General features: G+C 43.3%; 55 protein-coding genes and 1 tRNA gene (2 of these 56 cut by a window edge). 16 read left to right on the plus strand and 40 right to left on the minus strand.

Features of this window, described 5'->3' with window-relative positions; translation table 11 throughout:
• The 17 genes from E7X57_RS02305 to E7X57_RS02385 all read right to left on the minus strand — a co-directional run.
• Positions 1-684, minus strand: partial view of a PAS domain-containing protein gene (locus E7X57_RS02305; protein ID WP_135610115.1) — the 5' portion only. 612 nt of this gene lie to the left of the window's left edge; the window shows 684 of its 1,296 coding nt (coding positions 1-684); its start codon is at positions 682-684; the stop codon falls past the left edge of the window.
• A gap of 51 nt (positions 685-735) precedes the next feature.
• On the minus strand, positions 736-1,908 hold the full coding sequence (locus E7X57_RS02310) for a cation:proton antiporter (protein WP_135610117.1): 1,173 nt from the start codon (positions 1,906-1,908) through the stop codon (positions 736-738).
• Positions 1,908-2,396 (minus strand): HPP family protein, encoded by a 489-nt coding sequence (locus tag E7X57_RS02315; RefSeq protein WP_244603567.1) that lies wholly within the window; start codon positions 2,394-2,396, stop codon positions 1,908-1,910. Before E7X57_RS02315 ends, E7X57_RS02310 begins: the two co-directional genes overlap by 1 nt.
• A gap of 167 nt (positions 2,397-2,563) precedes the next feature.
• Complete coding sequence (locus E7X57_RS02320; RefSeq protein WP_135610119.1) at positions 2,564-3,889, minus strand: energy-coupling factor ABC transporter ATP-binding protein; 1,326 nt, start codon at positions 3,887-3,889, stop codon at positions 2,564-2,566.
• 17 nt (positions 3,890-3,906) lie between these two features.
• Positions 3,907-4,689, minus strand: a complete 783-nt coding sequence (cbiQ, locus tag E7X57_RS02325; protein ID WP_135610121.1) for a cobalt ECF transporter T component CbiQ — start codon at positions 4,687-4,689, stop codon at positions 3,907-3,909.
• 123 nt (positions 4,690-4,812) lie between these two features.
• Positions 4,813-5,115 (minus strand): energy-coupling factor ABC transporter substrate-binding protein, encoded by a 303-nt coding sequence (locus E7X57_RS02330; protein ID WP_135610123.1) that lies wholly within the window; start codon positions 5,113-5,115, stop codon positions 4,813-4,815.
• Positions 5,112-5,807 (minus strand): energy-coupling factor ABC transporter permease, encoded by a 696-nt coding sequence (locus E7X57_RS02335; protein ID WP_135610125.1) that lies wholly within the window; start codon positions 5,805-5,807, stop codon positions 5,112-5,114. Before E7X57_RS02335 ends, E7X57_RS02330 begins: the two co-directional genes overlap by 4 nt.
• A 217-nt stretch (positions 5,808-6,024) precedes the next feature.
• Positions 6,025-6,609: a cobalt-precorrin-7 (C(5))-methyltransferase gene (locus tag E7X57_RS02340; protein WP_135610127.1), complete on the minus strand. Its 585-nt coding sequence runs from the start codon at positions 6,607-6,609 to the stop codon at positions 6,025-6,027.
• A complete protein-coding gene (locus E7X57_RS02345) occupies positions 6,606-7,622 on the minus strand; it encodes a cobalt-precorrin-5B (C(1))-methyltransferase (protein ID WP_135610301.1) in 1,017 nt (338 codons plus the stop codon). Before E7X57_RS02345 ends, E7X57_RS02340 begins: the two co-directional genes overlap by 4 nt.
• 59 nt (positions 7,623-7,681) lie before the next feature.
• Positions 7,682-9,565, minus strand: a complete 1,884-nt coding sequence (gene mutL / locus E7X57_RS02350) for a DNA mismatch repair endonuclease MutL (protein WP_135610129.1) — start codon at positions 9,563-9,565, stop codon at positions 7,682-7,684.
• 1 nt (position 9,566) lies between these two features.
• Entirely contained in the window at positions 9,567-12,227 is a 2,661-nt protein-coding gene (gene mutS / locus E7X57_RS02355) for a DNA mismatch repair protein MutS (protein ID WP_135610131.1), read from the minus strand.
• A 200-nt stretch (positions 12,228-12,427) separates the two neighbouring features.
• Positions 12,428-12,748: a DUF5684 domain-containing protein gene (locus tag E7X57_RS02360; protein WP_135610133.1), complete on the minus strand. Its 321-nt coding sequence runs from the start codon at positions 12,746-12,748 to the stop codon at positions 12,428-12,430.
• Between the two features lie 360 nt (positions 12,749-13,108).
• Positions 13,109-17,320, minus strand: coding sequence for an alpha-2-macroglobulin family protein (locus E7X57_RS02365; RefSeq protein ID WP_135610135.1), 4,212 nt, complete (start codon positions 17,318-17,320; stop codon positions 13,109-13,111).
• 254 nt (positions 17,321-17,574) lie between these two features.
• On the minus strand, positions 17,575-17,808 hold the full coding sequence (locus E7X57_RS02370) for a hypothetical protein (RefSeq protein WP_167880862.1): 234 nt from the start codon (positions 17,806-17,808) through the stop codon (positions 17,575-17,577).
• Positions 17,809-17,960: 152 nt separating this feature from the next.
• On the minus strand, positions 17,961-19,331 hold the full coding sequence (locus E7X57_RS02375; protein WP_135610139.1) for a hypothetical protein: 1,371 nt from the start codon (positions 19,329-19,331) through the stop codon (positions 17,961-17,963).
• Positions 19,328-19,840: a hypothetical protein gene (locus E7X57_RS02380; protein WP_135610141.1), complete on the minus strand. Its 513-nt coding sequence runs from the start codon at positions 19,838-19,840 to the stop codon at positions 19,328-19,330. The genes E7X57_RS02375 and E7X57_RS02380 overlap by 4 nt, the downstream gene beginning before the upstream one ends.
• A gap of 319 nt (positions 19,841-20,159) precedes the next feature.
• The gene (locus E7X57_RS02385) at positions 20,160-20,717 is read right to left on the minus strand and encodes a flavodoxin family protein (RefSeq protein ID WP_135610143.1); all 558 of its coding nucleotides are present in this window, start codon (positions 20,715-20,717) and stop codon (positions 20,160-20,162) included.
• A gap of 102 nt (positions 20,718-20,819) precedes the next feature.
• Here E7X57_RS02385 and E7X57_RS02390 point away from each other — a divergent pair, with 102 nt between their 5' ends.
• Positions 20,820-21,011 carry a hypothetical protein gene (locus E7X57_RS02390; RefSeq protein ID WP_135610145.1) on the plus strand — a complete coding sequence of 64 codons (192 nt, stop codon included), beginning with the start codon at positions 20,820-20,822 and terminating at the stop codon, positions 21,009-21,011.
• A 38-nt stretch (positions 21,012-21,049) separates the two neighbouring features.
• Here the strand turns inward: E7X57_RS02390 and E7X57_RS02395 are convergent, their stop codons facing one another.
• The 7 genes from E7X57_RS02395 to E7X57_RS02425 all read right to left on the minus strand — a co-directional run bounded on the left by E7X57_RS02395 (position 21,050) and on the right by E7X57_RS02425 (position 25,741).
• Complete coding sequence (locus E7X57_RS02395; protein ID WP_135610147.1) at positions 21,050-21,841, minus strand: ABC transporter permease; 792 nt, start codon at positions 21,839-21,841, stop codon at positions 21,050-21,052.
• A 6-nt stretch (positions 21,842-21,847) separates the two neighbouring features.
• Complete coding sequence (locus E7X57_RS02400; RefSeq protein ID WP_244603568.1) at positions 21,848-22,729, minus strand: ABC transporter ATP-binding protein; 882 nt, start codon at positions 22,727-22,729, stop codon at positions 21,848-21,850.
• Positions 22,730-22,908: 179 nt separating this feature from the next.
• Complete coding sequence (locus E7X57_RS02405) at positions 22,909-23,106, minus strand: helix-turn-helix transcriptional regulator (protein WP_135610149.1); 198 nt, start codon at positions 23,104-23,106, stop codon at positions 22,909-22,911.
• A complete protein-coding gene (locus E7X57_RS02410; protein ID WP_135610151.1) occupies positions 23,103-23,876 on the minus strand; it encodes a DUF2178 domain-containing protein in 774 nt (257 codons plus the stop codon). The genes E7X57_RS02405 and E7X57_RS02410 overlap by 4 nt, the downstream gene beginning before the upstream one ends.
• A 314-nt stretch (positions 23,877-24,190) precedes the next feature.
• A tRNA-Pro gene (locus E7X57_RS02415) sits at positions 24,191-24,265 on the minus strand.
• Positions 24,266-24,345: 80 nt separating this feature from the next.
• On the minus strand, positions 24,346-25,065 hold the full coding sequence (ribB, locus tag E7X57_RS02420) for a 3,4-dihydroxy-2-butanone-4-phosphate synthase (RefSeq protein WP_135610153.1): 720 nt from the start codon (positions 25,063-25,065) through the stop codon (positions 24,346-24,348).
• 4 nt (positions 25,066-25,069) lie between these two features.
• Entirely contained in the window at positions 25,070-25,741 is a 672-nt protein-coding gene (locus tag E7X57_RS02425) for a winged helix-turn-helix domain-containing protein/riboflavin kinase (RefSeq protein WP_135610305.1), read from the minus strand.
• A 190-nt stretch (positions 25,742-25,931) separates the two neighbouring features.
• On the opposite strand from E7X57_RS02425, the gene E7X57_RS02430 reads away from it, so the two are divergent.
• Positions 25,932-26,810: an ion transporter gene (locus tag E7X57_RS02430; protein ID WP_135610155.1), complete on the plus strand. Its 879-nt coding sequence runs from the start codon at positions 25,932-25,934 to the stop codon at positions 26,808-26,810.
• A 33-nt stretch (positions 26,811-26,843) separates the two neighbouring features.
• The gene (locus E7X57_RS02435; RefSeq protein ID WP_135610157.1) at positions 26,844-28,436 is read left to right on the plus strand and encodes a hypothetical protein; all 1,593 of its coding nucleotides are present in this window, start codon (positions 26,844-26,846) and stop codon (positions 28,434-28,436) included.
• A gap of 57 nt (positions 28,437-28,493) precedes the next feature.
• Here the strand turns inward: E7X57_RS02435 and E7X57_RS02440 are convergent, their stop codons facing one another.
• Positions 28,494-29,090 (minus strand): hypothetical protein, encoded by a 597-nt coding sequence (locus E7X57_RS02440; RefSeq protein WP_135610159.1) that lies wholly within the window; start codon positions 29,088-29,090, stop codon positions 28,494-28,496.
• 237 nt (positions 29,091-29,327) lie between these two features.
• Between E7X57_RS02440 and E7X57_RS02445 the strand changes: the two genes are divergently transcribed.
• The 3 genes from E7X57_RS02445 (at position 29,328) to E7X57_RS02455 (ending at position 31,446) form a co-directional block, all read left to right on the plus strand.
• A complete protein-coding gene (locus E7X57_RS02445) occupies positions 29,328-29,729 on the plus strand; it encodes a DUF3795 domain-containing protein (protein ID WP_135610161.1) in 402 nt (133 codons plus the stop codon).
• Positions 29,730-29,853: 124 nt separating this feature from the next.
• Entirely contained in the window at positions 29,854-30,747 is an 894-nt protein-coding gene (fhcD, locus tag E7X57_RS02450; protein ID WP_135610163.1) for a formylmethanofuran--tetrahydromethanopterin N-formyltransferase, read from the plus strand.
• Between the two features lie 102 nt (positions 30,748-30,849).
• Positions 30,850-31,446 (plus strand): transglutaminase family protein, encoded by a 597-nt coding sequence (locus E7X57_RS02455; protein WP_135610165.1) that lies wholly within the window; start codon positions 30,850-30,852, stop codon positions 31,444-31,446.
• A gap of 16 nt (positions 31,447-31,462) precedes the next feature.
• Here the strand turns inward: E7X57_RS02455 and E7X57_RS02460 are convergent, their stop codons facing one another.
• The 3 genes from E7X57_RS02460 to mfnA form a co-directional block, all read right to left on the minus strand.
• On the minus strand, positions 31,463-32,848 hold the full coding sequence (locus tag E7X57_RS02460; RefSeq protein WP_371413144.1) for a TraB/GumN family protein: 1,386 nt from the start codon (positions 32,846-32,848) through the stop codon (positions 31,463-31,465).
• 17 nt (positions 32,849-32,865) lie between these two features.
• Positions 32,866-33,969, minus strand: coding sequence for a M50 family metallopeptidase (locus tag E7X57_RS02465; RefSeq protein WP_135610170.1), 1,104 nt, complete (start codon positions 33,967-33,969; stop codon positions 32,866-32,868).
• Positions 33,970-34,278: 309 nt separating this feature from the next.
• A complete protein-coding gene (gene mfnA, locus E7X57_RS02470) occupies positions 34,279-35,415 on the minus strand; it encodes a tyrosine decarboxylase MfnA (protein ID WP_135610172.1) in 1,137 nt (378 codons plus the stop codon).
• Between the two features lie 942 nt (positions 35,416-36,357).
• Here mfnA and E7X57_RS02475 point away from each other — a divergent pair.
• Complete coding sequence (locus E7X57_RS02475; protein WP_135610173.1) at positions 36,358-37,593, plus strand: ORC1-type DNA replication protein; 1,236 nt, start codon at positions 36,358-36,360, stop codon at positions 37,591-37,593.
• A 77-nt stretch (positions 37,594-37,670) separates the two neighbouring features.
• Here E7X57_RS02475 and E7X57_RS02480 read toward each other — a convergent pair whose 3' ends face one another.
• Positions 37,671-38,225, minus strand: a complete 555-nt coding sequence (locus tag E7X57_RS02480; protein ID WP_135610175.1) for a signal peptidase I — start codon at positions 38,223-38,225, stop codon at positions 37,671-37,673.
• 244 nt (positions 38,226-38,469) lie between these two features.
• Here E7X57_RS02480 and E7X57_RS02485 point away from each other — a divergent pair, with 244 nt between their 5' ends.
• From E7X57_RS02485 to E7X57_RS02510, 6 genes are all read left to right on the plus strand, one after another.
• The gene (locus tag E7X57_RS02485; protein WP_135610177.1) at positions 38,470-40,194 is read left to right on the plus strand and encodes a DNA-directed DNA polymerase II small subunit; all 1,725 of its coding nucleotides are present in this window, start codon (positions 38,470-38,472) and stop codon (positions 40,192-40,194) included.
• 166 nt (positions 40,195-40,360) lie between these two features.
• Positions 40,361-41,311, plus strand: a complete 951-nt coding sequence (gene twy1, locus E7X57_RS02490; RefSeq protein ID WP_135610179.1) for a 4-demethylwyosine synthase TYW1 — start codon at positions 40,361-40,363, stop codon at positions 41,309-41,311.
• A 180-nt stretch (positions 41,312-41,491) separates the two neighbouring features.
• On the plus strand, positions 41,492-42,736 hold the full coding sequence (prf1, locus tag E7X57_RS02495; RefSeq protein WP_135610181.1) for a peptide chain release factor aRF-1: 1,245 nt from the start codon (positions 41,492-41,494) through the stop codon (positions 42,734-42,736).
• 22 nt (positions 42,737-42,758) lie between these two features.
• Positions 42,759-44,462 carry an arginine--tRNA ligase gene (gene argS / locus E7X57_RS02500; protein WP_135610182.1) on the plus strand — a complete coding sequence of 568 codons (1,704 nt, stop codon included), beginning with the start codon at positions 42,759-42,761 and terminating at the stop codon, positions 44,460-44,462.
• A gap of 45 nt (positions 44,463-44,507) precedes the next feature.
• Entirely contained in the window at positions 44,508-44,789 is a 282-nt protein-coding gene (locus E7X57_RS02505) for a DUF1294 domain-containing protein (RefSeq protein WP_135610184.1), read from the plus strand.
• Positions 44,790-44,865: 76 nt separating this feature from the next.
• On the plus strand, positions 44,866-45,273 hold the full coding sequence (locus E7X57_RS02510; RefSeq protein WP_135610187.1) for an inorganic diphosphatase: 408 nt from the start codon (positions 44,866-44,868) through the stop codon (positions 45,271-45,273).
• Between the two features lie 132 nt (positions 45,274-45,405).
• Here the strand turns inward: E7X57_RS02510 and E7X57_RS02515 are convergent, their stop codons facing one another.
• A complete protein-coding gene (locus E7X57_RS02515) occupies positions 45,406-46,431 on the minus strand; it encodes a GTP-binding protein (RefSeq protein WP_244603571.1) in 1,026 nt (341 codons plus the stop codon).
• Between the two features lie 162 nt (positions 46,432-46,593).
• Positions 46,594-47,700, minus strand: a complete 1,107-nt coding sequence (gene tnpB, locus E7X57_RS02520) for an IS200/IS605 family element RNA-guided endonuclease TnpB (protein ID WP_135610191.1) — start codon at positions 47,698-47,700, stop codon at positions 46,594-46,596.
• A gap of 236 nt (positions 47,701-47,936) precedes the next feature.
• Here tnpB and E7X57_RS02525 point away from each other — a divergent pair, with 236 nt between their 5' ends.
• Positions 47,937-48,965 (plus strand): methionine synthase, encoded by a 1,029-nt coding sequence (locus E7X57_RS02525; RefSeq protein WP_135610193.1) that lies wholly within the window; start codon positions 47,937-47,939, stop codon positions 48,963-48,965.
• A 35-nt stretch (positions 48,966-49,000) separates the two neighbouring features.
• Here E7X57_RS02525 and E7X57_RS02530 read toward each other — a convergent pair whose 3' ends face one another.
• Complete coding sequence (locus E7X57_RS02530; protein WP_167880863.1) at positions 49,001-50,014, minus strand: stage II sporulation protein M; 1,014 nt, start codon at positions 50,012-50,014, stop codon at positions 49,001-49,003.
• Positions 50,015-50,082: 68 nt separating this feature from the next.
• A complete protein-coding gene (gene hisG / locus E7X57_RS02535) occupies positions 50,083-50,955 on the minus strand; it encodes an ATP phosphoribosyltransferase (protein WP_135610197.1) in 873 nt (290 codons plus the stop codon).
• A gap of 245 nt (positions 50,956-51,200) precedes the next feature.
• Between hisG and E7X57_RS02540 the strand changes: the two genes are divergently transcribed.
• A complete protein-coding gene (locus E7X57_RS02540; protein WP_135610199.1) occupies positions 51,201-51,944 on the plus strand; it encodes an ATPase domain-containing protein in 744 nt (247 codons plus the stop codon).
• A 13-nt stretch (positions 51,945-51,957) separates the two neighbouring features.
• Positions 51,958-52,449, plus strand: coding sequence for a hypothetical protein (locus E7X57_RS02545; protein ID WP_135610201.1), 492 nt, complete (start codon positions 51,958-51,960; stop codon positions 52,447-52,449).
• A 26-nt stretch (positions 52,450-52,475) separates the two neighbouring features.
• Here the strand turns inward: E7X57_RS02545 and E7X57_RS02550 are convergent, their stop codons facing one another.
• From E7X57_RS02550 to E7X57_RS02575, 7 genes are all read right to left on the minus strand, one after another.
• Positions 52,476-53,513, minus strand: a complete 1,038-nt coding sequence (locus E7X57_RS02550) for an EF-Tu/IF-2/RF-3 family GTPase (protein WP_135610203.1) — start codon at positions 53,511-53,513, stop codon at positions 52,476-52,478.
• A gap of 57 nt (positions 53,514-53,570) precedes the next feature.
• The gene (locus E7X57_RS02555; RefSeq protein ID WP_371413148.1) at positions 53,571-54,530 is read right to left on the minus strand and encodes an RNA ligase; all 960 of its coding nucleotides are present in this window, start codon (positions 54,528-54,530) and stop codon (positions 53,571-53,573) included.
• Between the two features lie 21 nt (positions 54,531-54,551).
• Positions 54,552-54,743 (minus strand): hypothetical protein, encoded by a 192-nt coding sequence (locus E7X57_RS12920; RefSeq protein WP_371413145.1) that lies wholly within the window; start codon positions 54,741-54,743, stop codon positions 54,552-54,554.
• A 5-nt stretch (positions 54,744-54,748) separates the two neighbouring features.
• The gene (locus E7X57_RS02560; protein ID WP_210409019.1) at positions 54,749-55,525 is read right to left on the minus strand and encodes a CBS domain-containing protein; all 777 of its coding nucleotides are present in this window, start codon (positions 55,523-55,525) and stop codon (positions 54,749-54,751) included.
• A 56-nt stretch (positions 55,526-55,581) separates the two neighbouring features.
• A complete protein-coding gene (locus tag E7X57_RS02565; RefSeq protein WP_135610207.1) occupies positions 55,582-56,421 on the minus strand; it encodes a CBS domain-containing protein in 840 nt (279 codons plus the stop codon).
• 39 nt (positions 56,422-56,460) lie between these two features.
• Entirely contained in the window at positions 56,461-57,417 is a 957-nt protein-coding gene (locus tag E7X57_RS02570) for a CBS domain-containing protein (protein ID WP_135610209.1), read from the minus strand.
• Positions 57,418-57,566: 149 nt separating this feature from the next.
• Positions 57,567-57,671: the end of a CBS domain-containing protein gene (locus E7X57_RS02575; RefSeq protein ID WP_135610211.1), read on the minus strand. Its footprint extends 693 nt past the window's final position; 105 of the gene's 798 nt are visible here — the last part of the coding sequence; its start codon lies beyond the right edge, outside the window — the gene reads right to left on this strand; its stop codon occupies positions 57,567-57,569.

A 57,671-nucleotide genomic window follows, 5' to 3' on the forward strand; every position in this document is an offset into this window, starting at 1 on the left:
TGCAAGTGTATCCTTTACCATCTCATAATCGTCGGGATGGATCAGGTCACCATAAACAATGCGTCCAAGTACGAAATCCTCAACAGAATAGCCAAGCTTTGAAACATTCTCAGAAGCATAATCAGCAGGCCAGAAGTCCTCCGCCCTCCACAGGAAAACCATTGTAGAGCTATTGTTAATGATATCTTCCAGGGACCTTTGTTTTTTCAGGGATTCCTCGAAGGCCAGATCATTGTACTTTTGTTCTGTTATATCAAAAATAGTACCCTGGTAATGGGTCACTTTCCCAGCATCATCACGCTGGATATAGGTCCTCTCATCGACCCACCGTACATCGCCGGATTTTAAAATAATCCTGTATTCCTGGTCAAAGAAATCTCCCCCTTGCCTGCAACGCTGTTTTAGAGCTTCTTCCACCATTTTCAGATCATCCGGATGGACTATGTCGGCATAAAGGAGACGACCGGATACGAAGTCCTCTACTGTGTAACCAAGAAGACTTACGTTGCCTGAGACATATTCAACTGGCCACTTTTCCTCGGGGGCATCGTCCGCCGTCCATAGAAAAGCAATGACCGGACTATTATCTATTATTCTTTCAAGTGTCTCTTTTCTGTCAAGAACCTTACCCAATGCACTTTCAGAAACATCGTCATTATTTTTACCTGATATATTAGATCCCATAGATTATCCCCACTAAAATAACACTTTTAATTTCTTATTTGTCTGATGAACTTAAGTATTGATCGATTTTGTTCTCTCTTTAGATTGTATCGCCATTTTCAGAAGTACAGGAGATACGAAAATAGACACTGCGACCATCAGGACAATGGCTGAAAATATATCATCACCTATGATACCCAGTTCCTTTCCAATCGATATCAGAACCAGCTCCACTCCTGCCCTTGGCATTACACCTACCCCGAATATCAGACTGTCATAATTGTCAAACCCAATAAGTCGGCCTCCTGCAAATCCTCCGACCAGCTTGCCGGCAAGAGCCAGGAAGACTACAGCAAAAGAGAACAGGCCAACCGTTTGTAAAGTGGCGATATTTACAGACAGTCCTATGAACGCAAAAAATATCGGTACAAAAATACCGTATGCAACTCCGGTTACTTTACTTTGGACATGCTCGATCTTTGCATGTGAGATATCCGAGATCATTACCCCTCCAATGAAAGCTCCTATCACAGCATGAAGACCAAAGACCTCCGCAAGATAGGCGGAAAAAAGAGCCACCATTATTACAAATGCAAAGATGGACTCCTTGATGTGCATTTTATGAACATAGGCAAAAAGCACAGGGAAGAACTTTACCCTGAAAATGAGCATTATTGCCACAAAAGCAACTATCTTTAACAAAATGAACAGTATCTGCACAGCTGAAGGGAACTGGTCATATGTTGCCATGGTAACTACAATAGAGAGAAGAAATATGCCGATGATATCATCGAATATCGATGAGCTCAGCATCATGGAACCGGGTTTGCTTGACAGGTAATCCATATCTATCAATGTCCTGACAACTACCCCGATGCTGGTAGGGCTGAATGCAACTCCCATAAAGACACTCGTCAGAGTGCTGAACTGGAAATACATACCCAGCAGGAAACCGGCAGAAAAGGCTACAAGTATCTGGGACATACTTGCTATTGATGCTTTTTTGAACGATTCCCTGAGGTCGCGAAGATGTACTTCCTTATAGCCTGCCGTGAACAAAAGGAAAATAGCTCCCATTTCAGCAAGGAATGTGATGATCTCTGATTCCTGATGTATCAGAAATGTCCCAAGGACCACACCGGAAAGCAATTCACCAATGATGGAAGGAAAGCCAACTCTTTCGAACAGTTCACCAAAGACCTTTGCCAGAAGAAGGATCATCAGTATATAGAAGAGAACTTCCATTACCCAGAACCTCTTAACTTGTATACCTCTTTAAGGATATCGGGTTTGCATATGATACCTACAAGCTTCCCATCTTCAACAACACAAACACGGTCCATCTTGTGTTTGAGCATCATGTCAGCTGCCTCACAAAGAGGCTCATTTGAAGACATCGATACCGGATGAGGGATCATTATGTTCTTTGCTGTCTCACCCTGGGCTACCACTGCAGCATGATGTGTGTGATCCAGTCTTGGAGTTCTCTCCACAAGAAGGATACGAAGCATTACATCCTGATCGATTATGCCCACAAGTTCATAATTGTCATTCACCACAGGATATGTATGAAAATGATGCTTGCTAAAAATATTCAGGATCTCATCTAACGGATAATCCTCATGGATCGTTACAACATCTTTTGTCATAACCTGTTCTATCAACTTCTTGTTGCAATTTTCAGAAAAAGATCGTCCACATTGTATACAATCTTCATTTCCAGCATCTGTCACAGCTTAACCCCTTGAAGCTATTTCTGTGGGAAACACCCATGTAAATTATTCATTTCATCCTACAAATATTAGCTGTATCATTAATTATATCCAGAAAGCTACCGGTATAACTGATACAAAATGAAAAAAATAGAAAAGAAAAATGAAATAGTCGAGAGGGAGAGGCCTTAAAGATCCAATTCGTCCCTTTCAATATTTGCAAGAGAAAGTTGAATGGCTATTCCACTGCTCTCTGCATATTCGTCAATACGTTTTACAGCATGTTCTACCATTCCACCAGATGTCATTATCAGGGATCTCTTACCACAAAGTGCCATCAGTATGGATTTATCGATGACACCGGAAGTTATCTTCAGATCGATGAGGTTATTTTCAGCAAGTGTCTTGCTCTTTTTACCCATTGCACCTATACTGTCAATATCTTCTTCAGCGACAACTTTACGGAAAGATTCCTCGTCATAAATATCCGTGTTATAGATGACAATACCGCCGGACTTGATGCCATGCCTTGTCATTTCTGCAATAGCATGCCCTTCCGGATGGATGTGCAGAACCTTTGCATTAACTGCCTCATAAGGACTGCTGATAGCATATTCTCCGTGCATAACACCAAGATTAATAATATCGCCTTCTTTTACATCAGGTGATACTTCTATCCACATCAATTCAGGAGGCTTGAAGGAATTTACCAGTTCAGGAACACTTGTTGGGAACCTGTTACGGATGGCAAGGTTCCTTCTTTCAAGTTCGCTATATATTTCCAGCGTGCGAGGCTGTCTTAGATATGATTTCCTCAAAAGTTCAGCATCTCTGAAAACATCTTCAGGCAGGCCTTCGCCTATTATGTTCCCCTCTGTCATGAAATATACGTAATCTGCCCAGCTGTAGGCAAGTTCCACATCATGAGTTGAAATTATCATGGTGGTACCATTATGATTTAATTCATTCAGCAGATCAAGGATCTCATCCGCGCCTACAGGATCGAGGTTCGCTAATGGTTCGTCAAGGATCATGATCTCGGGGTCCATTGAACAGACACCTGCAATGGCAACCCTCTTTTTCTGTCCTCCACTCAAATGGTGGGGTGGTTTATCCTTGAATTCGGTTATACCGATGTATTCGAGGGTATGATTGACCTTCTCTTCAACTTCTTCTTTCGAATAACCAAGGTTAGTGGGACCAAAACCTACATCCTGATAGACTGTAGGGGCAAATATCTGGTCATCAGAGTTCTGGAAGACAATACCAACACTTTTTCGTACCTCACGCAGGGACTTTGCATCGTATTCCATAGGTTTGCCATGGAAATATACCGCGCCTTCTTTAGGTTTGAGGGTACCGTTCAACAGCATGAAAAGTGTTGATTTACCGGAACCATTCTTTCCGACAAAGGCTATCTTTTTACCTTTTTTAATCTTTACATCAACGCCTTTCACAGCCTGGGTCCCATCATGGTAGGAATACTTCAAGCCTTTTGTTTCCAATATCATCATTTTTACCTCAGAGACCTTTAGAATATAGAAATATCATTGGTCAGATACCATAACACCAGAATTGCGGAAAAGTAGGTACCTGTGAGTATCAATTCCGTTGCCCTGACGGGCCTTTTTTCCTCAAAGAAGAGGATTCTTCCATCATAGCAACGTGCACTCATGGAAATGAAGATCTTCTCTCCCTGTTCCCATGATCTTATGAAAAGAGTTGTTGCAAGCATGGCAAGTGAATTAAGACTGGTTCTCCAGTCCTTGTATCCAAGCCTTACGGACTGTGCATACCTGATACCCCATGCAACCTCAAGAAAAACAAAGATGTAACGATACATCATCATTGATAGCTCAATTAAAGAATCAGGTAACTTTGTAGCTTTCAGGACTGAAAACAATTCCACCATAGGCGTTGTCAGTGAAAGGAAGAACAGGCATGACATACCGCTGAGTGTCCTTGAAAATACCAGCAATGCCATATCAAGTCCACCTGTGTTTATTCCAAACCTGTAACTAAAAACATCAAACCCGAATAGTTCAGTTCCGGAACCAAAGAAAAATGCTATGATGATAACACTTAAGATCACAAAAACAGCAGGAGCAGACAAGAGTTTCAGGTAAAATCCGGCAGGGATCTTCGCAAAATAAACCGTTGCAAAACTCATACAAAAAGCTACAGTAAAAGGAAGAATGAAGGATTGTGAAGAAACTCCCATTAACAGACCAAAAGTAATTATAGTAAGTTTTAGCCAGTTATTTCGGTACCTTAACGGACTTACCAGGGCATAGTCATCAAGAATGTTCGTCATATTATGTTCACGCCGTTAATTTCGTTTTTATTACTTTGATTCAGTATCATTAGGAACAACAACATAAAAAAGAGTGATCCTTAATAAGGATCACTATAGGGATTGACGGTCAAATAAACAATCTTATTCAGACTGTCCTTTGCCCTTGTAATATCCGAAGAAGTAACCAAGGACAATTGCGCCGATAGCAGCCTGAAGTGCAAAGAGAAGACTCTCGGTTTCTCCTCCAGGAGGTTCGAACTTTACAGAGTTGACCCATGAATCTGCTGTCCACTCTTCGTATTGACCGTCTGTGATCTCAGCGATGACATCTTCTGCCTGACCGTCAGCACCACCAAACTCTGAGTCCGGGTTTGCTGCCATTCCATAGAAGAATGATGCTACGAACAAGATAGCTATTACTGCAAATATTGCTTCACCTTTCATTGGCTAGCCCCCTTTATTTTATCAAGGACTGATTCTGAAATTACATTGAGCTGTAAAAGCGCATCGCTCTTTACCTGTATCACATACTTGAAGATAAGAGCTGTCAGTGCACCTTCCATGATAGCCAGAGGAACCTGTGTTGTTGCAAATACCAGCATGAACGCTTTAAGTGATGCTGCAAATCCGCCGACCTCTGCAGGGAAAGCCAAAGCAAGCTCAACAGAAGTTACGACATAGGTGATCCAGTCTGCAAATGTCGCAGCAAGGAAAACGACTACATAGAAGTTAATGTTAGCCTTCATACCTACTTTATAGATGACATATGCTGCAACCGGGCCAATGATACCCATTGATGCAACATTTGCACCAAGTGTTGTAAGACCGCCGTGTGCCAGGAAAATTGCCTGATAAAGTAGTACAATTGTACTCAGGACCGCTGCAATTGCAGGACCGAAAAGAATAGCTGCCATTCCTGTTCCTGTAGGGTGTGAAGAACTACCCGTAACAGACGGCATTTTCAAAGATGAAAGTACAAAGATGAATGCTCCCGCTACTGCCAGTAAAGGCAATAGTTCGCGCTTTTCAGCTACAAGTTTGTTCAACCTGTAGATACCAAAGAATATTATTGGTATAGAGAACACAAACCACAGTTGCCACCATGGTGATGGTAAAAACCCTTCAAATATATGCATTTTAACACTCCATTCCTGATTTATAACAAATTATATCACTAAATGAATTATATATCCAAATCAATATTACTTGATTTAGACACATTTACAATGAAAACTTTATATAAATACCTTGAGGTTAAGTGTATAACCTTTTAAGGTAAGATTATTTAAAGATTTGTTCCTTTGTTATCAAGAATAGAAAGAACTAGAAGATAAAACAATTGAAATTACTCAGTTATTGCCTTACAACTACAACGCAATGAAGAACTGATTCTGCCTGTGGTGGCTCATCCACAGTTCCACCTGCAATACGCTCCTCAGGATAGCCGAAGTTCTCACAAACATAGAGTTTTGCATCCACACCCATTTCTTTCAGCACTTCAGCAACCTCTGCAACACCAAAGGTGTCAGCAGGAAGCATGAAAATGTCTTTACCCAATTCGATCTCCTGAATGAATGCCTTTTTTGCAGGTGCAGGGTCACGTCCATGTGCCGTTATTGCGGTTATGTTCGAGAGGCTGACACCTAATCGGGAACATGCGACCTGAATAGAAGAGATTCCCGGTATGATCCTGTCCCCCTCCCCGGCAAACTTGCCAAGCCCGGAGAACATGGGATCGCCTGTGGAAAGAACCACCGCATCATCAGGCAGCTCGTGTAGAGCTTTGTAGTTCTTGATGGTCTTTGCCTCACACTCAATGTAAGGTTCAGCAAGCTCAAGGGAGCGCTTCGAACCATAGACCACCGATGCATTGCGTATGGCTTCGATAGCTTCCAGTGTCAACATGTTCGGCCCGACACCGACACCTGCGATTATCATTTCTTTTCCCCGCTGTCCATAAGGACGGTGCCGTCCCTGTCCACTACCACAATGCGTGCACCTTTGCCTTTCTCCACCGTTTTTGCAAATGCACGTTTAATATGTTCACCTTCAGGTTCCACCTCGATCATCTCAGAGACAGTTGCAAAGCCACTGTCCTTGAGCATATCGGGATCTCCCCATTTCAGGACCAGACCCGGCAAGCCACAAATCGCTACCTCACCAGTTGTAGAATCAAGGAACTCGGAGATGCGACTTCCGGCAAGAACTACCGTATAATCAGGGAACAGCATTGTAGAATAACGGATACCTATACGACCGGTGGTAAGAACGACCTTTGAAGCTTCACGTACGAGATCACTCTTCATTTCACCAAGATGATCGTTCCAGGGCTCAACAAAGCCCGTGGTCCCGAGAATGGAGATGCCACCCTCGACACCGATACGGCTGTTCAGGGTCTGCTTTGCAATCTCAGAACCTCTTGGAAGGGATAGCTCCACATCAACGCCTTTGATGCCGATCTCTTCCACAGCCTCTGCAACTGCATCCTTTATCTGCTGCATTGGTTTTGGATTGATAGCAGGATAGCCTTTTTTGGACTGCAGGCCGCCTCTTGTGACGATACCTATGCCCTCCCCGGCAGTAATATTGATCTTGTCGGATTCAACCGCCCTTGCCTCGAACTCAAGGCCACGGGTGATATCAGACTCATGGTCGTTTTTCAGTTTAACGGCAACAGCATAACCATCTTTTGCCTTTACATCCATGACAGCACGAAGTCCTACAGGTGTGGGGACTGAGACCTTGTCCACATCCTTCCTGAGTGACAGGACAGCTGCTTTGGCCGCAACGGTAGCAGTGGTTCCTGTGGTATAGCCCCTCTGGAGCACTGAACCATCACTAAGCACCACCAGCATCCCGCTCTTTATACCCTCTTCAAGCTCATCGCGGGGTATTTTAGATTTATTGATCCACTCTTCCGGGATCTTTGATTTGTTAACAGGATCGATAATTGACATTGTCAGTTATTCAATATCTTATAGTTATAAAAGTTACCGACCAACGAGCTAACTTATCCTGTCCTCTTGAACAGTTTGTCAAGTTCTGCCCGGGTAAAAGATATCATCGTCGGACGGCCGTGAGGACACGTATAAGGATTTTCTGCCATATCCAGCTGCTTCAGAAGGCTCTCCATTTGTCCCATGCTGCAACCAGCCCCCGCTTTTATCGCTGCACGGCATGCCATGGTCTTGCAGAGGTTATCGAACATTCCGGTATCATTTTTCACTCTGCCTGTGGAAAGCAGGTCTATTATAATATCATGGATCAGCTCAGCGCTCTCCATCTTCCCAAGAAGAGCCGGAACAGTAGTGACCACATAGCTGTTAGGACCAAATTCCGATATTCCAAAGCCCATTTCTTCAAGATAGGGTATGTACTCCTCGAGCAGCACTTTTTCCCTGGATGTGAGGTCAAGCGTAACAGGTGTTATAAGCTCCTGCCAGCCGGAACTGCTGATATCACATATCTGCTCGTACATCACCCTCTCATGTGCAGCATGCTGATCAACTATGACAAGCCCCTTCTCCAGCTCTACAATAATATAAAGCTCATTAACCTGACCTACTATTCTTGCCTTATCAAGACCTGTAGATGCCCTTTCCGGTTTCTTTGGGGTCTTTGACAGTACCCTTTCAGAACGCTTCAGGCGCTTTTCCGTATCCCTGGCAGTGAAATGATAGGTTTCTTCTTCTTCCTTTATCAGCGGTGAGATCTTTTTCTCAGCAGGTATCGCCAGTTCAAGCTTCTCTTCAGGAACAAACGCTTCAGCACCATCTTTGGGTATATCTTCCAGTTTTTCTTCAGGTCTATCTTCTACCTTTTCTACAAAAACAGCCTGTACCGGCTTTTTCTCCGGCAAACTTATCTCAGGAACCAGCTGCTCGGCCTTCAATGCATTTTCCACAGCAAGAGTGACTGCATCGCAGACCTCACGCTCATGGCTCATCCTAACATACCTTTTGGCAGGATGGACGTTGACATCCACCTCACTGAGGTCAAGTTCCAGATCAAGGACAGCCACCGGGAAGCGTCCCTTTGGAATAAGATTGTAATAACCAAGCCTCACCGCATTGCTGATACTCTTTGAGGATATACCTCGGCCGTTTATGAAAAAGTACTGCAGGTCGGTTCCACTGCGGCTTAGCTCTGGCTTTGAGATGTAACCGGATATTTTCACGATATCCGACTTGAATTCAACAGGTATCAGCTTTTTTGCAGATTCACTTCCAAGCAGGTAGACAATGCTGTCAAAAATATCACCCGATGTCGGGGAACGCACCAGCACCTTGCCATCGCTTATAAGAGTGAGTGAGATCTCCGGATGACCAAACGCATGTCTTGTAACGACATCAGTGATGTGTGCGAGCTCAGTACGCATGCTTTTAAGGTACTTCTTCCTAGCCGGAGTATTATAGAACAATGATTCTACCGCAATTGTGGTCCCGGGTGCTGCACCAACCTCCAGCACATTCTCTATTGAACCACCACTGACAACTACCTTTGTTCCGGAGATGCTGCCTTTTTCACGAGTGGTCAGGTACACTTTTGCAACCGCTGCAATGGAAGAGAGAGCCTCTCCCCTGAAACCCAGGGTGAGCACCTTTTCAAGATCATCGATATGCAATATCTTGCTGGTGGCATGTTTTGTGAACGCAAGAGTGGAATCCTCCCAGGACATGCCTTTCCCGTTGTCCGTAACTGTGATCAGTTCCGTTCCAGCCCCCTTCACTTCCACTCGAATTTCCGTAGCACCCGCATCAATGGAATTATCCAGAAGCTCCTTCACCACCGATGCCGGGCGCTCTACTACCTCGCCTGCAGCTATCTTATTGATGGTAGCCTCATCCAGCACATGGATCCTCTTGCTGCTCACTTCTGCGCTCGTTTCTGCCATATCATTCCTCCGCGTTCTTTCCCGCTCTCTTCTGAAGTTCACAGAGCTTGTTCAGAGCATCCATGGGTGTCATGTTGTTGACATCAAGCTCCTTAATTTCCTCGACCATAGGGTCCTTCTCAACAGGAGTCGAACCTTCCGGATCGAAAAGCATAAGTTGTGTATACTGTGCCGACCTTCTTTTTTTGCCACCCTTTGAACTACTTTCCTTGCTGATGGAACTCTCATCCTCGATATCCTGCAGTATTTCCCTTGCCCTCTGGGTAACCTTGTGCGGCACACCTGCAAGCCGGGCGACATGTATTCCATAACTTTTGTCCGTGGCCCCGGGAACGATCTTCCGCAGGAACACGAGGTCATCGCCATCCTCTTTCACTGCAATGTGATAGTTCTTCACCCTTTTCAGGTCGGATGAAATATTTGTAAGCTGGTGGTAATGCGTGGCAAAAAGTGAGCGTACGCCAACACGCCCTTTGTTGTGAATATACTCGACAACAGCCTTTGCGATACTGTAACCGTCATAGGTGCTGGTACCCCTGCCGATCTCATCAAGTAGAACAAGGCTTTTCGGGGTGGCGTTGTTCAGGATGTTCGCAAGCTCCACCATCTCCACCATAAAAGTACTCTGCCCGCTTGCAAGGTCATCAAAAGCCCCGACCCTTGTGAATACCCTGTCCACGATACCAATGGAAGCATGGGAAGCAGGCACAAATGAACCTGCCTGTGCCATTATTACTATTAGTGAGACCTGACGCATGAAAGTGGATTTTCCTGCCATGTTGGGTCCTGTTATCAGCAGGAACTGGTTCTCCACACAGTCCATTTCCGCATCGTTGGGAACGAATCCACCGGGAACAGACCTCTCCACTACCGGATGCCTGCCCTCACGTATCAGTAACTTACAATCAGAACTGATGTTGGGCCTGACAAAATTATTGTTCACCGAGACCTCTGCGAGGCTAGCAACACAATCCAGTTGCCCTATCAGGCCCGCAACGGTCTGCAACTGTGACGAATAGGAGGCAACGTTCGAAGTGATGTCGGAGAATATCTCATACTCCAGTGCTGTGATCTTCTCATCAGCAGAAAGGATGACATTTTCCCATTCTTTCAGTTCCGGGGTATAGAACCTTTCCGCATTCCTCATGGTCTGCTTGCGTATGTAATCATCAGGGACCTGTGAGATGTTCGCCTTCGTTACCTCAATGTAATATCCGAATACCTTGTTGTAACCAACTTTAAGTGACTTTATTCCGGTCCTGTCACGCTCTTTCTGCTGGAATGAGGCTACCCATGACTTCCCACCTTTGGACATCTCCTTGAGTTCATCCAGGGCCTCGCCATAGCCTGCTTTTATCATCCCGCCTTCCCTGACACTTACCGGTGGCTCTTCCACTATGGAACTATCTATCAGCTCCACGAGGCTGTCAAGCTGGGCAAATCCCAGAAGGCCACCCCTGATGCTTTGAAGCATCTCGCAGAGGTCATCTTCCCCAAGGCTTTCCACTAGCAAAGGGACTGACTCAAGGGACCGTTTTAGTGCAATAAGGTCACGTGCATTGGAGTTGCCATACATGATCCTTCCAATGAGGCGCTCAATATCCTTTACAAAGGAAAGATGGGACCTTACATCGAACCGTATCATGGTACCGTTTGCCAGCGCCTCCACAGCATCGAGACGGTAGTTGATGGCATCCACATCTATAAGCGGCTTTAACAGCCATTTCTGAAGCAGCCTGCCACCCATTGGTGTTTTGGTATCATCCAGAACCTTCAGTATGGAAGTATCGCTTCCTTCCCCGCGCACGTTCTTCACTATCTCAAGATTACGCAAAGTTATGGAATCCAGAACCATGAACTCAGAATCTGAATACGTCTTCAGCTCACTGACATGCCCGAGCTCCCTCATCTGGGTGATCAATGCATACTCAAGGGCAGCCCCTGCAGAGGATATCGCGTAGGGCAGGCCATCGCAGCCCATACCCTTAAGGGTTGAGACCTTGAAGTGCTCCCTGAGCCTCTTCTCAGAGATCCCGATATCAAATGCCTCTTCCTCGAACTCATGCACCACGATCTTGAGCTCGTTGAGCCTGTCAACGATATGCCTGTCAGAATACATTTCGGGAGGCAGGATACATTCCGATGGCCGCATCCTTGCAGCCTCGCTGGCTATCCTGTCATATGGAGGTGCATCGGCGAACTGGGTTGTCAGGAACTCTCCTGTGGATACATCAAGGAATGAGACACCGTAGTTCCCGTCCCCGCCTGAGACAGACATGAGATAATTATTGGATGAATCCGTGAACATCGAACTATCAATGGCAGTGCCCGGTGTTACAACCCTGACGACTCCGCGCTTCACAACGCCCTTTGCCTTCTTCGGGTCCTCAAGCTGCTCACAGATGGCTACTTTGTAGCCCTTTTTTATCAGACGCGGGAGGTAGTTGTCAATGGCATGATAGGGGATGCCTGCAAGAGGCATCTTCTCGCCGTCCCTGTCCTTACCCCGCGTGGTAAGCGTTATTTCAAGTTCCTGCGCAATGGTCTTTGCATCTTCCCCGAAGGACTCATAGAAATCCCCCATCCTGAAGAAGATCAGTGCATCGCTATGTTGCTGCTTGGCATCATAGTACTGTTTCATTGCAGGTGTTAATTTATTCATTCTTGCTCCACGCTGAATTGGTCTGGTGAATTTATCAGTTTGTTGGTATTTTTGTTTTTGCATTGCAGGTATGTCTGCAGGAGAATCTGGAAGGAGCAAAAAATGAGAGAAAGAATGATTGGTGGAGAAATGGAAATTTCAGTAAATGGTTAATGTAAAGGTAATGCGGAGAGGGGTCCGCATCACCCTTTTAAGTTGTATCATTCCGAGAAAGCCAGGTATCCCGGAACTACAAGGTTTGCTACCGGTACGATCATCAGGACACCGATCCATTTCGACCTACCAAGGTTGCCTGCCATTTCACCCCAGATGTACATCAATACAAGGATGTTGACGTATGGGATCAGCATACCAAGGAAATACCACAGGGACTTCCTTGCAACCCTGCACATAAGTACAATATTAAGAATCGGTATCCATGCCATCCAGGCATTCTCCGTGTTGGTTCTGTCTGCGATCCTTTGCAGCGAATAGGAATAGTATACATATAGCCCAAGAGCTACCACAATAAAAATTAACATTAAAGTTTCATCTACCATTTGTTATCAGTCCATTACTTATTTTGCAAATATCTCAAATATGCTCACAAAAATATCCAGGATCGTCCTCAAAAATTCAGCAGTCGCTACTAATTCCTTTCATTCGATCTCCTCAGATACTGGTGTTTCATATGTTTGTTAACAATATAGGCATACTTGTCTATTTTTCGACATGTTGGATACATGTTCACTGTATATAAATTTTGGCTTCAAAATATAATGCATTCAATGTGTTCTCAACAAAAGTGATAGTACTTGTGATGTTCAAAAAAAGAGAAAAGGAAAAAAGAAAACAGCAGGAAACTCACATCGCCTGCTGCTCTTAAGAAAAAAAGGGAAGGATCATGTCACATTGATGTCCATTCCCTTTGCTTCAGCCTTGACATCCGGGTTGTAGTACGAGTAGGCACTGCTCTCCTGTACCATTGCCTTGACAGGGAACATGGCCCTCATCTGCAGTGAGAAGTTCATTTCCTCCCCGGCCATCATCTCATCGATATAGAGGACGACCTTGCGGCCTGCGATCTCATAGCGGGTGATGATGCCATCGTCCTTGAGCGCCTCAAGGCTTGCAGGGACCGGCGTGAAACCTGTTGGTACTGCAATATCCACTATCATCATACCACTGGACTCGACAACTCCCCGGATTCCCGGCATTCCGTTGTACTTCAGGCGCACATCGACGTTCACGATGTCATCCACAGCAACATCGGTGGAGTCGTATTCCACATCCAGCTCGATCTCCTCATGCTCGATGACTTCCGGAAGGATCACATTGAACTTTCTGACAAGCTGGTAGTTGAGCTCTCCACTTCCCTCGAGGGTCATGTTAACGCTTTCCACGCCCTCCGGAACCTCGATGATGTTGACTACATCGTAGTTCTCGGATGTGACCCTGATGCTCTTAAGTTCCTCACCATCTCCGCTAACGGTTATGGTAGCATCCACGTCCCTTCCTGCAACTGCTGCAGCTGTCATCAGTGCCCTGAATGCCATGACGGTATCCTGGGTGCTTGAGAAACCTCCATTGGAATTACGCTGTGCTGCTATCCATTTGAGTGATGAGCTTGCTGCAGGGTCATTGACCTCTATCAGTGCAAGTGTTGCATAGGCTGTGGTCTCAACGTTCTTGCTTGAGACAGGATAGATTCCATAGCCTCCGTATTCGTAGGGTTCCGGAACCACGTCATCATAGCCCCAGTACATGCCATTCTCATCTTCCTTTGCCATTGCAAGCAGCTTGGCCCTTGCCTCGTCTGCCCTCTCGCTCTCAAGCTTTTCAAGAGCAAGCGTTCCAACTGCAAGGGTGTATGGGTCATCCTGAGCATCGAGATTATCCTCGAGATATGTGAGAGCACCGTTCATGACCTCGTCAGTGGCATACCCATACTCATCAAGTGCAAGAGTGATGTATGCCGTCAGAGCATAGGTTCCGCTGACACCGCCCATCATGTCCTGATGGATAACGAATCCCACGGACTCCCATGAACCGTCCGCCTTCTGGTGTGAGCCGATCCAGTCGGCTGCTTCCCTCAGGATGTTCTCGTCAATGGTTGTGATATCCCTGGCACCGCTGAACTGTGAAAGCACGAACGCTGTCAGCCAAAGGCTGCCTTCGGGATCGCTTTCACCGAATGCGGAGAAGGCACCGTCCGAATGCCTGAATGTCAGCTCCCTCTGGTAACCGGTGATTATGTAAGTCTGTGCCTTGGCCTCGATCTCCGGGTTCTGCTGGCCCGTGGCCTTCAGGTATCTCAGCACTTCCACATCGGTTGAGAACAGCATCATGTTCTGCTCGCCACATCCGTATGGCATGCCCAGAAGGTCATCGACACCGCTGATGGTCTGTGCCACAATGCTCGGCGTGAAACTAACCATCACCTTGCCGGAATCCGGCACAATATCCACAGGCAGCGTGGCATCAAGTTCAACGGAACCCTCCTTGAGAATGCCATTGTCCACGATCTCCCTGGTGACACCTTCTGCCTCAACGATAACCGTCTTGCGCACAGCATCAGCCTTCTCTGTGGTCTGTCCTGTCAGCTCGACCTCCTGGACACCCACTTCCGTAGGCCTGATGGTAAAGCTTGCATGGGTCACACTGTTGGCATCCACACTGACCTTTACGACATCCTCACCCACAAGGTCGAACCAGTCCGCACCGGAAAGAGTCAGCTGTACTTCCTGAGGTTTGTCAAGATAATTGAAGACCTGCACCTGTACAGGGAACTCTTCCCCGCGGATCACAGCATAGGGAAGGTCAGGATCTATGAAGAAATCCTGGAATACTGTCAGGCCTGCTTCGGATATTCCAATACCTTCCGGACTGGAGGATACCGCATGCAACCTCCAGGTGGTGATGGAATCCGGTGCGTTCAGGTCAAGGGATGCCAGTCCCTTATCATCCGTCATGATATCAGGCATCCATATCCATGTCTCAGGGAAGAACTGGCGTACCCTTTCAGGTTCTGCAAGTGTGGCACCAGCACCTGAATCAGTTGGCTCCATAGGGGCTGCCGCTGGAGCTTCCATCATAACTTCTTCTTCGACCATTTCCATGTCGTCCATTGCAAACATGCGATCGACAAAACCACCATCGGCAACTTCGGCCTGGCCTTTTGGAACATCAAGTCCACCGGATGCCAGTACTATCAGGCCCGCATCATCAATGACATCGCCTGCAGTCTCCTGATACCAGTAATAATTTGGATGAGCCTCTACCTGTGGCTCCATGAACCTGATCTCAAGCTCATCAAAGACCTGCTTCAGATTGAGCCTGCCCTCGCTCAGTGCATAGACCGATTCGTCAACTATGGAAAGGCCGATCATTGACTGAGTGCCTGCGTCCAGTTCCACTGAGACGTTATCTCCGGGAGCCACGGTTTCCTTATCAAATCCTGAGGATAGGTCCACCTGCGTACTGAACTTCACATCGAAAGGCAGGCTGTCAGCGGAGACCTCATTGTTCGGATTGATCATGTATGCGACCACCTTTGCAGTGGGGCTCATCTGAGGTGTGATCGGGATGCTGATCTGTGCTTCATCGCTGGTAGCAGAATATACGGTCCTGCCGTTTGCGAACACATCATAGAACACCGTTCCCTTGTTGGTGGAATATACCTTGAAGACGATGTTCTCTCCCACTTCGGGTGTGCCTTCGCTTACCTGGCTCAGATGCAGGAAACTTGCACTCGGAGAGTATACGGAATTCAGACGATCGGAAGCCTCAACACCTTCCGAGCTGGCAGAGATCTCCATCTCCCGGGCATCTTCAGGTACTTCAAGTGTGACAAGAGCAACACCGTTCTCAGTGCTGACGATCTGCTTCTGCTCGTCCCAGTCATAGTCGTCATCAAGGAAGCTCACAACAAGACTTACATCCTTCTCCAGTGGTTCCCCTCCCGGGTCCTTTGTGACTATAAGAACCTGAAGCGGCATTCCCGGCTTGATTGAATCAGACTCAGGTATCATCTGGAGAACAAGCTCGTTCTGCGCGATGGTAAGCAGTTCGGTTGTTTCCTCACTGTGCCCTCCGGTGTCAGTTACGGTAACATTGAGCATGACACTGCCCTGTCCACCAGCACCAAAGGTACCTGCAACATACTCCGTGGGTGGAAGCTCGAACTCAACAAAACCTTCCTCAAGTGAGCCGCTAAAAGTTGCATATTCCTCCCAGACACCCACATATCTCATGGCCTTTATCTCAACGTCACCTTCAACATCCTTTCCGAAGAAATACTGTGCAGAGACCGTTCCTGTGATAGGATCATCCACAAGGAACCAGCTCTTCTCGGCGGAAGTTTCCAGATCGAACTTCGGAAGCACATATTTCTCCACCCTGATGTCAACCTCTGACATTGATGTGCCGGATGTTGCCTTTATCTTCCAGGTACCAAGGTTAAGCTCGGAGGCCAGCGGGAGATCAAAATATGCAACACCGTATTCATTGGTGGTGAGATCATCCTTGAAAATCTTCACACCCTTGGCATCCGAGATTTCCACGGTGGTGTTCTGGACAACAGGCACAAGGTTGTTGTTCAGGGAAAGAAGACGCACATGGATGGTCTGCCCGGGCTTGTAGATCGGCTTATCTGTCTCTATGAAGATCGGGTTGTTCTGAACGACCTTTATGGTCGTTTCGAAGCCGGATTCAGCACCCACCGGAGTTGCAGTAAGTGTGTAACTGCCTTCCTCTACCTCCGGGACATCGAACTTAGCAACCGAATTACCGGAATCAGAAGTAGCAGCTTTTACCAGTGGAATTACCTCACCTGAAGCACTGGTAAGGGTGTATTCAAAACACCGGCTTACAGGAGCATCATCAAGGAAAGCCGACATGGTCACAGAACTTTCCCCTCCTGAGAAAAGTGCTTTTGGGACCAGTATCAGGAACTCATCCTCTGAGGAATAGGTACCTCCCTCCTCGCAGGATATGGCTTCGTTTGCAGGAGGATAATCCACATTCTCATCCTGGCCTATACAGCCTGCCATCACAATACATGACAGCAGGAACAATACGATGAACGACTTTTGCACAATTCCGATGGACCTCATTTTAGCACTCCCGTAGATCAATGTAATTAATTACTATCTAAAGAGAAAATTAGCTCCTATACGGTATATACTTAGCTTAAACTTCGAAACTGTTCGAAGTTATAGGAGAGATTCAAACGGGAGTGACTTGTATCAAGTATATACGAAGCACAAGTGCTTGTAATCCAGACAGTATATACCCATCTCAAGTTTAATGCATTGGATAAAGTCACATCAATAGGCAGCAACTACTCTAAAGTAGTTTCATCTAAATCTTAGAACGAATTTATGTTCCTTGTTCCATTGATAAGTTCATTTGCAGCACCGAACGCATTGCTTCCATAAACATTTGTTTCAAAGAACGAAATTACTTCAGTACCTGCTGCAATCAATAAGAAAGCAGAAACAAGCCCTACCAGTGATAATTGCAGTACATCATCGTTGTTAGTTTCACTACCATAGATTAAGCCAAGAAATGACAATATTGCTATCCATGGAGCTAAACCCACTGCTATACATGCAATCATGTAAACTGCGTATAATCCTAATACGAAGATTACTACCACTACAAGAGGATTCCTAAAGAGGTTAAAATCAAAAATAAAATCACCTTCTTATGTTGATATCATACTATCAAAAGGATAGTGTAAATGAACTATCCTTATTCACATCCCCATGTGCCATAAAAGGACGGAGAAGAAAATGTTTTGATGTATTCTTTGCCTGGGTTTATCTCTCCCTTGCGTACATTTTCATTCCATTTGTCGGAGAGTTCGTTCATGGAAGCAATATTATAAGGTTTAGAGAACCGTGTACGATATGCTCTTGCCTTCGAAGGCTCAAGTTCTTCACTTGAAGCCGTGTTGCGAATACTAGCAAGTGCAGGTAATGATTGCTTATGGCTCTGCAATTTATTTATTTCATTTGCATCCCATAGGCGCCTTGCATCAATATTTAAGGCTTTACCATGCATGACACGATTCTTTGAATTGCCACCGCCTCCGTTCTTGAAAATGTCCCTTAACGCCAGATTTGGGGTATACGAAGCAAAGCTTGCCCCCATATCAAAAGCAGGCAATCCGATTAACCCGAACCGTGAAAGCCACAATGGTAAGTGTTCATCCTGAGCGACGTGGGACAGTTCCGTAATAAGTTTTGAGAGCGTAGCGACCTGAGCATCGTTCCCAGAAATCCTTTCGAGATCTCTTACAGATAGATAGATCCCGTCAAACCAATTGTAGTCCATGGCCTCTTTGCTTAAAGATACAATCTTCTTCAACTCATCCGAAAAATCATTACGACCAATCATTGAAGTATTCAGATTGATAGTATAGAGGCAACCCGGAACAGTTTCTCCTTCATCCTCTCTGTCAGAAATAATAGAACCATACCCTAAGTTAACATTGTGGGAAAGGCCGATACTGGATGGATATTTCTTATTCATTACAGGTAATATTCCCGACAAAAATTTAGCTTTTGCTTGCAATGATAGGTCTATTGATGCATTAATCAATAAGCGAAAAAGATGTTCACCCTCGCAATTATTTGCTAGATCTGTCCAAAATGAATATTTTTGATAGCTTCTCTCCACTGAATCTCCCAAATATGATGACAATGCTACAGCTTTCTTGTGATCAAAACCAATATTGTCTTTTTGGAGTATCCATTCTATGCTTTCCTTGAACTTTTGAACACCTTCGTCAGCTGCTAACCATGTTACCTCGCTTGGGAACGAGATTAATGTGGGGGAATTGTTCACAAGAGATACATATGATGTCTCATCGCGTCCACTATCCAGCTCTACTTTATTTGCTTTCGCAAGTAGCTGTTTAGTTCTATATCCATTCATCTCAAGTGGTTTCCCAGCAACCAAATCCTGGTTTTTCAGGATAATTTCGATATCTTCAGTTCCAGCAATATATGGTACAAGCCTGTTAAGAGATACTGGTTCTATGGAATTGTTTATATCAACCAGTTCTCCTAATTGGGCATCTCCAACGATCTTTTCAATAATGGTCTCAGTCGTTCTCATGAAATATTCTCCGAAGCATAGTTGTCAAATTTGATGCTTAGTTCTTCTATAAATTCAATTAGTGAAGGGATATTTTCAAAATCTATGAAAATACTACCTTCCACTTTTTCTCCTTCGAGGAGAGTAAATTTTCTTTCCTGTATTTGTAGGCGGGGTGCTCTTTTACCTTCATGGTAAGACAGTCGGAATATCTGATCTCCAAAGTCACGAGATTCTTGGAGATATTTGTGTATTAATTTCCCGTTGGGGTAATACAAAATACTCTTTGAACCTGGGATTTTCCTTTTGTAGATCTCTCTCCGAAAAGTAAGTTCTTCAAGCAAATCTCGAACTCTGTTTTCTGAAAGGTTCAGGAACTCTGCAATCGCTTGCACAGTAATCCCTTCCGGGTACTGCCTGACTATGTTCAATACCAATGAATGCCTGCCAGTGCCTTTTTCGACAGACCCCTCTGGACCTGAAGACCCAACAATATCACCCATTGTTATTTCACTTAATCTAGTTACCATTTTTAATCCCTCGCATAATACATTGTTATGTATGTAACTTATATATAAATATTACTGTGCATTTATAAGTGAATTCGTTTTTATTTAATTCATGTTCTTCTTGCAACCCATATAAATCCTTGAGATTGTAACTATATATCACAGCTGAAATTAGCCGAATGGTTGTTATCAAATGTGAAATAAAAAATAATCCTTATAGACATATGAAATAGAGCCTGAATCAAGAAGAACAAACAAAAAAGAAGGGAAAAATAAAAGAAGGGAAAAATAAAAGAAGGGAAAAATAAAAGAAGAAAATGTAGTAAAAACAAAAAGAAGGTCAGTCCATCAGATGCACACCTGCTGACTTTGCATTTTCCATAAGTTCAGTGTCTTTCATAACGTCGCGTGGAAGATCAAATCCTGCAACAACCAGCCCGTCCTTAATCTCCATTCCGAAGAAGGTCTTCAGGGTTTCGGCGAACTCATCGGACACGCTCTCATAGGATGCCTTTTCAGGATCACCCTGGGACCTTACGATCATAGCTTTCTTACCCACAGGTATCCTTGGTTTCAGGTCAGCATCAACAAGTGCGTAACAGCGGTCAAGGAAAAGCCTCATCTGGCCTGAGAACTGCAGGAAATAGATCGGGGCTCCGAAGACGAAACCGTCTGCTTCCTCTATTCTTTTGTAGACACCGGTCATGTCATCTTTGATCTTGCATTCAGGCATCACATTACAGAAACCGCATCCCTGACAGCCCTTGAAGTTCAGGTCATTAATGTAGATCGTTTCCGTCTCAGCACCGCTCTCTGCAACGCCTTCAAGCACTTTCTGCACTACAGTATCCGTGTTCCCGTTCTTTCGGGGGCTTCCTACAATACCCAATACTTTCATGTTTCCACATCCTAAAGTAATAATACATATGTAGATTTTTTATGCATAAAGTTATCTAAGGATTTCAGCATCTATTTCACAGAACGCAAAAGTGAGAATAAAATGACAGATGAAAAGTACAGGAACAAAGAGCAGAAGGAAAAGCAAGAGCAAGAACTGCCTGACGATGAAGAGCTCGATGACCTGATGATCAAAACAGCAAAGTCGCAGATAAGGTCAGATTACAGGCGCAGCCTCGGATGCGAGAACTCCCGAAGGTGCATGGACCTGCATAAAAGCAAAAAAGATGAATGAAACTGCTCATCCGATCTTCAACCAGCACCAGCAACTTTTCAGACGACCAGCCTTTTCTTCATCATATTAACCGAGACCACGAAACCTATTGCACAGACAACTACTATCCACAGGAGATTTCCCAGCAGGAACCATCCCGGTGTTCCAAAGGTCAGTGCTCTTATTATGATCACAACGTGGGTCAGTGGCAATATTGCCAGTGCAATGTACTGTATGATCTCAGGCAAAACGTTCAGGGGGAAGAACGTTCCGCTGAAAAGGAACATCGGAGTTATGAACAGCAGTATCGGATAATTGATGGACATTATGTTCGGGGTGACCGCTGCAATGGTCATTCCAAGGCATGCGAAGAGTAAGCCTGCAAGGAAAGCGAACGGTATTATCAACAGTGAATGGGGAAAAGCTATGAGCCCAAACAATGCAATGACAGGAAGCATCAATGTTGCACTTATCGTGCTTCGGGTAGCGCCCCACAGCAGCTCTCCGATTATGACATCCTCGATGCTCAAGGGTGTTGCAATAATGGAATCGAAGGTCTTCTGGTAATACATCCTCACATAGGACCCGTAGCTGCATTCGAAAAAGGCACCATACATCACAGAGACAGAGATCAGTGCCGGAGCTATGAACTTCGCATAGGGGACGCCGTCTATCTCCTCAATGAACAGTCCCAGCCCGAACCCCATTGCGAAAAGGTAGAGCAGAGGCTCAATGAAAGGCGGAAGGAAATTGAGCTTGACGTTCTTCATGAAAACGTCCTTGTTCCGTCGCCAGACCTTGATCGCACCCGGTGTCAACTCCGGGATCTTGAAATACATGCCTATGTTCATCCGAACTCACTCCCTCAGTTTCCTGCCAGTAAGCTTCAGAAACACATCCTCAAGCGTCGATGCCCTTGCAGTAACACTGGTAAGCTCACACTCCGATAACAGATGATCTGTCACTTCCTGTGGGTTATCCGTATATATCTGAACTTCATCCCCGAGGATCTCATAGTTCGCCTGATGATTATCAAGACACGAGATAACATTAGGATCAGCTTCAGTTTCTACTATGGCAGGACCTATGTTCTCACTGATCATTTCTTCAGGACTGCCTTCCACCAGTATCTTACCATTATCCATGATCACGAGCCGGTCACACAACTGGGAAGCTTCTTCAAGATAATGCGTGGTAAGCACAATTGTCACTCCTTCCTTCTTGAGCCCCTTGAGCTTGTCCCACATCAAATGCCTCGACTGCGGGTCCAGCCCCACCGTAGGCTCATCCAGTATCAGCAATCTCGGTCTATTAATCAATGCCCGCGCCAGCACCAGCCGCCTCTTCATACCCCCGGAAAGCGACTCTGTCATCGTATCACTCTTCTCTTCCAGATGCACGAACTCAAGAAGCTCATCCACTCTCCTTCTGGCCTCAGCTTCAGGAATGTCAAAATATCGCGAAAAAACAAGGAGGTTCTCATAAACTGTAAAATCAGGATCAAGATTGTTCTCCTGCGGAACAACACCCATCCAAAACTTGATCTCACGCTGGTGATCGTTCACATCCATCCCGAAGACCTCCAGCTTGCCCGAGGTCATCGGAGAAATACACTGTATCATCCGCATGGTAGTGGTCTTGCCCGCACCATTGGGGCCCAGGAAACCGAACACTTCCCCTTCCTCCACAGAAAAGGCCACAGAATCCACAGCCAGAAAGTCCCCGAATACCTTCTTCAAATCCTCAGCTACGATAACAGCAGTAATGATACATCACCAGTTCTTGTCTATAATAAATAATTGCGATGAGACTTGATATAGGTTTCTCGGATATGTAAAATCCTCAACCAAAATATACTGATAATTTAATCTGCCTGCCAGGATTGTGTCTATAGTTCATTTGAAGACTTCTACAGAGCTCATTCTTCATCAAAAATAAATACATCCTCTATCTTTGAATCAAAAACCTTTGCAATGGTATAGGCTAATTTCAGGGATGGGTTGTACTTTCCCTTTTCCAGAAACAGGATCGTTTCTCTCCTGACACCAACCCTTTTCGCAAGCTCTTCCTGAGTGAGATCATACCTAGCCCGGAGTTCCTTGATTCTGGTTTTCATGGATCTGTCTCATAGCCTTTCTTATCATAATACCATTTGAGGATAGACCATGAGCCCATCGCGATAATAGCTAGAGGCGCACTCACATCCTTGTAAAGTATATCAGTGGACCAGTCTGTCACTGTAAGGATCGAAATACATATTAAAAGTATCAAGAAGGCATGATAGCCGGCTTTTTCATTAGTTCTTACAGACCTTTCATCACGTATAAAATATTCCCGGGGCTTTGTAGCAGTGTACAGGAATATTACCGTGAGCATTGATGCCATAATAATGAGTGCTGCACCGCCCCCGTAGAACTGGAATTGCCACAAAATCAGACCCAACAAGAACATTCCCAGAATTATAGCACATGTAGCCATCAGCACAATAATCGTGGCTTTTGCCGCTTTTCCTGAAACTTTTTCTGTCCGCTCATCATGATCAGGCTCCCCGGTTTTTTTGTGCCTGAGGTCGTAAATGAAGGAAATTAAAGCTCCAATAATCAGTAAAACCGGAAATATTATTGCCAGCGCTTCACGTGTTTCTGATTTGAACAAACCGAAAGTGTCTCCATAGATTATCATATCCCAGAGAATCAAAGCAGATAGCATCATTAACACAGCAATCGTACATATTACGACTATCCCTCTCACTTTTTCTGTCCTTGTCCTTACACCATGTTCATAATATCCGGTTCTTTTACGCCAGATGCTGTATATGGAGTGAACCATAATTCCTATTGAAATTCCAATAATTCCCGGCACATACCTGACCATATCCGCTTCCATTTGTCCATCTCCATGAAAGTTATCTAATTCAAACTATATGTTAGAGATATGCAACATTAAACATTTATAATTAATGCTATTTTGTTTTTTAATAATGATATGAGAAAATGTAAAGAAGAAGCTGCAGAAGAAAACATTCCTGCAAAATGAATCCCAATAATACCAAATGAAAAAGATAATGGAGAATATGCTTTACTTTGCTGGCAAGCCTTCCAATAAGAGGATAAAAGAACACAAAAATGACGGGATTTAATAAAAGTCCGCTTGAGCAACGCGAAGCGGACGCGGACTGCCGAGTCGCAATTCGGGTTTGATGGGGCCGCTGAGATTTGAACTCAAGTCGCAAGACCCCCAGCCTTGCAGGATGGACCAGGCTACCCTACGGCCCCACGGGGTCGAACTATAATAAGACTTTTCAGTATATCATTCTTTCTGAAAAAAAGGTAAAAAAGGGTGTGAAAGTAAAGCTTTAAGCTTTCTCCCACTGCTCATATGCATCCACGATCTCCTGTCCTTCAAGGAAGACAAGACCATGAAGCTGGGCATATTTTATTGCATCTTCTTTAGAGAGGGCCTTGCCGCTGGCATCGTCAAGCATTTCGCAGACCACCATTGCAGGTGTGACATCAGCCATCTTTGCAATGGCAATGGAGAGTTCGGTCTGTCCCCTGCGCTCATGGACCAACCTGTCAGCTGCACGCAGAAGTGCAACGTGGCCGGGTGTGCGGAATTCGGAACCAAAGTCCACATTCTCGCCATCAAGTACCTTTTCGGTGATGTTTGAGAGCTCGTTTATGGTCAGTGCCCTGTCATTATCAGGGATACCTGTGCGTGTTTTCCTGTGGTTCACCCAGATGGAGAATGAAGAGCGGCTGTCGTAGGCAAGATCGCCACCTCTTTCAACGGTAGTGCCAAGGGCAGGGTAGTTGTCAATTTCATCACGCAGGATATCGGAAATAAATGGAAGTCCAAGCTTTTCGGAAGAATCGCTATCCAGAGCTACACAGATCAATCCACCGCCGTCCCTGCGCATCCAGCGGACATCATCAGGAGTGACGGCTCCTGCAGCGATCACAAAATCGGTCTCTCCTTCACGACTGTCGGAATCGAAGATGAAGAACATCTCACCGTTCTGTGCGGCCTTCAATGCTTTGTTGATGTTATCAGTGTAATTTTCATTGGAACTCATAGGATCACTCACATGCGCTTCGGTCTTCTATTGTAATCTTTACTTCATCCCCGTCCTTGAGATCCAGTGTCTCCCTGAGATGGACAGGGGATATGATCTCCAGCAGATCATGGGGATAATGTGAACGTTCAGGTGTCACCACTGCACCGGGGATGCCTTCAACCTCCACAAAATAGCAGTTGCAGCTTCCAAAAGTACGCTGCCCGTTAGTAAAACCGGATATTTGTATCATATTCTTCAGATTTCTGTTCTTCTGTATGTCTGCACTATGATCGGTAAGTCTCACATTAAGCGTACCCGGATAAGGCACAAAGTCCAGCTTTTCCTCGAACTGGGAACGGTAACCTTCCTGGGCAATATAATACTGACCTTCACCAAGCCCTGTTATCACATTTCCATACAGCTCCACCTTCTTTTCATCTCCACAGAAGATGTGTCTGTAATCACTGTATTCTCTCTCAAGCCATGTGCGACCTTCATCGGTTATGGAGATCATCTGACCTTCAGGAATAATACTACGCTTGATCAGACCTTCCTCTTCAAGCTGTTTTAACGTTCTTGCAGCTGTCTTGGAACCGGTGGAAGTATATTTGGTAAACTCACTGGAAGAGATCTTAACAGGTCTCTTGAGTGCGCCCAGAAGGGCCAGGTGTTTCAAGGAATTTATGCGATGCATTTTCAGGACCTTTGTTGGCTCAAATATGAGATGCATCTCAAATATGAGATGAAAGGAAATAAATGTTTTGTTGAACCGGCCTGTAATTCAGAATGCTTTATAATACAATAAAGATATATTTGGTCTTAGGTTTCAGGTGCTACATGCATAATAGAACACAAGTCATTGCATTGTTTCTAAGAGAGGGATAATGGTATACAGATTGTGCAAAGAGGGGGAAAACAGACCAGATACTGACGGCTGGCGTTTGAAGCTCTACAAACTGATCTTTGAATCCTATTCTCCTTATGGAAAATATTTTGATGTTGCCTTGATTGCAGCAATAGTTCTGAGTGTTGTCGTGGTAATGCTCGACAGTGTCCACTCGATCAGCAGTGTTCACCATGAAAAGCTCTACATGGCAGAACTAATATTCACCGCCCTTTTTACCATTGAGTATTTCCTGAGGATCATTAGTGTCAAAAGCAAAGTGCGTTATGCAACCAGTTTTTTTGGGATAATCGATCTTCTTGCCATAATTCCAACTTATTTTAGCATGCTCCTGCCAGGAAGCCAGTATCTGCTAATAATAAGAGTATTGCGATTGCTAAGGATATTCAGGGTGCTCAAACTCGTCCAGTACCTCTCAGAGGCCGAAATACTGGTACAGGCTCTTAAAGACAGCAGTAAAAAGATAACTGTTTTCACATTTACTGTCCTGAACCTTGTAATAATATTAGGTTCTCTTATGTATGTCATTGAAGGAGAACAAAACGGATTTACAAGTATCCCACGAAGTATCTTCTGGGCTATAACAACACTGACAACTGTGGGATACGGAGACCTCGTACCTGTTACTCCGCTTGGCCAGGTACTGGCATCCGTTGTAATGTTACTCGGTTACTCCATAATAGCGGTTCCCACAGGCATCATTACCCATTCGATAATTAACAGGAGTATGGAAGCCATGCCTATAGAAATAGGCGAAGAAACAAAGGACATTGCATTGAACATCGTGTGCCACAACTGTGGGTTGCAGGGTCACGATACTGATGCTTACTATTGTAAATACTGTGGAGCAAAGCTTTGAAAAAAACCTCAGGATAAAGGATAGTGATAAAATATGGAGATCCTACTAACCACGATCATCGATACCACTCTGGTAATAGGTCTGACAGCAGCATTCCTGTTCTCTGATATGATGATACGCCACAACCTGAAAATGGACCTGTCAGGTATTGGTTCAGATCTTGCTATTGGAGCCTTTTCAGTTCAGATATCAATAATAGCAGCACTGTTGACAGGTGTAGTTACACCAGATATTGCCACCGATGGTATGCTTCTGGCTCTCTTTGGATCCCTATGGGCAACTACTCTCTGGCAAAGTTCGAAAAGAAATAAGGTCAATTACACGTTTTCATTCATAGCAGGCACCACCATATTTTCTATTTCCATAGCACACCTGCTGGAACTTAATGACCCGTCCTTACTGGGACTTGTAGTTGCCGTTGCTGTGTTCCTGGCCTATATCGGATCAACTATTACAAAGAACCTCTACAACGAGTCAATCTTAAAAGAGTTCGATGGCATGCTTAAAAATGTCACTTCCTATAACCTGATAGAGACTTCAACAAAAAACACATCAAGAGATGTAGATGACCCATTGTCCCCGGCTGTTGATAGTATTCGATGCGCTATCAGGGACAGTGATGAAGAGAAGTTCAGAACAGGATTGCAAAAGATCACCATCATCACAAAGAACCTAATGACAGGCGCAAAGGAAACCACAGAGATCACCAGACACGTGGATGCACATTTGCTTGAAATGGGACTCATTGCATTGGAAAATGACAGCAAGGCAACAAAAGATATTGTCAATGCCATTGGTACTATCGGAGCTTCAGCCTCAAAACACGGAAGTCAGGCTGGTGCTATCGAATCGCTGGCAACAATGTTATCCCTTTTCGGAGTGGCAAAAAGAAAACACAGAGAATATATACAATACCAGTTCGCAGGATCTGCGGGAGATATAGTAAGGACAGCTGCAAACCTGAAACATGAAAGCACCGTGGAAAAGGGTCTGATCATGTTCAGGGAGATAGGTGACAATGCTGTGTTTTCAGGGGACACATCCACAATGACAGCAGTAAATGAAGAAATGCTGGAACTTGCAAGAATAGCAGCAAATAAAGAACATGCACCTTATGCCAGATCGATAGTACTCACAATGCGTGATATTGGTACTCAGATCCTGAGACTGGAAAGCAACGAAAGGCAGGATGCTTTCAAAAAACTGATGGATTCCTTCAGGAGAATGAGTAAATTCATGCCCTATAGAGATGTGCTGGAGGTAAACTGGGCAATGCGTGACCTTGGAGTTGCAGCCTCACGCGAGCATTTTGAAAATGAAACCTTAAGGACCATAACAGAAATCGAAGAAATTGGAATTACAGCCCTTAAGAGCGAATCGAATGAAACGGCTGATGAAATGATCCAGCAGGTTATCATTTCACTTCAGGAGATATGCATATCTTCAATGCGTTCAGAACTTTCATTAGGTGTTACTGCAGTTGCAAATGCCTTTTCAAGAATTGAAAAATATGATGAAGCTGCTATTCTGATACAGGATTCTGTAATGGATATTGGAGAATACAAAACCGGCGAGGAAAAGTTCTATCAGCTTTTTTTACAGAACTATAGCGGGGAAACGTACTGACTCTTAATGAACTGTCTGAACGTCGAAGAGTAATGACTTTTGTAACATATTTTGTGATCAACTACAATCAGTAACGACTTTTTCAAATTCATCCGGTTTATCGGGATAAAACACAAAACTTTGATCCTTTGTATTCACCTTGAGTAAAGTAGAATGTTTGAGCCTTCTCTCTAGACTAAAAGATAATACTGAAAACATAGAAATTAACATAAATTTAGAGACGATTAAAAGAATTAACCCTTCTAGTGGAGCATTCTGCATTTGATATTCTTGAATATCAGAAAATGTACCATAGAAAAGATATCCTAATGTCAGTACCATAATCAGATACAATATACACCGAACCGCAAAGTTATAGTTACTTTTGATCAAGGTTTCTGCTATGTCTTGTTTATTCAGGATTGTAGAACCAAAAAGGGACCGGTGAATTTTTATCATATCGTTTGTCACCTCCACAGTAGTGCGGTCCCATAGAAATAATGCCATAATAACCAGATACCATGTAATATAGCCTAATATCTCAAAAATATCAATGAAAATACCCAGAATCAAAAAGAAATATGCTATCATTAGAAGACTGATCATCTTCGCCCAGCTGTAATCTCTGATTATATCCACGCGAACTATTTGTCCCGGGTTGGGTTGCATGTCCATTTTGAATCCCCACATTTTATTAACAATGCCCCTCTGCTCTTCATTGTTTTATACAAAAATACTAAAACTTTCTATAATTATTTCATCTTATTTCATTAAAACCAAATTCATATATAAATTTTATGACAAAGAGCTGAACTGGAAATCTACGGGATTTTTTGAATTCTCCATTAGAATGCGCTATTTACATCTATGGGAACTATATGTATAGTTTGAAAAATAAAATAGTATAGTACCATGGAAACCTCGGACGATCTTTCACTTATAGCCCCATGCGGAATGAATTGTGGCATCTGCATAGCTTACCTGAGGGAGAAAAATAAGTGCCCCGGATGTAGAGGATTAGATGTTACTCGCTCCAAATGCAAACAGATCAAGCACTGTCCTACTTTTGAAAATGGCAGGGCACAATTCTGTTTTGAGTGTGAAAAGTTCCCCTGCAGCAGATTGAAACACTTAGATGAAAGGTATCGAACCAAATACAATATGAGCATGATCGAAAATCTCGAATATATCAAAAAATTTGGTTTAAAAGAATTTGTTGCAAATGAAAAGACGAGATGGACCTGTCCTGAATGTGGAGGAACTATTTGTGTACATGGAGGAGCCTGTTCCAGCTGTGGAAAAAAGAAAGAATGAGTTCTTTGAAATACGCTAATCTGACATTCGACCCTAAGAATATGTTAATCGCTATGGACATAACATATATGTATTTTAATAGTCTTCTAAACCATACTAAATAATCAATTATATAGGTGTTTTAATGGAACTTAACGGAGTAGAGATCGAAGATACATTCGCAGAGGCCTTTCCAATCAAAATGGCCCGTGTACTGATCACAGCCGCAACAATGCGCTGGGCAACAGTTGCAGCTCAGGAAGCAACCGGATTCGGAACATCCGTCATTGGATGCCCTGCTGAAGCCGGCATTGAGATGTACGTAGACGGCAGTGAGACACCAGACGGCAGACCTGGTGTTTACATACAGATCTACACCTTCGGATACAAGTCACTTGAAGGCCAGCTTCTGGAGCGCATTGGCCAGTGTATCCTGACAGCACCAACAACCGCAGTGTTCAACGGTTTCCCTGATGCAGAGAAGCAGTTTGACACCGGAAATAAGCTCAGGTACTTCGCAGACGGAACAGAATCCCAGACAGAGGTCGGCGGCCGCAAGATGCACGTGATCCCAATGATGGAGGGTGACTTCCTTGTAGAAGATTCCATTGGTGGAATAGAAGCTATTGCAGGTGGAAATTTCTTCATCTTCGCAGACTCACAGATGAACGCTCTTACAGCAGCAGAAAATGCAGTTGATTCCATCCAGGCTGTCGAGGGTGTAGTCACACCATTCCCAGGCGGAATCGTTGCAAGTGGTTCCAAAGCAGGAGCAAACAACTACAAGTTCCTCAAGGCAACAGCTAACGAGAAGTTCTGCCCAAGCATCAAGGACCAGGTAGAAGGTTCAGAGATCCCTGCAGATGTCAACTGTGTCTATGAGATCGTCATCAACGGTGTAGATGCAGACGCGATCAACGAAGCAATGGCAGCAGGTATCGAAGCAGCTGTAACAGTTCCAGGTGTCAAGAAGATCACCGCAGGTAACTACGGCGGAAACCTCGGACCACACAAATTCAACCTGCACGACCTCTTATAAGGTCGTTCTTTTTTCTCTTTTCTTTTTAGGTTTCTTTTAGGATTTCTGCTCAGACTTTTCTAAACCATTACATTTAAGTCTTAGAATTTCACAGGTGAAACCATGCAGGAATACCTACGTTCTACTGAGATAATCGACTGGGACCATCCGAAAGTCGAAAAGCTGGCAAAAGAACTTGCTTTCGGGCTGGACGATGTCGTCGAAATAACAAAGAACTGTTTTGAGTGGGTAAGGGATGAGATATATCACAGTCATGACCACTGCATGAACCCTATTACACTGAAAGCTTCAGAGGTACTGGAAGCAGGTACTGGTTATTGTTATGCAAAAAGCCATCTGCTTGCAGCTTTATTGAGAGCAAGTTCTATTCCCACCGGGCTTTGCTACCAGCGTCTGAGCAGGGATGAAAATGGTGAACCGTTCTGCCTTCACGGATTAAATGCTGTCTACCTGCCTGAGATCGGATGGTATCGCATCGATGCAAGAGGGAATAAGAAAAGCGTTGATGCACAGTTCACCCCTCCGGAAGAAAAACTTGCATACGAAATAAAGGTAGAGGGCGAAGCTGACCTTCCTGAGATATGGGCAGACCCGTTACCTGTTATTATTGATGTGCTGACAAAATATGATAATTATGAAGATGTCTGGGAAAATCTTCCTGATATTCCACTGATACAAAAACCATCATCAAAAAGATAATGAGCAATAGGTCACTTCAAAGACCTATCGCTGTAAGACCTGCACTGATCAAGTCTATTGGATTCTGCCCTGTCACCTGAACCATAACATAAACTCCAAGGAACGTACCTATGGTACTTCCAATATTGGCAAATGCAGCTACCATGATCACTCGGAAGAAATTGTTCTTCTGAAGCTCTTTGAAACTTTCAAGCTTGACAACTTCCTTAAGGTCTTCAGTGGTAGGTTTCCTCTGTTTAGCTTCCATCAGTCCTGCGAACCATCCTGCTGCCATCATCGGATTCAGGGATGTGAGCCATGCCACAAGGAAAGCAGTGATGATAGAATACGGATGTCCTTTTGCAAGGGCAGCTCCGAGGGAACTTAAGATTCCGTTTATGATGAACCACCAGCCAAAAGCCAGAAGCAACAACTCGATCGGTGTACCTGACATTATCAGCAACACGAAGGTTGCAATGGCCAGAGCGACGATACCAATTCCAATTATCTTCATGAAATTGAAACGCTTCTGGGGAAGTTCAGTAAGTGAGGACATCGGAGGTATGGACTTTGGATCCTTGAGATATTTCTCAACACCTGTCTTATGCCCGGCACCAAGAACTGTAACTATCTTCTTATTGCCTCCTTTGGCGATCTTGACGAGATTTCCTGCAATGTAAGCATCTCTCTCATCGATCAGAACAGCGGCAGCATTCGGAGACGCAGCACGCAGCTCATCTGTGAGCATGGTAACCATGTCCTGATTGGTGATGTTATCAATATCAATGTTCTTTGATGAGCCGATCCCTAAAGCAGATGCAACAAGAGTTACAACAATATTCAGTTTTTCAAAGAATCCCATCTTGCTCCAGAAACGCTGCAGGGTCAACTGGATATCACGATCAACAAGAGCAACTTGTGCTCCACTGGCTTCTGCGGCCTCGATAGCAGTGATCATCTCAGCACCAGGCTGGACACCCATTTCATCCCCGATCTTCTTCTGCACATAGGCAAGCAACAGGTGTACAAGGAAATAGTAGATCTTACCACCGCTTAGAATATCCTTGATGGGAATCTCCGAATCCTTAACTTCACCTTTCAGTGAATCATATCTGCTTTTGCAAAGCTCTACGGCCACTATATCCGGTTTCTCGCGCTCAATGGTATCTTTTACTTCATTGACGCTCTTTTCTGAAACATGTGCGGTTCCCACGATGATGATCTGGGAAGGTTGGGGAGCGGGCTGAAGAGCATCCGGTTGCTTTACCATGGGAGCAAGAGAAGGCGTCTGTGAAAAAGTTGCATCGCCCTGGCCTGAATAGGTCGAACCCGATACCGTATCGTAATTATAATTAGAAGCAGCTTTCTGAGAATCCGTGATGAACTGGTCATCTGATTTCTCTTCTGCTGTTTTGTAGGTCATACTGTCCATTTTCTACATCACTCGTTCAATAACATCATTGTATGCATCAGGTCGGTCCTGGAAAGAATACCAGACACAGAACCACTTTCATCGACCACCAATACTCTGCCAATGTTGTTAGAGACCATCAGCTTAAAAGCATCTGCGGCAGTCGCCTCTTTTGGTATTGTTACAATATCTTTTGTCATAACATCGGACACCAATATACTGTAACGGTCCAGAGGCATTACCTTGCGTACATCTGTAAATGTAATGATACCTTTTAAAGTGTTGTGTTCTATCACAGGATATCCCATATGTTTCTTTTCGAACATGAACTGGGTCAGGTCATCTATTGTCAATGATGGCTCCACCGAAACTATATCCTTTGTCATAACCTCACTGACAGGTACTTTTTCAAGGGTCACTGTAACAGCTGTGGAACGGTCTTCACCTGATGCCCCCATGTAAACAAAGATAGCAATAAGGATCAGCCATGGGTTCCAGGGATTTGACAACAGACCCAGAAATCCCAGAAGGAACGCGAACATCTTACCGACACCTGCTGCTGCATGGGTTGCCTGTATGTAGGGCATTTTCCCTGCAAACCATGCACGGAGTATACGTCCGCCGTCCATAGGAAAAGCAGGGAGCAGATTGAACATACCAAGGACTATGTTGATGGAACCTAACATCTGTACCAATCTGAATATGACCGAATCTGCAAACGAAGCAATAGCACTTGCTGCCGCAAAATTAAGCAGAAGCAATGAACCTCCAATAATAAAACTGACCAAAGGTCCTGCAAAAGCCATCTTTGCTTCCTGTTTCGGGTCTCTTGGGATCTCCTCCATGGAAGAGACGCCACCTATCAGGAATAAAGTTATATCTGTGATCTTAACACCGTACTTCTTTGCAAGATAAGAATGGCCCAGCTCGTGAAGCAGAACACAACCAAAGAGAAGTATAGTTGTCAAAAAAGATAAGGCGTATCCCAATGATACCGGCACTATGTCACTAAAACCATATGGTGCCGGGTTCATGGCAAAAATGATTGCAAAGAACGGAAGAACTAAAAGAAATGTTATGTGTATCTTAATAGGGATACCGATAATTGTTCCAATTTTGAAAGAATTTGCCATAGATATAAATTTTGGCTTTATTGTATTTAGTATTATCTGGAAAACACTTTTAGTGCTCGCATTTAAGATAATGTGATCAATACTTGATAACATGATTTTTTAAAATAATACTTTCACCCCGCTTGGCTTAAGAGTATATATGCTCATGTCATAGGTAGTATTAGCCACGGATTCGATGGACACACGCCTTTACAAGTTTCAAGGCTAGGTGCCATCGAACCATCCCCTCAATCCGTGCAATTTTAAAACTTAAACCAAAATTAAATAGAATGAATTGAAAAATTGATCAAAAATAAACTGATCTTTTCATCAGATCAGTTTTTCAAGATCATTCAGGAAAAGTTCGATCGTACTATTATTAATGTGAGGCATGATCACCAGACGCAGAGCCCGGGGGTTTCGTGTTATTGAAACATGCCAGCCGAATTCATCAAGCAATCTTTTTCTAATATTATCAGAATCCGGAACCTGAAGCGCTACAATATTCATAACAGGATCAATGACAGTTTCGATGCCAAGCGCTTTAGCACCCGAAACGATATCTTCTGTTTTTTCCATACATTGATCAATCACATGCCTGTACCCTTCTCTTCCAAGATGTTTCATCACAGCATATGTTGAAGCCACTGCTGCACCACTTCTGGTACCTGTGAGTGAATATTGTTTACTGATGCTCAGATATGGAGTGTGTATCTCAAGATCATCCAGATATTCAGTTTCACGGAACAGTAATCCTCCTGAAGGAATAGTGCTCAAGCCCATCTTGTGAGGATCAATGGTCATTGAAGTTACACCTTCAACCTCAAAATCATAACGATAATCCAGATCCATAAATGGAAGGACAAAACCACCAAATGCAGCATCAACATGCAAAAAAAGATCTTTCTCAAGAGCAATCTCTGAAAGTTGTTCAATAGGATCTATCTGACCAAATTCTGTTGTTCCTGCTATACCAACAAGACCTATTGTATTCTCATCTATCAATGATTTTACAACTTTTAGATCAACTTTTAGGAATTTATCAAGTGAAGCTTTCCTTATTTCTATTCCTGACAGATCAGCAACTTTGTCAAACGAAAAATGTGCAGACTCAGGCATTACAACATTTGGTTTTTTAATATCACGACAGGAATTTACCATGGATCTTATTGCCTGTATATTAGATTCGGTTCCACCAGTTGTTAAATAACCGCATTTTTCAGGATCATTGGTATGGTGTAAAAGAGAACCGAACATCCTGAGGACTTCTTTTTCAAGACCGTAAGTTCCAGGGAAAAGACCAGGATCTCCCATATTAGCTTCAATGAAATTTGTATGTGCTAAAACTGCAATTTCATGTGGATAAGTACACATAGAACTTAGAACACGATCATAACTAGTATCTGCTGATTTAGCGTTTTTTAAGATAGAGAGGATCTCATCTCTGCATATTCCGGTTTTTTCCATGAATTCTCGTTTAATAGAACATATAACCTGTTTAAAACGATTTTGTTCAAAATAAGATAATAGTGGTGATGGTTTTCACTTTTTTGTTAGGATTTTTGACGTGAAAATGTTATTTACATTAAAAATCACAAATCGGCTTCAAAATTTGAATGTACCTTTTGTTTGAACTTTTTATGATTCTGTTCATTTTTGTTATGTCCATGATTTTTATTATATTGTTACCTTTTATGACTTTTGAATTTTAATTTAATCGCTAATTCTTTTTTGGCAATAATTTAGATCCTATTTTTGAAGTCATTTTTTGCTTTGACATTTTTTTTGTTGCAGTAGGGGGGTCACCCCATCATTTCGACTGGAATATTTTAGTTATTTTTTGTAATCTTATCTTTTTCTTAAGAAACCTTTATTACCTATTACTCTTATATTCGGAACACCTTGTTTTTTTAACATAATAAAAAATATGTTCTCTTATTTTTTTCTGCATTCCAGTCGAAACCATAGGGTCACCCTTCTTTATATAGTTTCCATGAGAAATAGAGGGGTCTAGTTCCAAATGAAACATTTTTTAAAAAAATGTATATAAAGAAAAGGTTTAACTAAAAAATAAGATTATTCATTACAACCTGTTTTTGTTATTATTTCTTTAAATTTATAAAGAACTGCAATGGAAATAAAGGGGTTATAACCATAAGGGTTAATAAGGTACACTTCCATTGGATCGTGTGGAAAATTTAAGGGTCACATTTTGATATATTCATGTAACATTCAGTTTGCTTATGAATTATTTCAGATGTGAATTTGTAGCAGGTAGTACAGTATCATAGTAAATTAATAACAGCTCTAGACCAATTAGCATGACGTTTCTTATTTAGTAGGATCATTGTTATGCTTTAGGTTTATTTGCTATCCAATCTCATCACACATATATATGGAAGGTTAAAAATGGAGAACAAATCATTAGATGGCTTATTTGAAGACTTATTACATAATGAATCTCTTTTTAAGAATAAAGAAGTTTTGAGACCTTCATATACGCCTGCATCCCTTCCTCACAGAACTGAGCAGGTGAACACTCTTGCTACTATTCTTGTTTCGGCACTTAGGGGAGATACACCTTCAAACATTCTTATCTATGGAAAAACAGGTACTGGTAAAACAGCTGTTGCTCGCTATGTTGGTATTGAGCTTGAAAGGAAAAGTGATGGTATCAATATTGATTGTTCTGTCCTGTATCTAAACTGTGAGGTAATTGATACACAATACAGGCTGCTGGCAAACCTTGCAAAACATTTCGGTGAAGATATTCCTATGACCGGTTGGCCGACTGATCAGGTATTCACAAAGTTCAAAGAAGCTATTGATTCAAAAAAGCAGGTTATAATAATTATTCTTGATGAGATCGATAAACTTGTGAAGAAAGGTGATGATGTTCTGTACAATCTTTCTCGTATCAATACTGATCTTAAAAATGCGAAGGTCAGTATGATCGGTATTTCTAATGACCTGAAATTTACGGAATTCCTTGATCCAAGGGTAAAAAGTTCACTTGGGGAAGAAGAGATCATTTTCCCTCCTTATGATGCTGAACAGATCAGTGATATCCTGAGGCAAAGAGCATCCATTGCATACAAAGAAGAGGTGCTTGACGAAATGGTAATTCCCCTGTGTTCTGCCTTTGCAGCCCAGGAACATGGTGATGCAAGGCGTGCACTTGATCTTTTGAGAGTTGCCGGTGAACTTGCTGAGCGTGAGAATGAAACGCATGTTGGTGAAGTACACGTAAGAATGGCTCAGGAAAAGATAGAGATCGATCGTATCGTGGAAGTTGTCAGAACTTTACCCACACAGTCAAAATTATCTCTCTATAGTGTCATGCTTTTGAGGAACAATGGCCACAGGAATGTGACTACAGGGGAAGTATACAACGTTTATCGTCAGTTGTGTGTGAATGTTGATATGGACATCCTGACGCAAAGAAGGGTCACTGACCTGATCTCGGAACTGGATATGCTGGGTATTCTTAATGCGGTGGTCGTAAGCAAAGGGCGTTATGGAAGAACAAAAGAGATCGTCCTGAGCGTACCGATTGAAAGCACACGCCGCGTACTTCTTGAGGATTACAGACTGGGAATGCTTGCAGGTTTCAAACCGGTGATCACAGCACAGATGCATCTTTGATGCATCATACGCTTTGTTCAAAAAGGAAGAAAAAAGGAAAATAAGATTACATTTATAACTGTATTACAACAGGAAAATTATGAAAGCATAAGCCTTAGATGGCCTGCATATGGTATCCTGTATCTTGCAATTCCAATGACCCATTCTTCTTTTACAGGTTGAAGATAACTTATCTGCCCCTGCTGGTCATAGTACATGTTTGTCCTTTCGTTATCACCTTTAGTGATGTAACCACTATGTGGTGCAATTGGACCGCTTTCCCACATACTTTCCCCGGCTTCAACAAAGTACATGGCCCTGTGTATGATCGGGGTAACATCTTCCTGTCCGTAAGGGCGGTAAAGTATAACGTCACCTTCTTTTTCGAAGGATATGTAATTTGGAGCAGCATCCTGATTAGTTATTATTTGTGTCCTGTCTATGTTTTCAATGAAAATTATATCCCCGATCTTCATATGGGGTTCCATACTTCCGGATTCAACAGCAACCATAGGTGTCCACATCCCAAATAACGCCTGGGAAATGACTGCAAATGCCAGAACGGCCAGAATTACAGAAACAATGTCCCTTGAGAGGGATATCCAGAATTTATCACTCGTTCTGAATGTATGGAATGAGGCTTTTATGTCCATATTATCTTTGAAATAATAGAATCTGATTAGTTAAAAAATTTGGTATTGATACATTCATTACGTAGCCTATTTATTTTATAGGAGTGCTTTTGTTTGATGCAAGGGTTGACATACTAATTACAACTTAGTTCCTAAAGATTGAACTAATAGGAAATAATACAGAATTCAATTGTTTGTCAATTGTAAGAATCGAATGAAATTTTTTAAAAACTGCTAAATTCCACTGGTAATTTCAGGTCCAACAATGAAAGAGATCAATGTTCAGGAAGCTTTTTTAGAAGCCGGGTATCAGATCAGCCCTGAAGCTGTAGATCTGATCGCATCTCACAGTTCACCAAAGGACCTGGTTTGTTACATCCTTGGACATATCGATGAGTCGGTGTTTGTTATTGAAATCGAACACATTGATATTCCGTCCTTTGAATCTGAATATTCGACCGGTCAGAAAGCTGACTCTGGAGCAGCTTCAGAGGCTTCTTCACAGATTTGTTCACCGGTCTCACAGAATTCAGAGGCTACTTTTGGGGAAGTGCCTTTAGAGCCAGTGATATCACCTTCATCGGATATATCTAAAAATGAATCTAAAGTTACATGTGAAGTATCTTCATCCACTTTTTCACCCTCAAAAAAATATTCTTCTTCGTTTCCATCTGGTTATGGAAGTAAGAGATCATCGGATACCGGTATTCATACCAATTCCAATGGCAATGACAATGTCAACAACATCAATATAATGTCTGATATCACGGACATGTCAACATGTGTTGGCGAATATATGGAATTCGTCCAGTATTTCAGGAACAGGTATAGCAAGCTCAGTGACATGATCCGTGGAAGGATAACTGCCAGACCAATTGAGAGCCTTAACAAGAACCGCAAGCATGGAAGCGGGTTAAAGCGGAGCGGAGGTGGTGATTACAGTGAAGTTTCTATCATTGGAATGGTATCCGAGGTAAGGAGTACTGCAAATGGCCATAAGATGCTGCAGCTGGAAGATCCCACAGGTTCTTTTCTGGTGCTTGTGCATCAGGCGGAGAAAGATCTGTTCGAAGAGGCCAGCAAGATAATTCTGGACGAGGTTATTGGGATCACCGGTTCCCTGACCAATGATGGCAGTCTTATTATTGCAAAGAAGTTAATCCTCCCAGACCTTCCGAACATCTCACATAGGAGGGAAGGTACTTGGGGCAAAGCAGTGTTCACATCTGATGTTCATATCGGAAGCTCGACCTTCCTTGAAAAAGAATGGTGCGGTTTCCTTGATTTTCTCAATGGAAAGTGTGACAATGAGCAAATGAGAGAGCTTTCCAAAGATATCCGGTTCCTTGTGATAGCAGGCGATCTGGTCGATGGGATCGGAATTTTTCCGGGGCAGGAACATGAGCTGGACATTCTTGACATCTATGATCAGTATGCAAAGGCTGCTGAATACTTCAGTCAGGTACCGGAACATATTCAGATAATAATATCACCCGGAAACCACGATGCAGTCCGTCAGGCAGAGCCACAGCCCCGTTTTCCGGAGCGCATAACTTCTCTTTTTGAGGATAGGATCATTTTTGTGGGAAATCCTGCATTGGTGGACCTTGATGGTGTTCAGGTCCTGATGTATCATGGGCGTTCCATCGATGACCTGGTGGCATCGGTTCCGGGAGTTTCCTATCAGGAGCCTGAAAAGGCAATGATAGAGATGTTAAAGCGCAGGCATCTTTCTCCTATATATGGAAGCAGGGTTTCCATTGCACCGGAAAAACAGGACCATTTTGTAATTGATACAATACCCGATATCCTTCATTGTGGGCATGTTCATACCATAGGTATTGGAAGATACAAGAATGTCCTTGCGATAAATTCCGGTACATGGCAGTCACAGACAGAGTTCCAGAAGAGAGTAAATTTAATGCCAACCCCTGCTCAGGTTCCGATCGTGGACCTTTCCACTCTCAGGACAACCCTTCTGCACTTCTGAAATGATACTTTATCTTCCTGAATACTTCCTGATATTTTCGGAATGAGCATTTTATGATCCTGAAACTAATGGCAAATTTGTCTTGTTCGTATTTCTACAGTGAAAGATGATGACTCATTTTTAATTCCGATCACTATATATAGTGCAACAGGAAAGTATGCACCAGATGTCCTCGAAAGATAAGGAAGAACTTATAACAATTCCTGAAATACCTGACTTTGAGGCCTTGCTGAAAAAGCAGGGATATAGCCTTGCAGGTACTCATTCTGCTGTAAAGACATGCCTTTGGCTTGGTCGTTCCATAAAAGATGAAGGTGAGTGTTATAAGTCAAGGTTCTATGGTATCACTTCACATTGTTGTCTGCAGATGACACCTACTTTGAGATGCAACCAACGCTGTCTCTTTTGTTGGAGGCCTACAGAAGCGGAGGTATCTTTCCCGAAAAATTGGGATTCTCCAGTGGAAATTGTGGGGTCATCAATCAAAGCACAGCGAAAATTAATATCCGGATTTGGTGGTTCTGCGCCAAGGGAGCGCTGGGAGGAAGCAAACCAGCCCAAACATGTTGCTATATCACTTTCAGGGGAGCCAACCTTGTATCCGTATCTGCCTGAACTTGTGGAAGAGTACGAAAAACAGGGTTTTACAACTTTTGTCGTAAGTAACGGTACTGTTCCTGATATGATGGAGAGGATCGAACCTTCCCAATTATACATGAGCCTTGATGCTCCTGACAGGGAAACATATGAGAAGGTCTGCAATCCGAAATCCACCGAACTATGGGGTAATATCAACAGGTCCCTGGAAATACTTGGAAAGAAGAATAACCGTAAGGCAATACGCATAACTCTTGTGAAGGGCATGAACATGATCGATCCGGCAGGCTATGCACGCCTTATTGAGATAGCAAACCCGGACTATGTTGAGGTCAAGGCATATATGCATCTTGGTTTTTCCAGAAGTCGCCTTCCTCGTGAAGCGATGCCTTCACATGAGGAAGTTGTCAGCTTTGCAAAAGAACTTGCCGAGCATCTTGGATATAGCATTGCAGATGAAGTAGAAGTAAGCCGTATCGCACTGATTTCAAAGGATGGCAAAGTTACCTATCTTGACTAAAGCCTGGTATCAGGGTTCTTGCTGGTTATCACCTCAGTCACAATCTATATTTATATCCTTGTTTACATAGGGTACATCCATTTAGCTAATAGCATCCATGTTCTGTATGCAGAACATAATCATCAAGATGCTCAACGCATCTATAATCCCAATTGATCCTTATTATGGAGTATTCCCACAATGGTTGACCAATCTTCACACCAAAAATACGAGTTTAAAAAGAAACTTGAATCATTAAGGGACAAGCGAGGGCGTGGTACTGAGCTTATCTCTTTGTACATTCCACCTGACAAACAGCTTTCAGATGTGGTTGCACAGCTCAAGACAGAGCACGGTCAGGCTTCCAACATCAAATCCAAGCTGACCAAGACAAATGTACAGGGTGCCATAGAGTCCATCATGTCCAGACTCAGGTATGTGACAGTCCCTGAGAACGGTATCGTTTATTTCACAGGTGCTGTTGATATCGGAGCTAACAAGACAAATATGGAGACAACCATTATTGAGCCTCCACAGCCTATTATTACATACAGGTATCACTGTGATTCATCATTCTACCTTGATCCGTTAGAGGAGATGCTAAGGGAAGCAAAGACCTATGGTCTGCTTGTTCTTGACAGGCGTGAGGCTGCAGTTGGTCTTCTGGTGGGCAAGCACATAGAGCCATACCGTAACCTGACCTCAACTGTACCGGGAAAACAGAGGAAAGGAGGACAGAGTGCCCACAGGTTCCAGCAGCTCAGGCTTATTGCGATACACGATTTCTACAAGCGTATCGGTGATGCAGCAAGTGAGGTCTTCCTCACAGTTGACCAGAAGGACTTTGAAGGTGTGCTTATTGGCGGTCCGTCACCGACAAAAGAGGAGTTCGAGTCCGGTCATTTCTTCCACCACGAGATCGAGAAGAAGGTGCTTGGGCTTTTCGATGTGGCATATACAGACGAGTCCGGTCTTTCAGAACTTGTGAACGCGGCAAGTGAAAGGCTTGAGGACCTTGATCTCATGGTAGAGAAGAAACTGATGCAGCAGTTCTTCAGGGAATTGGTATCGGATTCAGGCAAAGCGACCTATGGTGAGGACAATGTACGAGAGAATCTCATTATCGGTGCTGTCGATATAATGCTCGTATCAGAAGACCTAAGAGCTGAGAGGACGACCGTCAGGTGTACTTCTTGCGATTATGAGAAAAAGACAACCAGTGAGTTCAAGCCGGGTGATTCGAAGACAAGTCTTGGTAACTGCCCGAAATGTGGTTCCTATCTTGAGGTCGTGGAAAAGGTCGATGTTGTGGATGAACTATCCGAAATGTGTGACCAGATGAGTACTACGGTAGAGTTCATTTCCACTGACTTTGAAGAAGGTGCACAGCTTCTGAACGCTTTTGGTGGTATCGTTGCTATCCTGCGTTTCAACACAGGCATCTGAGGTTAATTAACAGGTGATCATTTTGTTTTTAGATTTTATAGAACAAGTTACATTCGTACTGAACGATGCTGTTCGTTCAGCAGGTTTTGAAGTGAACGATCTGGAGCTTGGCCCTTCCCAGCATGCAGACCTTTCGTCAAGGGTTGCTTTCAGGCTGGCCTCTGTTGCAAAACAGAGTCCAAAGGACGTTGCTGACAGGATCGCTTCTGAGGTAGTAATACCAGAGGGTTCCTATATTGGTAAGATAGAGGCATTGGGCCCATATCTGAATATCAGTGCCAGTCGCGATTTCATTGATGCTGTTGTGTCAGGGATCCGGGAGAAAAAAGAGTCTTTCGGAGGCAATTTCTGTGAGGGCAGGATACTGCTTGAGCATACTTCTGCTAACCCAAACGGTCCTCTTCATGTGGGACACATAAGAAATTCCATTATCGGAGATACCCTCGGTCGCATTCTCAAACGTGCAGGATATGATGTCGAACTGCACTACTATGTAAATGACATGGGCCGCCAGATAGCCATAGTTTCCTGGGCTCTTGAGCATTTCGAGTTCGATGAAAGTTCCAAGCCAGACCACGCTATTGCAAATGTTTACATAAAGGCGAACGCAGAACTTGAAGCACACCCCGAAAAGGTTGCTGAGATAGACAGGCTCATGCAGCTTGTTGAGAGCGGTGATGCGGAGACAATTGAGCGTTTCGATAAGGCTGTAGGCCTTGCAGTTGAAGGTATCAAGGAAACCCTTGGAAAGATGAACGTCTCCCATGACGAGTTCCCGAAGGAATCAGGTTTCATCAGGTCCGGTGATGTTTCAAGGATAGTGGATGAGATCAAGGCTACAGGACGTACTGAAATTGATAATGGTGCGCTTGTTGTGGATCTTCTGGATTACGGATTTGAAAAGACTCTCGTTATCCAGCGTTCTGATGGTACTTCACTTTATACAACACGTGATCTTGCATACCATGAATGGAAGGGTGAGCGTGCTGACAGGATCATCGATATCTTCGGAGCAGACCATAAACTGATCTCCGGTCAGCTCAAGGCCACGTTGAATGCTATAGGCAAAAAAGAACCTGAGTTCGTTATCTTTGAGTTCGTTTCATTGCCTGAAGGTTCAATGAGCACAAGGCGCGGCAAGTTCATAAGTGCCGACGAACTGTTCGACCAGGTCAAGGTCCGGGCACTGGAAGAAGTGGACAAGCGCCGCCCTGAGATGCCTGAAGATTTCAAGAAACAGGTTGCTGACATGGTCGGTATTGGTGCTGTCAGGTACGATATCGTGAAGGTCTCACCTGAGAAATCCACGGTCTTCGACTGGAAAGAAGCTCTTGATTTCGAGAAACAGGGCGGTCCTTTCATACAATACTCACATGCACGTTCTTGCAGTATCCTGCGAAAGGCAAAAGATGAAGGCCTGTGGGATAGCGAGGTAATTATTGACCCTTCACTTCTTGTGGAAGATACTGAGATAGTTCTTATCAAGAAGATGGGAATGTTCGACAATGTGATTGACCAGTGTGCAAAGGAACTGAAACCTCATATGCTTGCTATCTACGGAAGAGAACTTGCAGATGCATTCAACCAGTTCTATCGCTTCGTGTCTGTCCTCAATGCTGAAGAAGAGGATGTCCGTGCAAGCCGTCTGGCTCTTGTGGACTGTGCAAGGATAGTACTTGCTAACACTCTGGACACCCTTGGAATGGGTGCACCGGATTCGATGTAATTCAGGCATGAAGAACATATCAATACAGATTAGGGAGAATGGAATATGAAATTATACATGTACTTTCTTCTGTATCTTCTTTTAGTAAATGCTTATGCTTTCTGGCTGATGTACTCCGACAAAAAGAAGGCCATCAGAAATCAGTATAGGATACCGGAAAAGACCCTGTTCACCTGGGCATTGCTGGGAGGGAGCATGGGTTCCATAGCGGGAATGCAGAAGTTCAGGCACAAGACCAGGCATCAGACATTCAGGATCGGGATGCCTCTGATATTTATTGTGGAAGGCTATCTCTTCTTTGAATATATTCTGCCTGTACTGCTTTGAGACTACTGGTTCAGATACCTCTATCTGAAAAGTAGTCTGCAAAGCGTTTTATAAAAAAGGAGTTGATTATTCTATAATGAAGATTAGGATCGAGACTCCCAAATTCAGCTTTTTCAAGTACCAAAAAGTGGATGATGAGTACAAAAGAGTCCTTTTTTCTCCGATACCTACAATATTCAACTACGGTTTCATTGAAGATACCTTAGGTGATGATGGAATGGAAGAGGATGCCATTGTACTCGGACCCCGGCTTCCCCAGGGTACTCTGGTAAAACTGACCAATCCCGGTGGGGTGGTAAGGTTTGTGGACGACTCGGTCCGGGACGATAAGAAAGTGTTCTATCTCGGGGACAGGTATTCTGAAAGGCTGTTCGGATTGTATTTCAGTATGTATGCACTGTTCAAGCGTTTTCGTTATCTGGCCTTTGAAAGAAGACTTGCGGAATGCAGGTTCGAAGGCATTGAACTATTCGAGGAAAACTGAGCATCGGTCAGTATATAGATCAGTGTACTGCAAACTAAATTGATAACTGAAATCCAAATACTGTTCTACAAAAAAAAGAGATAAGGAAAGTGATGTTCTTTCCCGAAGAAATTCCTTTGATGTTTCTTATCCTTAAAGGATGTTGATGGTCTGTATATTCTTGACCTTGTTACTGAAAGGTATTCCTTCCTGCTCCAGGTGTTCTTTTATCGTACCCTCAACGATCTTCACAAGCTCTTCCTTTTCCACATTTGTAACTGCTGAGAGGAACTTCACGTTGCAATCTTTGCCTTTTGTTTCAAAGAACTCTATGTTGGGTATGCTCTCTGAAGATGTGATACTGGCTTTCATGAGGGTTCCGGGGTATTCCAGAGCCATCTTTATATGACCTACGAAATCCGGATTGAGCTTTTTGACCTGATTGCTGATGGAGGTCAAGACATCTGTTGCATACTTTTCTGCTTTTTGTTCTTCCAGTTCGCAGTCTTTGATGGTAAGTTCTCCGGAATAGGAACTGACCTCAGAGGCCTCAATGGAGTTGATAGCTTCCCTTGATTCTCTTTCCTTGCTCTTGCCTGCCAGCAGGTCTATGAGCCTCTGGAACTTCTCATCGGCTTCCTTTGCAGAGAATTCGATAACTTCTGCTTCGGGGTTGATCTCCTCCAGGAAATTCCTGACCTCTGCAACCTTTTCTTCCTCTGCGATATCGACCTTGTTGATACAGAGGATCTCAGCATCTTCTATCTGTGTCAGGATGAACTTCGGTGTCTGCTTTATCTCGGTGTTGAACCTTGTTCCATCAACAATGTTCACGATAGGTGCAAAGCTTAAGTCATCTATCTTCATAAGGCTGATATCTTCCTTGATCTGCCTTGGGAATGCGATACCAGTAGGCTCGATAATAATAACGTCAGGGTGGAAGTCATCTGAAAGTTTGGAAAGGGTGTATTCCATGCTGATCTTGAGAGTACAGCAGATACAGCCGCTTGTAAGTTCTTCGGTGACGATCCCGGTGCTTGAAAGTGTGTCACCGTCAAGTCCGATCTCACCTATCTCGTTCACGATTATCGCGATCTTGTGGCCGGTTTCGCTCAAATGCTTACCGAGCTTTAACAATGTAGTGGTCTTGCCGCTTCCGAGAAAGCCGCCTATGATCATTATCTTCAATTATCTCACCAGTGGTAGAATGATATTATTTAAGAAAATCACTTTCTTTTAAGCTTCTTTTCAATTTGGGAGTCTTTACTTGTGAACCACTCCTCCCTTTCGGAAGGGGCTTCTTGTTTCATCCGTTTCTCCAGTGAGAATACGTCCACAAGCTCAAGCCGTAGTACCTACGGTGTTAAATGCGATATTTTTGATATTGATGGCAGCGTTAATATCCCGATCATGTACGGTATTGCAGTCGGAGCATGTCCATTTTCTATGATGTAGTTTCAATCCAATATTCTTGTAACCACACACATGACACAATTTGGATGATGGTTCGAACTGACCGATCTGGATAACGGTCTTTCCATACCAATCGGCTTTATACTGGAGTTTCTCAATGAAACTTCCCCATGAAACATCACTGATTGCTTGTGCAAGACAATGGTTTTTCACCATCCCTTTAATATTCAAACTTTCGATTGCTATTGCTTGGTTTTCGCTTATCAATCTTAAAGAAAGTTTGTGCTGAAAATCGTTACGTTGGTTAACGATTTTTTCATGTAACTTTGCAACTTGTAATTTTTGCTTGTTCCAGTTATTCGAACCTTTTTGTTTCCGAGATAACCGTTGTTGCAATACCTGTAAATATTGTATTGACATCTTCAGATACTTCTCATTATCGATCTTTTCACCGTTCGAAAGAATGGCAAAATGGTTTAGCCCGACATCAATTCCCATAACATTATCAATATCCACTTTCTTTGGTACTTCCTGACCGTTCTCAACAAGGATACTGATGTAATATTTCCCAGTTGTTGTTTTCGAAACCGTTGCAATCTTCATTTTCCCATCAAACATTCGATGTAATCGTGCTTTGATAGGTTCCTTGATCTTTGGAAGTTTGATCATGTTATTGTCAAAATTTACTGTATAATGCTGTGGGATCTGGAATGATTGTACAGGATTCTTCCTTGACTTAAATTTGGGAAATCCAGTCTTTTCCTTAAAGAATTTCTTGAACGCTGAATCCATGTTCCCGATTGAACGTTGTAATGATTGAGAATTGACTTCATTCAACCAAACATGTATCTTTTTCAGCCCAGGAATCATGTTATTAATATCGAATTCACTCAAGGATCGTTTATCCTTCTCGTATGTAACAAGTTTGTGATTTAATCCCCAGTTATAGATGAATCTACAAGCACCAAAATGTTTGTCAAAAATCTCTTTTTGATTCTTATTTGGATATATTCGATACTTATAGGCTTTTAGCATATGTAAAGATTTTTATGCACTATTGGCATATATATTTAACTTACGGAAGGAGTCTTCTGTGGTCAATAACATAAAACTTGCAGGTTCGATATTGGTTCCTTTTCCCCATCCTTCTGGGCACCTTATTCACTTTTTCGATTCAAGGTATCCAATAGTCTTTTCCTGAGATCGGCATCCACACTCCCAAAGAAAATAATTCGCTAACATTATAAATGATACTCGCACATACGGTAGCTATGAGTGACCTGATCTTTGATGACATTGGCAGTTATCCGCTACCGGAAGGCGTAACAAAGGAGTGGATGGAGAGTGCATTTTCGAAAAGGGACAGTGATGAGAAGCTTTTTTCTGTCATACGTTCAGCCTTTAGCCAGAAACTTGATGCCGGTGTGCAGGTAGCAACATATCCCCAGTTTCAGGACATGAACCAGCAGTTCCTGTCAATTATCAATGATCCGGAATGTGTGGAAGAACCTTTCAAGGTCAAAGAGGACAGCGCACGTATCCTTGAGCTTGATGTTATAGAAGAAGCTGCTGCAGAGTACAGTGATGAGACCGGTGAAAAGCCGGATGTCCGTATCTGTGTGACCGGACCGCTCGAGCTTTATCTTAAGGACTTCGGGGGTACACAGTACACCGACATCCTGAACCTGCTCGCAGTAAGCATCGACCGTTTCATAAGCAATTCTATCAAGGCTGCAAAGAACTTCAACATCAGGACAGTCTCCATTGATGAGCCAAGTATCGGTATCAATCCACAGGTCATGTTCGAGGATGCCGAACTGGTAGAAGCACTGAGCACTGCCACTTACTATGCTGGCAGGCAGGATGTTGATGTGGAGATCCATCTTCACTCCCCGCTTCATTACAGGATAGCCTGTGATACACCGGGTATCAATGTCATAGGTGTGGAGTCTGCAGCAAATCCTTCATATCTCGATCTTATTGACAGGAAGGTTCTGGAAGATACTGACTCTTTCCTGCGTGTGGGTGTTGCAAGGACCGATATCTTCAACCTTGCATCTGTGCTTAATGAAAAGTACAACACCAATGTCTGGAAGGACACCCAGTATCTGCCTGAGATAGTAACGGAAATGGAAACTCCGGATGTTATTGCAAAGCGCCTTGAAAAAGCAGATTCCATATTCGGGGAACGCATCAAATATGTTGGTCCTGATTGTGGTCTTGGTTCATGGCCAACACAGGAGATCGCAGGACAATTGCTCAGGAATGTAGTTGAAGGGATCGACAAGTTCTCCAAGTAAGATAATTCAGGGTGCTGAAAACACAAAACAAAAGATCATACCGGGATACTGCTGATCAACAGATGCATCAGGTTGATTACATGTCCTGCTATTTTCGGTGTAAATTGTATTTCTATATATGCAGCAACAAGGAGCATAAAGATCGTAAATGAGAATATTTTCAACAGGTATCGGGATCTCAGGTAAGCTTCTGTGATATTCTCTATCCTTCTAATGTCTTCTTTTAGATCCTCTTCTTTTTCAGCTTCGAATAAACGGCCTTTTATGATCTCTTCTGAGTAAACTCTTGTAAATCTGTATGCAATAGATGTTGCTATGAAAATTGCCGGCAGTTCAATTATTCCATGAGGAAGTATTGAAGCAAGGTAATATATGAAGGCAAAATCAGCTCCTATAAGAATACCAGCAAATCCTATTGTTTGATTTCCCCAGAGTATTCCATTGAACAGGAAAAATGCGAGAACCGTTCCTGCTATAAGAGCATTCAGGAACAATGTCAACACAGGAAATATGAGTGGGAGCACTGATGCGATCGCCCTGTAATCCTCGCCGGTGTAACCGCAATGTTTCCAGATAGAATTTGAGCTATCATTTATCTCATCCCGATCCTTTTTATTTATATCAGGATAAATGTGCAAGGCGACCTTCTGTACAAATGAAAAAAAGGGTGAAGATAATTTTTCCATATTACAGGAGATCCTGGAATAGAAGGGGTATTTTGAGCGCAATAACAATTCTTTGAAAACGATTCTGTGACTGTATGTTATGGCTCCGGCACCGATAGATGTGACGAATATTGCTATTATGTTGAAGAAAAAAACAGAATATAGCGGACCGATATATCTGGCACCAAAATCCACTTTTGAAGTAGCGGCATCTGAGGTTGAAATAATTGCTTCGTTGACGACATCAACTTCTGAAGTAGCCGCTTGTGCTCTCGAGATCAGGACAGAACTTACCGATTCAGGGTGTGAAAAGAAGAAAGCAACTACGTAAACAGATATACTGAATACAAAGGCCAGTATCGTAAATATGGTGAATAGTTTCACTGACCATATTACATCTTTCCGTTTTATTTTGAATTGGCTGCTTTCTTCCTTTCTCATTATTGTTCGTTTTAGTGAACGATCTTTGAAATATCAAGTTCAAGAATGTCCTCAGCACCGAGGTCCTTGAGTTTTGGGATCAGGATGTTCACTTCATTCTTGTTCACAACAGATTCTACGGCATAGTAGTCGGAATTGTAAAGTTGGGAAACAGTTGGTCTTTTGAGTGACGGAAGTGCCTCGATCACAGAGTCCAGCTTATCAGCAGGTACGTTCATATCAATGAGCACTTTCCCACGTGCTTCGATAACCGCCAGAAGCAGGGTTTTGATCTCTTCTATCTCTTTTCTTTTGGCAGGATCTTCCCAGCTTTCCTTGTTAGCTATGAGCTTTGAAGAAGATTCCAGCATAACGTCCACGATCTTAAGTCCGTTCTTGCGTAGAGTGGATCCCGTTTCTGTCAGGTCGACCACGACATCCATAAGGTCAGGAACCTTTGCTTCGGTCGCACCGTATGAAAAGTGAAGTTCGACCGGAATTCCAAGATCATCGAAGAACTTCTTCGTAATATTTGGGTACTCGGTTGTGACCCTGCTTCCGGGCCTGATATCTTTGGCACTCTGGATATCGCTGTCCTGTGGAACAGCAATAACGATCTTGACAATACCGGCACCCTGCTTGCTGTAAGGCATATCAGCAACCTCTACAACATCTGAACTTGATTCTACCACCCAGTCACGTCCGGAGATACCGAGGTCAAAATAGCCTTCCTCAATATATTTTGGGATTTCCTGTGGGCGCAGGATCTTTATCTTTTCTATCCTTGGATCATTGATCTTTGGGTTATATTCCCTGGATGTCTTTTTTATCTCAAGGTCTGCCTGCTTGAACAATAATAATGTCTGCTCTTCTAAACTGCCTTTTGGAATTGCTATGTTGATCATTTTTATCACTTGTTCGATTTGGACTATATTTGTTCAGACTTTTAAAGATTAAAACTATATTTGTCTGATAAACAGTTGTTGTATTTTTAGTGCCTATTTATGTTTATCAGGATTTCACTTAACTTTAACTGTTCTATTTTTATAATCTATAAATAATAACTATAATTTTCATCGATGACTTAAAATATATCTCCATACAAATATATCTAAAAGATTCATGGTTTGCTATTAATGAGAGGTCTAATATGAGGATACAATCTGGAATTGAAGGTTTCGATGAACTTGTTCAGGGTGGACTTGTTCCGGAACGCGTTTATCTTTTAAGTGGTCCCCCTGGAAGCGGGAAAACCACTTTTGGCATGCAGTTCCTTGCGCAGGGGGCTACTTTTGGGGAAGTTGGTCTCTACGTTAGCCTTCTTGAAAGTCCCCAGAACATCATCAATGACATGTCCAATTATTCGTTGAATGTGGCAACTTTGATAAAGATGAAGAAGCTTCTTTTTGCAGATCTTGGTCCCAGGATGGAATACGGGTATATGGATGATCTCCATGAAGTCATAAGTTCGGATTATGATGTAAGCCACGCATCGGTCGAAGGTGAAGCTCCTTCTCCGGCAATGGTGTTCAAAGAGATAGCTGCTTATGTTCAGGAATACAATGTAAAACGGCTTGTTATAGACTCTGTATCTGCTATCCGTTTTTCCACAAAGGACCGCATTTCAGAAGAAAAAGAGATGGGCAGGTTCATCAGGAATCTGAAGCAGCTTGGATGCACTACTATCCTCCTTTCTGAGATGACAGACCCAAGTGCATATTCAACAGAACAGTTCGCATCACATGGAGTAATGTTCCTTCATAACTTCCTTTATGGCAAGAAGATGACCCGTGCATTGCAGATAATAAAGATGCGTGGAACAAAACATGATTGTAATATGATGCAGCTTGAGTTTACTGAGAAGGGACTTAAAGTATCTTCCTACCTTGAATAATGGTAGTGTGGAAATGGATCTGTTCAAAAAGAATAAGGACAAACCTACCCTTGCTGAAATGAAAAGGGAAGAAGTTGAAAAGAAGGCCTTTGAGCTTGGTTTTGAGGTAGGTTACCATAAGCACTCGGAGATTGGCTGGGTCAAAGAGAATTTTGTGAAGCTGGAAAGCCTCGCTAACAGTCTGGGCCTTGGTAATATTGTTTCCGACAAGTATGTTCAGGGCAAAGGCGAAGGTGGTCTTGCAAGGGAAAAGGGCCTTAATATCGGTTCTGTAACATCTGCACTGAAAAAAGAAGAAGATTTATCTTTATCTGAGGAACTGCTTTTCAAAAAGCCAAAGGAGGAGGCTTCCGTCGGATACAGGGAATATGCCGGAAATGATGCTATTTTTGCTCCTGTGGACCGCCCGGAACTTCTCGACAGTCCCTCATGTACTTCCCTGACCAAAGCTGTTGAACGCCCTGCAAATCTTGATGGTTTCAAACCATTAATGCCAAGGAAATAAAATATAAAAATGTGGGATATCAGGCTTTAAGCCTTGTAACCATATCCCGCGAATCTCTGTTTATCATCCAGATTGCAAATGGTAAACCTGTCTGATTCATTGTAAGCCAGTAACTTTGATCCTAATAGTGTTACAATGCATTCGCCGTCGGTTGTTGTTCTCTCAACTTCCTCGTCATCCTTTTCTATCTTTTCGACTCTCATCGGGGATGACTGAAGTCCGACAAAGATATGTGGGACATCTCCGATCGTAAAGCCTTTTGAGAATGGTGAGAACTTACATTTGAGTGTCAGGTCTTCAGTAACATCTTCCTTTTCCGAGAGTATGAAACCTCTCTCTATATCCTTTGACTGTACGTTCTTGAGTGCAAGTCCGACCCGGGCACCTGCAGGAGCGCTCTTTGTATCTACATCATGCATCTGTATCGAGCGTACTTCTATCGTTTTGTCTGTTGGGAATGCCACCAGTTTGTCCTTTGCTTTCAGGGTGCCCTGCATCACAATTCCAAGCACCACACAACCGATACCTGTTACATTGAAGGACTGGTCGATAACAACACGTGTTGGCAGGTCATTGAGTTCCTCCTGCTCCTTTGCAACTACATCCCCCATATCAAATATCATCTCTTTTAATTCTTCCATTCCTTCGAATGAAGTTGTGGAAATTGAGATGTATTCCCAGTTCTCAAGAGAGGTTCCTGCTGTGACCTTTTTAAGTTTTTCCTTCAGCTCATCTAAAGCAAAGGGGTAACTTGTATCTGCTTTTGTAAGGACGATGATGCCATGCTTGTATCCTAGGAGATCAAGTGCAATGATACATTCGCCTGTATGTGCATCAAGACCTTCAGGAGGTACGCACAAAAGGACAATGTCCGAAAGATTAAAGGCGGTCACCATAGGTTTGATGGAAGTTGGATAACCGACCGCATCTATGGTCGTCAGGACCTTGTCGTTCTTGGAAAAATCGTACATCGTAATGTCCGCTGTGGTTCCTTTTTTCCCAAGTTTTGAAGCAAGGGTGGTTTTGCCGCTTTTTTCGCTTCCGATAATAGTTATTTTTGTCATATATGATCACACTTTTAGTGTACAGAAATACCTTTTGTCATATATGCTTTTTTGACATCACCAGAGTTCCCCTTTGAACATGGACAGGGTTTTATCATTAGTACTCTTGCTAAGCTTTTTCATCTTCACAAGGAATTCATCACCAATCTTTTCCGGTTCCTCGAACATTGTTTCTATTCCCTGTCGCCGGAGGTATTCCTTGAATTCTGAAAGAGTATCAAGACTTCTAACACGTATCTGCACTTCGTCAGACACTCTTTCACCTTTTTCTATCTCAGTAATGGAGTCTATCATTGGATTAAGTATGCTCTCACCAAGCTGAAGGCAGCGCTTTTTGAGATCTTCTTCGTTTTCTCCCCATTCAAAGGCCTGGAAGCCTTCCCGCACCACCCTTGAAAAAAGATAGTCACGACCCACATCATTATAAAATCTGAACGCATGTCGCAGATCTGCACAATTGCTCTGTGAACAGGTGTATTTTATGGGCGGGATATTCATAGCGGGGTCTTTGATAACAACGCCTTCATGTTCGATCTTCCCGAGTTCTTTGATAATGGTATGTATCTTCTCAGGAGCCTCTTTTTTTGTAAATTCCCCAAAAAGCCTGACCTGTGTGAAACCATATTCTTCTGCCATCTTCCTTCTTTCATTTACAGGGAGAGGCTCACCACTGCCCTTATGCCTTATATCGAAGACATAGAAGTCAAGGGAATCGATATCGTATATGTTCTTGGGCACATAAGGGTTATCGGGTCCGACCATTTCCCCGTGAAGGACCAGGTCCGGGTGGTCATTAAAAAAATTAATATTCAGCAGGTACCTTGCTTTTTCTGTGGAATAGGGGCAGATATATCCGCCGCGTGTGATGGCGGTTATTTTCCCGTCAAGAGATATGGCCCGTACATTAAAGCCATTCATTTTCTCTTCCACGCAAACAGTAGCAATATCGGAAAAATGAGAATTGATAGCAGGTTCAAGCAGCATGGCCCGCTTTATCTTCGGAAAACCCTTGATCAGCTCAAAACAGCCATCCCTTTGCTAGACAACAGTTCCACTTTCGATCTGTGAAAAAGTGGTTTCAAAACGAAAAAGATGCTGGTATTCTCCCCAGTTCTGCAAAAGCTCACGCTTATCGAGCAGTCTCTGAAGCCTGGAAATGGGTATGCCAAGATACTCTGCCACACCCTCTACGTCCAGTTCAATATCTTTACCAGCATCACTGGATTGCATAGTTTTCACTTTGCAATAGAGTTCACAAGCGTCCTTCTTGTGATGAGCCCGACCATATATCCTTCGAGGTTTATAACAGGCACACCACCAATGTTCTCCTCAAGCATCATCTCTTTTACTTCTGATACCGGAGTGTTGGTCTGTACGGTCTTTACTCCCCTCTTCATGATATCCTCTACAATGAGGTTCTTGATACGGGAATCCTGCTTGTTTCCTGAAACCACATCCCTGAAAGCACGCATTGACTTTGCAATATCCTTCTCTGTAACGATTCCCACAAGCTTATCGTCCTCAATAACAGGGAACCTTCCAACATCCTCATCAAGCATCTGATGCCTAACATGGCTTACCCTGTCTCCGGGATGAATAGTTATCGGGTTACTGTTCATAACCTCGGCAGCATACCCGTCGAATGTTACATTTTGAAGCAGTTCAGCAGGCGTGACCCACCCAAGAACGTTCTCACTGTCGCTTACTATGATAACGCCACTGTTTTTAGCCATCAATACGACCGCATCATTGAGGTCCATATCAGGCAGGACCTTCACATAGTTGTCTGATACAGCAGTAGCAACATGAAGTGAAGAAGCTGGTTTTGCACCTTTCTTTCGTGTCCCCAGTTCTTCGGTAAGCCTTCGCATGGTGAGAACACCGACAAGATCATTATCATGTGTCACTAACAGGCGACGTGTACTTTTCTTCTCCATCACATCAAGTGCATGTGAGATCGTGTCTGATTTGTCAATTGATGTTGGTTGTACCATTATGTCTTTTACTTGCATGTCTGTCACCTCTTTAACTCATGTTCTTAGTCTATACTTTCTTGCTACACCTTTTATCAGGCTGCCTTCATCACATCTGTTCTGCTGACAATACCAACGATCTCATCGTTCTCAGCAATGGGTATGCCTGTGACGTTCTTATCGATCATGACCTTTGCAGCTTCCATGATCGGATCAGTAACATCCAGTATTTTTGCGATGCTGGCCATTATATCCTCCGCAACAAGAGGCACGGCTTTCACATATCTGTATACCTTTTCGCCACCTGATTTTGGCTTTCTTGCCATCTTGATGCTCTTGGATGGGAGCTCTCCCTCATTATTTGCCAGAACGTGAAGTGCAAGTTCCCGCGTGGTTATTATTCCCACAGCTTCACCGGAATCATCGGTAACAATAAGTTTGCTGACCTTGTTGCTTTCCATTTCATCGACCACATGATTGACAGTGTGATGCCTGTGTACAAATACAGGATCAAGTGTCATTATTTCACCAACTTTCTTCTCGCTGGGAAGTTCTGACATGCGGCGTACTACATCAACTCTTGTAACAATTCCAAGAAGTTTTCCGTTGTTGACCACAGGGACATTATTGATATCATTATCGATCATCATTGCCGTAGCTTGGGAAACAGATGCTTCAGGGTAGATCGTGACAGGTTCTTCCGTCATTATCATTTTCACAGGTACCTTGTCGATAGGTCGTCTTCTCCACATTGGTTCTGCCTGTGCAAGGCGTCTTCCCAGATCGGACTTCGTTACTATACCCACCATCTCGTCACTATCTACAATAACGATAGTGCTTATCTTGTGTCTGAGCATAAGGTTCCTTGCATGTGATACAGGCTCATCCGGTCCCATTACATGGACAGGTGATGTCATAATGTCTGATACTTTCATATCTCATCCTCCTTGTTCTTTTGTTATCCTTGTGGATTCTCATTCGGCCATTGCTCTAAGTATATCCCTTTCTGTGATTATACCGCAGAGTTTTCCGTTGTCAATTACAGGTAGTGCCCCAACACCATTTTTGATCATAAGCTCACTTGCTTTCCCAAGATCAGCATCTGATGATACCCAGACAACATCCTTTGATATCAGTGAGCTGATGGGAGTATCCATTGCTTCATGGATGTTACCGGTGGTGAGCTTTTCAAATGCTTCCCCGTTTCCCAGGAAGTGCATTATGGAAGATGCATTGACAACACCAATTAGAATATCTCCTTTGACCACAGGAAGCCTGCGGAAACGATTCATTACCATTATCTTTGCAGCATCACTTATGGTCATGTCTGCAGGGGCTTTCTCAACTCTTTTGCTCATGTATTCGCTGATGGGTTTGTTGGTAACTATTCCAGCTGTAAATATCAGGAAATCCTTCTCTGTGCAGATGGCATGTACATGATTGTCATTATCTACGATAGGAAGGCTTCCGATATTGTTTTTGAGCATAAGGTCAAAAGCTTCCTTGATGTTCCCATCACTGCGTATCGTTGTTACATCATGCTGCATTATTGTGCTTACATTTGAATTGATGGCTGCAAGGAGATTGCCCTTATACTTTTTTTCAACAAGTTGGCTTTTATCTCCTCCTCCAAGGAAATCGATAACATCAAAAGAGGTAACGATGCCCTCGATCCGATTTGTACCAGCATCAGTAAGGGGGATATGCCTGAAGTTCTTTTTAGTCATTATTCTTATGGCATCGATGATCCTTGTTGTAGGTGGGGATGTGATAACTTCCCGGGTTGCCACTGACATAATATCTCCTTCATGCTCTGAGATCCTTGTATGAAAATCAAAAGCTCCACGATCCATTGTACCGGAAGTGGTGATCAACACATGATCCTTTTTTTGAACCCTGTTCTTTATAGGGCTATGTGCTTCAAGTTTCATTTAATCCTCCATATTTTTGTTCTTTTTATTGATGTTCGATTGGCGATACGGGTTTGGGAGTGATCTTTAGATTACCCGGAATTATCTCTGGGATTTAGATACAGACCCGGAGTTAACTACTTTATAAATTTTAGATGGAATTTCCTCCATTATTGAACAGGATCAGTTCCCATTACAAACGCTCGTAAGATATCAGTGCGATCCACGATACCTACGATCCGATCATTATCAAGAACCGTTATTCTGCCAACATC

The sequence above is a fragment of the Methanococcoides sp. AM1 genome, assembly GCF_900774055.1.
Classification (GTDB): domain Archaea; phylum Halobacteriota; class Methanosarcinia; order Methanosarcinales; family Methanosarcinaceae; genus Methanococcoides.

Coding starts and splice junctions, on each gene's coding strand:
- E7X57_RS02475 (WP_135610173.1), top strand. CDS start 36,358: ATGGAGAACAAATCATTAGATGGCTTATTTGAAGACTTATTACATAAT.
- E7X57_RS02550 (WP_135610203.1), bottom strand. CDS start 53,513: ATGACAAAAATAACTATTATCGGAAGCGAAAAAAGCGGCAAAACCACC.
- E7X57_RS02430 (WP_135610155.1), top strand. CDS start 25,932: ATGGTATACAGATTGTGCAAAGAGGGGGAAAACAGACCAGATACTGAC.
- mutL (WP_135610129.1), bottom strand. CDS start 9,565: ATGGCAGAAACGAGCGCAGAAGTGAGCAGCAAGAGGATCCATGTGCTG.
- E7X57_RS02380 (WP_135610141.1), bottom strand. CDS start 19,840: ATGGTAACTAGATTAAGTGAAATAACAATGGGTGATATTGTTGGGTCT.
- ribB (WP_135610153.1), bottom strand. CDS start 25,065: ATGAGTTCCAATGAAAATTACACTGATAACATCAACAAAGCATTGAAG.
- E7X57_RS02540 (WP_135610199.1), top strand. CDS start 51,201: ATGAGGATACAATCTGGAATTGAAGGTTTCGATGAACTTGTTCAGGGT.
- E7X57_RS02570 (WP_135610209.1), bottom strand. CDS start 57,417: ATGAAACTTGAAGCACATAGCCCTATAAAGAACAGGGTTCAAAAAAAG.
- E7X57_RS02455 (WP_135610165.1), top strand. CDS start 30,850: ATGCAGGAATACCTACGTTCTACTGAGATAATCGACTGGGACCATCCG.
- E7X57_RS02560 (WP_210409019.1), bottom strand. CDS start 55,525: ATGCAAGTAAAAGACATAATGGTACAACCAACATCAATTGACAAATCA.
- E7X57_RS02460 (WP_371413144.1), bottom strand. CDS start 32,848: ATGACCTACAAAACAGCAGAAGAGAAATCAGATGACCAGTTCATCACG.
- E7X57_RS02435 (WP_135610157.1), top strand. CDS start 26,844: ATGGAGATCCTACTAACCACGATCATCGATACCACTCTGGTAATAGGT.
- twy1 (WP_135610179.1), top strand. CDS start 40,361: ATGTCCTCGAAAGATAAGGAAGAACTTATAACAATTCCTGAAATACCT.
- E7X57_RS02330 (WP_135610123.1), bottom strand. CDS start 5,115: ATGAAAGGTGAAGCAATATTTGCAGTAATAGCTATCTTGTTCGTAGCA.
- E7X57_RS02365 (WP_135610135.1), bottom strand. CDS start 17,320: ATGAGGTCCATCGGAATTGTGCAAAAGTCGTTCATCGTATTGTTCCTG.
- mfnA (WP_135610172.1), bottom strand. CDS start 35,415: ATGGAAAAAACCGGAATATGCAGAGATGAGATCCTCTCTATCTTAAAA.
- E7X57_RS02320 (WP_135610119.1), bottom strand. CDS start 3,889: ATGATGATATTGGAAACAAAAGGCTTGAAGTATTCCTACCATGATGGG.
- E7X57_RS02565 (WP_135610207.1), bottom strand. CDS start 56,421: ATGAAAGTATCAGACATTATGACATCACCTGTCCATGTAATGGGACCG.
- E7X57_RS12920 (WP_371413145.1), bottom strand. CDS start 54,743: ATGCAATCCAGTGATGCTGGTAAAGATATTGAACTGGACGTAGAGGGT.
- E7X57_RS02335 (WP_135610125.1), bottom strand. CDS start 5,807: ATGCATATATTTGAAGGGTTTTTACCATCACCATGGTGGCAACTGTGG.
- cbiQ (WP_135610121.1), bottom strand. CDS start 4,689: ATGACGAACATTCTTGATGACTATGCCCTGGTAAGTCCGTTAAGGTAC.
- tnpB (WP_135610191.1), bottom strand. CDS start 47,700: ATGCTAAAAGCCTATAAGTATCGAATATATCCAAATAAGAATCAAAAA.
- E7X57_RS02465 (WP_135610170.1), bottom strand. CDS start 33,969: ATGGCAAATTCTTTCAAAATTGGAACAATTATCGGTATCCCTATTAAG.
- E7X57_RS02395 (WP_135610147.1), bottom strand. CDS start 21,841: ATGAACATAGGCATGTATTTCAAGATCCCGGAGTTGACACCGGGTGCG.
- hisG (WP_135610197.1), bottom strand. CDS start 50,955: ATGATCAACATAGCAATTCCAAAAGGCAGTTTAGAAGAGCAGACATTA.
- prf1 (WP_135610181.1), top strand. CDS start 41,492: ATGGTTGACCAATCTTCACACCAAAAATACGAGTTTAAAAAGAAACTT.
- E7X57_RS02390 (WP_135610145.1), top strand. CDS start 20,820: ATGACAGATGAAAAGTACAGGAACAAAGAGCAGAAGGAAAAGCAAGAG.
- fhcD (WP_135610163.1), top strand. CDS start 29,854: ATGGAACTTAACGGAGTAGAGATCGAAGATACATTCGCAGAGGCCTTT.
- E7X57_RS02445 (WP_135610161.1), top strand. CDS start 29,328: ATGGAAACCTCGGACGATCTTTCACTTATAGCCCCATGCGGAATGAAT.
- E7X57_RS02385 (WP_135610143.1), bottom strand. CDS start 20,717: ATGAAAGTATTGGGTATTGTAGGAAGCCCCCGAAAGAACGGGAACACG.
- E7X57_RS02480 (WP_135610175.1), bottom strand. CDS start 38,225: ATGGACATAAAAGCCTCATTCCATACATTCAGAACGAGTGATAAATTC.
- E7X57_RS02310 (WP_135610117.1), bottom strand. CDS start 1,908: ATGGAAGTTCTCTTCTATATACTGATGATCCTTCTTCTGGCAAAGGTC.
- E7X57_RS02515 (WP_244603571.1), bottom strand. CDS start 46,431: ATGATCATAGGCGGCTTTCTCGGAAGCGGCAAGACCACTACATTGTTA.
- E7X57_RS02425 (WP_135610305.1), bottom strand. CDS start 25,741: ATGCATCGCATAAATTCCTTGAAACACCTGGCCCTTCTGGGCGCACTC.
- E7X57_RS02405 (WP_135610149.1), bottom strand. CDS start 23,106: ATGAAAACCAGAATCAAGGAACTCCGGGCTAGGTATGATCTCACTCAG.
- E7X57_RS02510 (WP_135610187.1), top strand. CDS start 44,866: ATGAAGATTAGGATCGAGACTCCCAAATTCAGCTTTTTCAAGTACCAA.
- E7X57_RS02360 (WP_135610133.1), bottom strand. CDS start 12,748: ATGTTAATTTTTATTGTGGTAGCTCTTGGGCTATATGTATACTATTCC.
- E7X57_RS02375 (WP_135610139.1), bottom strand. CDS start 19,331: ATGAGAACGACTGAGACCATTATTGAAAAGATCGTTGGAGATGCCCAA.
- E7X57_RS02440 (WP_135610159.1), bottom strand. CDS start 29,090: ATGGACATGCAACCCAACCCGGGACAAATAGTTCGCGTGGATATAATC.
- E7X57_RS02485 (WP_135610177.1), top strand. CDS start 38,470: ATGAAAGAGATCAATGTTCAGGAAGCTTTTTTAGAAGCCGGGTATCAG.
- E7X57_RS02525 (WP_135610193.1), top strand. CDS start 47,937: ATGAGTGACCTGATCTTTGATGACATTGGCAGTTATCCGCTACCGGAA.
- mutS (WP_135610131.1), bottom strand. CDS start 12,227: ATGAATAAATTAACACCTGCAATGAAACAGTACTATGATGCCAAGCAG.
- E7X57_RS02340 (WP_135610127.1), bottom strand. CDS start 6,609: ATGATAATCGCAGGTGTCGGTGTCGGGCCGAACATGTTGACACTGGAA.
- E7X57_RS02505 (WP_135610184.1), top strand. CDS start 44,508: ATGAAATTATACATGTACTTTCTTCTGTATCTTCTTTTAGTAAATGCT.
- E7X57_RS02410 (WP_135610151.1), bottom strand. CDS start 23,876: ATGGAAGCGGATATGGTCAGGTATGTGCCGGGAATTATTGGAATTTCA.
- E7X57_RS02545 (WP_135610201.1), top strand. CDS start 51,958: ATGGATCTGTTCAAAAAGAATAAGGACAAACCTACCCTTGCTGAAATG.